Origin of the sequence: Natrarchaeobius versutus, from assembly GCF_041205745.1 — an archaeon.
GTDB lineage: Archaea > Halobacteriota > Halobacteria > Halobacteriales > Natrialbaceae > Natrarchaeobius > Natrarchaeobius versutus.
Map to the genome: position 1 here is coordinate 57672 of NZ_JBGFCC010000002.1, position 57671 is coordinate 115342.

Here is a 57671-nt window from a genome sequence, read left to right on the forward strand (position 1 = left end):
GGTCGGGATCCGTTCCGTCGAGAACGATCGTCCGCATGCCCGAGCGCTGGATGATCTTTGCGGCCAGCAAGTCGACGGGCGCGGACGCGCCGGCGTTCATCTCGAGGCCGGCGATAACGTCGACGAGGTCGGCGGCGCTGAGTTCGGCGTACTTGGTCGCCTCGTCGGTCTCGTTCGGATCGTCGCTGTAGACGCCGGGGACGCTGGTCGCGTAGACGAGCAGGTCCGCGTCGACGTACTCCGCGAGCGCGGCGCCGACGGCGTCGGTCGTCTGTGCGGGCGCGACGCCGCCCATCACGGAGACGTTTCCGCCACGGAGCGCGTCGCCGGCTTCCTCGTAATCGAGCGCCGGCGCGGTGACGGAGTCCTCGCCGAGCGCCGCGATGAGGAGGCGAGCGTTGAGTCGGGTGACGTCGATCCCGAGCTGATCGAGTTCGATCTCGTTTGCTCCCAGGTCGCGAGCCGCACCGATGTACTCGCGGGCGACGCCGCCGCCCCCGACGACGGCGCCGACGCGACAGCCGTCCGCGACGAGGTTTTCGACGACGGCCGCGTGTTCGGCTACCCGATGTGAGCCAGGTTCGGGCACGAGTACGCTCCCGCCGATAGAGACGACCACTTTCATGCTAATCCGGTGTAACCGGGTTGCAATCTTAAGGGTTGCCAACTGGCGGGCGAGCGTGGCTGGCACACACGGTGCACGCGAGTGTCCGAACACGAAACTGACGCGACGTCCCACTACGTCCGTTTTCCGCGACGGTGTGGCGGTTGGGCGACGGATTCGGCTCCGGTGGCCTCACTCGAGAACTCCCGCCAGTTCGGCGGCGAGACCGCGCCCGATCCGGGCCATCCCGTGATCACCCGGGTGGAGGAGGTCGGTGCTCAACCCCGTCGGCTCGAGCAGGTCGGGGCCGGAGACGAGGCGAACGGTTCGCGGGGCATCCGCGACGACGTCCCGTACCGCCCCCCGAAACGCAGACGCACGGTCGGGCTCGTCGCCGCGAACGACGTCCGCGTGGTACGGAAAGAGCGTCACGCAGACGATCGGTCTGGTCGGGTGAGCCGTCGCGATCCGGCTCACGAGGGACTCGACGCGCTCGCGAAACTGCGCGACGGTGAACCCGCGGTTCGCCATGTTCACCGACACCGCAAGCGTCGCAACGTCCCAGTCCGTCCGCGACGCGATGTAGTCCGCCATCGCTGGTTCACAGAACGCGGATCCCGACGTCCCGAGGGTGAGCGGGTCGACGCCGAGGAGTCGGGCGGCCCGAGCGACGTACGAGAGGTGTGGCGCCGAACAGTCGGCACCCTCCGTGATGGACGTCCCGTAGGCCAGATAGCGGTTGTCGGGGAGCTGGTCCGCGGTCGGCGGTCGACACGCCCCCGTAACGTCGTGAACCGCGACGGGCGTCCAGGCGTCGAATCGGAGCCGACAGACGAACGGGTCGAACGCCGACTGAGCGGCGACCTCCGGCTCGAGCGCCCGAACGCGGTCGGGGACCGCGAACTCGAGAGTAGTCGGCCCCGGCCCGATCTGGCGCGGGTCGGGCGGCTGGAACGGCCCCCAGAAGGGATAGACCGCCGTTTCAGACGGTGCCGACAGCGTGACGGCCACGACCGCGTCGTCGCGTTCGGGAACGAACCGGATCTCACAGCCCGTCGGGTGTCGAACGCGCTCTCGGGCGCCGACGTTCAGCTTCGCGTAGACGTCACTGGGCAACCGGGCGAGCCGCCGGCCGCCATCGGCCCACGTCGCCGGCTCGAGTTCGGCCACGTTGTGAAACGAGACGCCGGGGTACGCGTCGAAGTGCATAGGAGGCGGATCGGCTCCCCGCCTATAGTAGCCTCCGACAGTCACCGGACCGCTGTCGTTCGATCGGTGTCCGAATCGACTCGAGGTACCGATCCGGACGTCGAACCGACGGCCACACCGTCCGCTCGAGAACGTCGCCAAACCGACCGGCGGGATCGTCACGCGTGAAACCGGTTTGGGGTACACGGGGGAGAGTCATAGATTCGATCCGCTCTGGCGACAGCTACAAAGCCCGACCCGTGCTTGGTTCCCACATGCACGTACTCGGCATTCACGATCGAGGGGCCGACGGCGGGACCGTCGAGCAGGTCGTCGACCGAGCGGTCGATCAGCTCGCTCAACGCGGACGGGTCGGCGTCGTCAGGTACGACGCGACGATCGCCGACGGAACGCACGTCCACGAATCGGCGACGATCGGTGGCGACGTCACCTACGACCTCGGTGCCGACGGCGACTGGACCGCAACCGGGACCGGACTGTCCGTCGAAGACGCACTCGATCGACTGGCGTTGGAGTGTGACTATGCCATCGTCGTCGGCGTCGAGGAGCTACGGTATCCGCGTTTGGCCGTCGGGATGGGGGGCGGATCCGGCGTCGCCAGCGGCGACGATTCCGACGACGCGCTCCTGGCGACGGTTTCTTCGCCCCGCGAAATCGACGACGACGTCGTCGACGCGATCGAGGAGACCGAACCCTACGAAACGCTCGAGTCACTCGTCACGCGCGTCAAGCAGTCGCCGTCGGCCGATCTGGCAGGCGCGATCGCGACCTTCACGGGGCGCGTGCGTGCGAAAGACGACGAGGACGATGCGCCGACGCAGTACCTCGAGTTCGAGAAGTACGAGGGCGTCGCGGACGAGCGCATGGCGTCGCTCGAGGCCGAACTCGAGGAACGCGAGGGCGTCCTCGCGGTGGAACTCTATCACCGGACGGGTGTCGTCGAGGACGGCGAAGACATCGTCTTCGTCGTCGTCCTCGCGGGACACCGCACGGAGGCGTTTCGAACCGTCGAAGACGGGATCAACCGGCTGAAAGACGAGGTACCGCTGTTCAAGAAAGAAGTGACGGTCGAAGACGAGTTCTGGGTTCACGAACGTTCCTGACGTTTGTTTTGTGGAAACCTGGATTGAGTATAGTGAATTATCCGAAGCACTGATCGAATTTTGGCGGTGAATATTTGGCCGGCGATAATAGATTAGCATCGGCTCTGAAAGTTCTCGCCGGATCTGAAGCGTCGATAAATCAATTCATAAATCCGACTAAAGGATTCGTTACCGGCCAAATCGTTGAACGCAATCGAAATTTCGCTAAGCGTCCTGCCTTTATAACATATCCCCGCCACAAGCGATGGATGTCGATGAGTACGACAGCCCAACCCTCCACGGAAACCAAGGAACGCCGCCTGAAACGCTACCTGCGCGAACGCGCAGAAGACGGGGAGTTGTACTTCAAGGGCAAGTTCATCGCCGACGACGTCGGCATGTCCCCCAAAGAGATCGGCGCCCTGATGGTCAAACTCTCCGAGTCCGCGACCGAACTCGAGATCGAGAAGTGGTCGTATACGAGCGCGACCACGTGGCGAGTCGAACCCGCCTAACCGTTTCGCAAACTCCCGAACGAACCACGTTCGGTCATCTCGCTGTGCCATGCCAGGGACGACCCGCCGCCCCCAGGGGTCGTCCGCGTGCCGGCGCGTCCCCGACGCCATCCGGCACGTCCCCCGTTTCGTTCGCAGTCGTTTTTTATACGAGCGGCGAGTCAACCTCGGGTGATGGACGATGCCGATCCGTCCGAGATCCGTGTGTCCCCGCAAGTTGACGCACCCGAGGACGGGCCGCCACTCGAGCGAATCGAACCGGTGTTTACAGTCTACGAGACGCGCGTCGAGGACGAGCGATTGGTGTACTACGGCGATCCGCTGATTTCGCCCGAACAGGTGACACCCGAGCTGTGGTCCGTCTTTCAGGAAGCGGGCTACGAGCTTCAGTTTACGACGCGCCACGGCGAGTTCGTTCTCGTCGCCGAACCGGAATCCGAGTCCGACGGTGGCTTCCCGTGGACGAACGTGATACTCCTGTTTCTGACGGTCCTCTCGACGCTGTTTGCTGGGTCGCTGTGGTATCACATCGATCCGTTCACCAATCCGATGGAGATGTGGCGTGCGTGGCCGTTTACCGTCGCGATCCTCGGCGTGCTCGGCGTCCACGAGATGGGTCATTACGTGATGGGACGGTACCACGACGTCGACGCGTCGCTCCCCTATTTCATCCCGGTCCCGACGCTCATCGGGACGATGGGGGCCGTGATCAAGATGAACGGGCGGATGCCGGACAGAAAGGCGCTGTTCGACATCGGCGTCGCCGGTCCGCTCGCGGGGCTGGTCGCGACGGTCGCCATCACGGTCGTCGGGCTTCACTTGCCGCCGGTGACCGCGCCGGAATCGGTCGTTCAGGATCCCAACGCGGTCCAGATCCAGCTCGGCTATCCGCCGCTACTCGAGATGCTCGCCACGACCTTCGACCGGCCGCTGTACCGCGACGATCCGGCGACGACGGTGAACCCGGTCGTCATCGGCGGCTGGGTCGGGATGTTCGTCACCTACCTCAACCTGATCCCGGTCGGTCAACTCGACGGCGGTCACATCCTGCGAGCGATGGCCGGATCCTATCAGGAGACGATCGCGGCGCTCGTTCCCGGCGTTCTCTTCGGCCTCGCCGCCTACCTCTACTACGTGAGCGGATACGGCATCAACTCGGTTCTCATCTGGGGGATCTGGGGCGTTCTCACTGCCATATTCGCGTCTATCGGTCCGGCCCAGCCGATCCACGACGACCGACTCGGAGCCGGCCGCCTCCTGCTCGGCATCCTCACGTTCGGGCTCGGCGCACTCTGTTTCATGGCGGTCCCGATCGCCATCATCGAATAACGGGGTCGAGCCGTGTTTCGATCGTTCCCAACTCGGTCGCGTCCGGCCGCATTCGGGCGCGACTCGTCGCAATCCGCTATCAACCGTGCGTGTACCCACGATCCTCGAGGTCCCGGCCGTCGATCGTGATCCCGTCTTCGGGATCGACGACCGAGCCGATCGGCGTCAGGGGAACGTCCGTCGCCGCCCGAGCGTCAGCGAGCGCGTCGTCCGGGACGGTCGCGACGAGTTCGAAGTCCTCACCGAACGTCGTCGCGCGCTCTCTGGCCCCACCCTCGCCCGTCGTCAGTTCGTCGAGCGCGTCGTCGACCGGGATCGCCTCGCTGTCGATCGCGAAGCCACAGCCACTCGCCTCCCCGAGTTGATGCAACGATCGGGCGAGGCCATCGCTCGAGTCCATCGCGGCCGTCGCCCGCGACGCCAGCGCGAGACCAGCGTCGATCCGCGGCACGAACCGGAACAGCTCGTTGGCTCGCTCGAGCGCGCGGTCGGCTTCCGCCGGCGGCGTCTCGTCTTCGGCCGCGCGTTCGAACAAGGTCAACGCGGCGGCGCTTCGCCCGAGCGTCCCCGTCACGCAGACGATATCGCCCGCTCGAGCGCCGCTCCGGAAGAGTGGATCGCGGGCTCGCCCGAAGGCGGTCGTCGCGACGGTGAACTCCTCGTGTCCGTCCAGATCGCCGCCGACGTACTCGGCGCCGACGCGCTCGCAGACGTCGCTCGCGCCGCGAACGAACGCGAGCAATTCCTCGGGATCGAATTCGGGGGCGGCGTAGGCGGCGACGGCGGCCGTCGCCTCGGCTCCCATTGCCGCGACGTCCGACAGCGATGCGCCGACAGCTCGCCAGCCAGCCGTATACCGCGTCGTCCCCGGCGGAAAGTCCGTCCGTTCGTGGAGCATATCCGTCGTGACCACGAGATCGTCGACGACGGCGGCGTCGTCACCGACGGGGTCGAGTTCCCGATCCAGAAGCGCCAGTGCGGCGCGTTCGTCCATACCACCCGTTTCTCCTCGAAGGCGAAAAACGGTCCGGGACGTGGCGAACGATCCGTTCGCCGCCCTCGAGTCGCCGGTCGCCGGCCGTTCGTCGACCGAGGGGGTCGGTCGGGTCGAACCGAGAACGATACGATGGCCTTAAATGCCGCGGAAGGGAACCAAACGCCAATGGCTACGATGTACGACGTTCCGGCGGACGACCTCATCGAGGCGCTCGCCGACGATCTCGAGGAACGGCTCGAGGAACCGGAGTGGGCACAGTTCACCAAGTCCGGTGTCGACCGCGAACTCCCACCCGAACAGGAGGACTTCTGGGCGGTCCGCGCCGCGAGTCTCCTGCGCAAGGTCGCCGACCGCGGACCCGTCGGTGTCGAACGACTCGCCACCGAGTACGGTGGCGCCAAAGACGGCTCCAACCGCTACCAGGTCGCCCCCGACAAGCGCTCGGACGGCTCGCGTAACCTGATCCGAACCATCCTCCAGCAACTCGAGGAAGAGGATCTCGTCGAGACCGCCGACGGCGAAGGTCGACGAATCACGCCCGCGGGACGCAGTCTCCTCGACGACACCGCTGGCACCGTCCTCGAAGAACTCGACCGCCCGGAACTCGAGCGCTACGCGTAACTGGACGCCACGGCTTCGATTTTCGACACACAGTTCCCGGCCAGCGCCGCCAGTGGCGAGTGCGGTCCGTAATCATTTTCCCCGGGGCCAAACTACCGAGTACGTATGAGCGGAGAACCCGACGAGGAGCGACTCGAGGAGCTCCGAGAGAAAAAGATGGAGCAGCTACAGGAGCAGGCCGACTCCGGCGAGGCAAATGCGGGTCAGGAGGCCGCCCAGCAACAGGCCGAAGCGCAAAAACAGGCGCTGTTGCGCCAACACTTGACCGACGACGCGCGCAAGCGGCTCAACACCGTCAAGATGAGCAAACCGCAGTTCGGTGAACAGGTCGAACAACAGGTGCTCGCACTCGCCAGAAGCGGACGCATCCAGGGGAAGATCGACGACGCCAAGATGAAACAGCTGTTGAAGGAGTTAAAACCCGACTCGAAGAGCTTCGACATCAAGCGACGCTGATGGAGCTCGGACTCCTTTACAGCGGCGGCAAGGATTCGACGCTCGCCGCACTCCTCCTCGAGGACTTCTACGACGTCACGCTCGTCACCGCACAGTTTGGCATCAGCGAAGACTGGAAACACGCCCGCTCGAGCGCAGAGACGCTCGGATTTCCGTTCGAGCGCCTCGAGCTCGATCCGGACGTCGCAGACGAAGCCGTCGAGCGGATTCGAGCGGACGGATTTCCACGCAACGGGATTCAGCTGGTCCACCAGCACGCCCTCGAGCGAGCCGCAGACGACGGGTTCGACGCGATCGCCGACGGAACCAGGCGGGACGATCGGGTGCCGACGGTTTCGCGGGCACAAGCACAGAGCCTCGAGGATCGATACGACGTCGATTACGTCGCGCCGTTGTCGGGGTTCGGCCGGACGGCCGTCGACCGACTCGTCGAGGCCCACCTCGAGGTGACCGTCGGTCCGAGCGAGGAGATCGAACGATCCGACTACGAGGCCGAACTCAGAGAAATCATCGCGACAGCGGACGGTCTCGAGGCGGTTTCCGATCTCTTTCCCGACCACGAACAGACGTACGTGACCGGGACGCGCTGATGGGGACGTGACCGGGACGCGCTGATGGGGACGTGACCGGGACGCGCTGGCGGTTTGCGGCCGGCGTCTCGGACCTCGTACGGTTTGCCGTGTATCACACGCCAGCGACGTGGACGACTACCCGACGTCGTTGCCCGAATCGCTCTTTAGGCTCGCGTCACTACGACGCGGTATGAAACTCCGCCAGAACGCGCGTCACTTCGCCTCGCGAAAGGCCCTCGAGACGCCGGTCGTCCGCTCGGTCGCCACCGCCGGTCTCGTTCGTCTGCACACGCGAGTGTTCCTCGGCAAGGCCGATCCGGCTCACGCCGACGAGCGGGAGGCCCACCTCGACGGCCTCTTCGAGGCGACGGTCGACACCTACCTCCGGGCGCTCCAGGACGGCTACTCCGAGGCAAAGGCACGCGAGATTACCCACATTCAGGCAAACTTCGACTTCTACAACCACGGCTGGACCGAGATGATGGAGTTTCCCGCCGACGAACTCGAGGCCCACTACGACCGCTATCGCGACTTTTTCGAGCGCTGGGAGATTACGATCGACGATCCGCTCGGTCAGTTCGCGCCGCCGGATGGATTACCGGCCGCCCCGTCGACGCCCGAGCGACTCGAGGATCCAGACCATCCCCACGCCGAGGGCGGGTTCGCAGACGACGTCTACGTCGAGTCCGAGGACGGCGAATTGGTCGTCGGCGGCCAGGAAGAACCCGACGACGTCGACGTCTCGCAGGCGGTCGGCGTCGACGACGAACCGACCGACGAGTAACGCCCCGCGGGCGAGTTGTGCGATGCCCTGGGTTGTCGGTGATCGTGGTGCCGTCTCCGACGGGTTGGTAACGGGCTGCCGGTGTGATTGTTGTACCGAGTTGTCTGCACAGTTGTTGTGACAAATTGTCGGCACGGTTGCTGTACCGATTTAGCGACGCGATTGCGACCCGTTGCGGTCGCACCGGAAATAGCGGACGCGAACCGTATCAGGCGCGAGTGGTGTCGTGGAAGCGCCGACCGCGAATCGGTGTTGGCCGCCGTTCGAAACGGCCCAGTTCGTGTCACTGCTGTCACCCTGTCGGCGGACTTCCAAGCGGCTAAGTGTGCCGACTGCCGCGTTCAGATAACGAATGGACGAAAACGACCGGTCGATCGCCGGGTTTACGATGGCGGGTCACGCCCTCGTTCACTGGTTCGAGACCTCGATTCCGATCTTTCTGGTCGTCTGGTTGGCCGAGTTCGACGTGAGCGTCGCTCTGCTCGGACTCGTCGTTGCACTCGGGTACGCCCCGTTCGGTCTCGGCGCGCTACCTGGAGGGATCCTCGCGGATCGGTACGGAACGAAGCGACTGATCCTCTACTGTCTCGCCGGGATGAGCCTCTCGTTTTTCGTTCTGTCGATCGCGGGATCGATCTACGCGATCGCCGCCGGCTTGCTCCTGTGGGGGATCGCCGCGAGCGTCTACCATCCGGCCGGACTCTCGCTCATCAGCACGGGCGTCGAAGACCGCGGGACGGTCTTCGCCTGGCACGGCATCGCCGGCAACGTCGGCATCGCCCTCGGCCCGTTCGTCGCGGCGACGCTACTGATCTTCCTCGAGTGGCAACTCGTCGCGGCCATCCTTGCCGTACCTGGCCTGCTCGCGGTGTTGTATGGGTTGACGGCCACGTTCGACCCGACCGCCGCGGTCGAGGACGAGGTAGCGGCCGGCCCGGCCGAGGCGCTGTCGGTTTCGGAACTGCTGACGAACTCCCGGGCGTTGTTCGCGAGCGCGTTCGCGATCGTCTTCGTGATCGTCACGTTCGAAGGGCTGTACTACCGAGGAATGCTTACCTACCTGCCCGAAATTCTCCACGGCCTGCCGGCGATGGACACACTCTCCGTCCCCGACAGCCTCGACGGGATCGAGCCGGCCGATTACATCTACGTCGGCTTACTCGTCGTCGGGATGGCAGGACAGTACGCGGGCGGAAAGCTGACCGATCGAATCTCGCCCGCCGGGGGACTTGCCGGGCTGTTCGTCGTCCTCGCCGTCCTCGCCGTTGCGTTCGTTCCCGTGACGTCCCTGGGCCTCGGTGCGATCGTCGTCCTCTGTGGTGTCTTCGGCTTTTTCCTCTTTGCGATCCAGCCGTTCTACCAGAACGCCGTCGCGGTCTACACGCCGCCAGACACGCGCGGACTCTCCTACGGGTACACCTATCTTGGCGAATTCGGTCTCGGCGCGGCGAGCATCGCCATCGCCGGCTTCGTCCTCGAGGGCTACTCTCTCGCCACGTTTTTCGTCCTGATCGCCGGTTTCGCCGCCGCCGGTGCGGTGCTCTCCGCGGCACTCGCCGCTGGGCTCGCTCGCGTTCTCGACTCGAAGCGGACTCGAGAAATATAGTAGCCACTGCAGGTCTTGCACACCTGATCGCCAGATGGGGCGGCGATCAGTGTGTACATCGTTGTAGTTGTTACTATAGGAGTAAACGACTGAGCCGGATTGCTGTAACGATTTTCCGGTCTGACCGCAGACGTGTCGCGGCTAGACCGGGAACGACTCATCGAATCCGTACGTACGGATCGCACCGCTGTTTCCCGGTCGAGCGGGTAGGTCTGCGGTCGGATCGGAACCGATCGTTGGGACATCGCTCGAGTCGAGATTCGACGCCGGTGACTTTCGAGACGGATGCATCTAGATTCGGAGAGGAAGTACACTGAAGAGAGAGCCAAGTCGTACCGCAAACAATCAAATTTCTGTCTATTCTGTCGCCAGGGATTATCAGCTTCGATAATCGTGGATTACCATTTATGTGCCGACGCCATCACCCGTTCGATATCAATGAGTTTCCTTCGACGGCTCGTGCCGGCGGCCATCCGACGCAGATACACGGTCAAATTTACGATCGTGCTTCTGTGTCTCGGGCTGTCGGTCGGGCTCATCGGGTTCGCCGCGACCGTCGTCGTCACCGACGAGGTGGAAGACCGCGTCGAGGCGGACCAGCTCTCTCTTACCGAACAGGACGCACAGGGGCTACAACAGTGGCACGAGCGAAACGAACGGACGGTAGCGATGCTCGCCTCCTCGGGCGCCGTCGCGAGTGACGATGCCGACGCGGTCGAACGACGGTTCCTCGAGTGGGAACAACGCCTCGAGGGCGACGCGGCCGCGATCAGCTACGTCGATACGGCGAACGGGACCGTCGTCGCGAGCACCGACGGGGCGCTCCAGGATCGGCCACTGGCCGACCTCGACGGCATCGACGACGACGCGACGGCCCAGGCCACCGCCGACGAGGCGTGGGTTTCGAGTTCGTACGTCAGCGACGACCTCGAGAGCGACAACGCGGTCGTGACCTACGTGATTCAGGCATCCGGTCACGACGACCGGGCGATCGTCTACACCGCCGACCTCGAGTCCGTCGGCACGCAACTCTCCGGAAGTGGGTCTGCCGTGACCATGGTCGTCGACGGGAACGACGAGATCGTCCTCGACAGCGAGGGGTACGTCGGTGGCGAAACGCTCGGCGCGGAGTACGACGGAAGCGTCGCCGGCTGGGTTCGCTCCGACGGTGCGATGACACAACAGGTCTCGGGCGGGGGCACGGGCGTCCTGTCCGCCTACGGGTTCGGGTCCGACGATTACGTCGTAAGCGGCGCACCGGTCGAGGGAACCGACTGGATCGTCCTCACGTACGAACCACGAAGCTCGGCGTTTGGCTCCCTCGCAGTGGTCGACGAGGAGGGACTCGCCGTCGCCGCCGCTGGTCTCGTCGTCTTCGTCGGATTGGTCGGCGTCGCCCTCGGACGAAACACCACGTCGTCGATCGGTCGACTCACCCGGAAGGTAAACGAGATGGAACAGGGCAACCTCCAGGTGGCGTTCGAGACGAAACGAATCGACAGCGTGGGCACGCTCGCCGACGGTCTCGCCTCGATGCGCGACACGCTGGGAGAACAGATCCAGGAGGCCGAGACCGCCCGCCAGGACGCCGAACGCGAGCGAGAACGCATCGCAGAGATCAACGAGCGCCTCGAGCGAAACGCAGACGAGTACAGCGAAGTGATGGCCGCGGCCGCCGAGGGTGACTTGACCGCCCGGATCGACGCCGACGGCGAGAACGAAGCGATGGACGCCATCGCGACCGACTTCAACGAGATGTTAGAGGAGATCGAACGAACCGTCGCGGAACTGAGCCGGTTCGCTTCGTCCGTCGCGCTCGCCTCCGAGCAGGTGACGGCCTCGAACGAGGAGGTTCGCTCGGCGTCCGAACAGGTCACCGAGTCGGTCCAGGAGATCTCGGAGGGTGCAGACCAGCAAAACGAGTCGCTCCAGGCCGTCGACGGCGAGATGGACCTGCTCTCGACGACGACCGAAGAGATCGCCGCCTCATCGAACGAGGTCGCCGACATCGCAGAACAGACGGTCGAGACCGGACAGAGCGGTCGAACGGCCGCACGAGCCGCGATCGAGGCGATGGACGAGATCGAAGGCGAATCCGAGGGCGCCGTCGAGGAGATTCAACGCCTCGAGGAGGAAGTCCAACAGATCGACGAGCTGATCGCGACGATTTCCGACATCGCACGCCAGACCAACATGCTCGCGCTCAACGCCAACATCGAGGCGTCGCGTTCCGTCACGGGCGACGAGGAAGAAGGATTCTCCGTCGTCGCACAGGAGGTCAAGGCGCTGTCCGAGGACGTCGCCGAAGCGGCCAACGAAGCCGAGGCGCGCCTCGAAGCGATCCGCGAGCGGACCGAGGTTTCGGCGGCCGAAGTCGAGGGAACCAGTACGCACATCGAGGACGCGAGCGAGCAGGTCCAGGCGGCCGTCGAAGCGCTCGAGGAGATCGCCGACCTGGCCCAAGAGACCAACAGCGGGGTCCAGGAGATCTCCGCCGCGACCGAAGAACAGGCCGCGTCGACCCAGGAGGTCGTCGCCATGGTCGACGAGGTAGCGACGATCTCCCAGCAGACGAGTACGCGGTCGGAGACCGCCGCCGCCGCGGCCGAAGAGCAGACGAGCGCGCTGACGGAGGTGACGAAGTCGGCCTCGCGACTTGCCGGGCAATCCTCCGAACTGTCGGACGCCCTCGATCGGTTCGCCACCGACGTCGACGAGGACGACCTCGAGGTCGATCCGGAGGCGACACTCGAGGAACTCGCAGTCGACGCGGACCCGACGCTCGAGGGTGCTGACATCGAGGAAACCGTCGACGAGGAAGAGGCGACGCCAGATGCGGAGACCGACGACGTCTCGGCGGAGGCCGCCCCCGTGGCTCCCGAAGCCGGGACGGACGATCCAGGGGACGAATCGGACGGCGTGACGGGCGAGCCGTCTCTCGAGGAGGACGATATCGATCCGCTCGCGGCCGCGTCGACGGCTACCGACGAAATCGACGCGGGAAGCGACGAGGATGTGACCACCGACCTGGCGGACGGCATTACGTTTGCGACCGACGATACGGACGGCAAAGTCGATCAGTCCGATCCACTGGCCGGCGATTCGACGCCCGAGGAACAGAAAGCGAAACCCGACGATCCGATCGCTACGAGTGAAAGCGCGGCAATCTCGTTCGAATCAGAGTCCTCGGACGACGAACCGCTCGAGTCGGGCGACTCGTTGGACCGGGGAGAACCGGACGAGGTGCAAGCCGGGATGGACGACTCGTTGGACCTGGGGGAACCGAGTGACGAACCGGCCGAGACGGGCGACTCGATCGCAGACGACGCCGTCGATCTCGCTGTCGACGACGATCCGCTCGGCGACGGGTTCGCCGACAGTGAACCGGTCGAAACCGAGGATTCGAGCGACGGAGACACCAGGACCCTGGCGCCCTCGAGCGACGTCGAGGCGGACGCCGACGCGAGCGATCCGCTGACCGGTGGCGTCGATAATTCGGGAACGACCGACCCGTTGGCCGCCGATTCCGACACCGACGATTCACTCGACGACAGCAACGACACCACAGATCCGTTGGCCGACGACACGGATATCGCCGATCCACTGGCGGACGACTCGGATCTCGATGACCCGCTGGCCGACGACTCAGCCGACCGTCCTGACGCTGGCGATTCACTTTCCGAAGCGACCGACCGTTCCGACGGCGTTGACGATCCGCTTTCGGAACCCGTCGACGACGCGCCCGAAGAAGAGTCGTTCGACTCGAGCGACGAGATACCGGCCTCGAGTGGCGGATCGACGGTCGACGACCCACTGCAGGAAGGAGGACTCGTCGATCCGGACTGGAACGACGTCTCGACGACCCCCGAAGCGGAGGTCGTAGAATCCGACACCAATTCGCCGGATCTCGAGGCGAACGAGGATGAACATGCGGGGAAGTCGGTCGATCTCGCGGCCACCAGTGACGAATCCGACCACAGTGGCGCGACAGGCGTGGGCGATCGAGTTGACGATTCGGCGGATGTGACGGACGGTCGACCGGACGAACACGTTGACCCGCTCGAGGACACCGATCCGCTCGAGGATGCCGTAATCGAATCCGACGCGGGCGAGACGCCTCCGGTGGACGATTCACAGGCCGACGAACTCGACGGCGAGATGACCGCTGAGGCGGAGGAGTGGAATCCGTTTGCCGGTGAGGACGACGGGCAGTTCGACCCGCTCGATGCGGACGACGGCGCCGACGCTGATCCCGCGGCTCCGGCGGAATCTGAACCGGACGAGGAGAACCCGGAGGACGGTCGGACGAACGGCGAGGAGTCCAAAACCGACGAAGAGAACGAAACCGACGAAGACGACGAAACCGACGAAGACGACGAAACCGACGACGAAACGGCGGAGATCGAAAACGCCGACGACGTGTTCACGTTCGGCGACGCGACGGAAGAATAGCATCGAAATCGGAGTCGCGGCTGGACAGGAAGACCGTGGCTCCCTTCGACGGGTGAGGGCGGAAACGCTGGGGCCCGTCGTCGTTCGCTACCTTTTTGCCTGCACTGTGGCAAGAATCCGCCATGCTTACCGTGCGGGCTCCAGCGACGAGTGCGAATCTGGGGAGCGGCTTCGACGTCTTCGGCGTCGCGCTCGGAGCACCCGCCGACGTCGTTCGAGTCGAACGCGCGTCGGAGACGACGATCTCGATCACCGGCGCCGGGAGCCAGTACATTCCGGAGGATCCGAAGAAAAACACCGTCGGTGCGGTCGCCGACGCGCTCGACGCGCCGGCCCGGATTCGAATCGACAAGGGGGTTCGTCCCTCCTCCGGACTCGGTTCGTCGGCCGCCAGCGCCGCCGCCGCGGCCGTCGCGTTGAACGAACTCTACGATCGCGGCCTCACGCGCGAGGAACTCGTCCCCATCGCCGCCGAAGGCGAGGCGCTCGTCTCCGGCGAGGCCCACGCGGATAACGTCGCGCCGTCGTTACTCGGCGGTTTCACCGTCGTGACCGCCGACGGTGTCACGCAAGTCGACGCGTCGATCCCCGTCGTCGCCTGCCTCCCCGAGACGACCGTCTCCACACGGGACGCACGCGGCGTCGTACCCGAGAGCGCACCGATCGGAGACGTCGTCGATACCGTCGGGAACGCCGCCACGCTCGCCGTGGGAATGACCCGCGACGACCCCGAGGCCGTCGGCCGCGGGATGGACGACAGGATCGTCACGCCGGAACGGACCGCACTCATCGACGGCTACACCCAGGTTCGCGATGCCGCCCTCGAGGCCGGCGCAACTGGCGTCACCGTCAGCGGCGCGGGGCCTGGCGTACTCGCCGTCTGTTACGAGGCCGACCAGCGCACCGTCGCCTCGGCCATGCTCGGGGCGTTCAGTGACGTGGGAATCGACAGCCGAGCCTACCAGACACACGTCGGCGAGGGCGCGCGGCTGTACCCCAACGCTGAGTAGCGGGCAGATGGGTGCTCGAACTGACGCCACGCTCACCGTCTTCGTTCTCGTCGCCGTCGTTGTCGGATTCGTCCTGACGAACGCCAGTTTCTCGAGTTACGCGTTTGCGCTTGGTGGCCTCGCGACGCTCAGCTTCGAGGCTGTCGCCGCTCGTCAGGCCGAGCGGGTCCGCGACTGGTGGGAGCGCCCGCTCGTCCAAGCCGGCTCTCTCGCCGCGGCGCTACTCGCCGTCGCCGTGGGCGCTCGAGTTGCTCCCGACGCAGCGCTGTCGCTGTTCGGTGGCGCCGCGGTGACCTACCTCGTCTTTCTCTTTCTCGTCCAAGCGAACTTCGTTCCCCCACCGGGGGCCGGGCGGTAATCGATCTGAAACCGGCTCGCTCACCTCGAGGGTCCGACTCGCTGCCAGCGTCGACTGTATATTCGAGGGAGCGCGTCGACCTTCGCTCCGCGAACGTTCGTCGGCACGGTCGAAACGCGCGTCGAGACGCTCGCTGGGAGGGGGCCGTACGGTACCGACGAGACCGCAGTCGGGTTGTTCGAGACCGGACGCCGACCCGCATAGCCCGGTCCGCGTTGCATCGACTCGTACAGCCGTTCGACCGTCTCGTGGCCGTCGATCACGCCCTTACGAGCCGCCTTCTGTCCCCGCATTGCCTGCTGTTGGATCGCGGCGTTCGTCGCGTCGTCCGCCACGTCGTCGACGAACGCCGAGAGCTGCGTCGCCGCCTCGGAGCCCCCCGACGACGCCAGCGCGTCGGCACCGACGACATCCTCGAGTTCGTCGTTCACGCGCCGGAGCGCCGATCGAAAGTCGACGAGGTCGACGGTGTTCCAGAGCTGTCGGAGGTGAATCGCTCGGCGGAGCGCATCGAGATCGAAGTCGAGCGCGGCGTCCGGATCCCGGTCGCGGATCGCCGCCGGCACCCCCTCGAGATCGATGAAGTCCGTCAGCGCCGAGAGCTCGACGGCATCGGGGAGTTTCTCGAAATCGATCGTCTCGAGGAGCGGTTCGAACTCGTCGACGACATCCCAGAGTTCGGCCGCCGTCGCCGTCAACGTCTCGTCCGAGTCGCTGTCGACCTCACGGAGCAGTCGCTCGGTTTTCGCTTCGAGGCGATTGGATAGTCCCTCGGACGTGGCTGGTGACGTTGCAGAGTTCATGCGATAGTTAAGACGCCAACGGAGAAAACGGGTGCGCTCGCCCGGATTGCGTTCGGTCGCGGCGTCAGTTCGGCTCGGTCCAGATGCCCGTCGCGGTCACGCGATCATCCTCGACGTCGACCGAGGTCTCGTCCGCGGACGCCCCGAGGACCTCCTCGAGCGTAGCTTCGTCGGGATCCTCGACGAGCGCCGCGAAATCGCCGGTGGACGTCTCTGCGTCGTCGACCGTCAGCGACGAGACGACGCCGTCGGCGCCTTCGAGCCCCTCGAACGTCCCGAACGCGAGGTCGACGAGTCCCTCCCCGTCGGTTACGGCGATCGAATCGCCGTACTGCCCGACGGCGACATCGCCGTCGCCGGCGGTTTCGATCAGCCACGCGAGCGCCCCGGAGTCGTCGATCGCCCGGTCGGCGTCACCCTCCCCGACCGCGATGGTCGCCTCGAGGATGGCCGTCGGATCGTCACCGGTCGCGTCGTCGGGAACAACGAGGAGCGCGTCGTCGGCGACGGCGATCGCCGCATCGTCATCGGCCGCAACCGTCTCGTATACATCGTACTCGCCGATTTCGTCCGTCTGCTCGAACTCCTGGATGAACTCGAGCGCTGGCTCGCCGGTCAACTGGGCGTCCAGTTCGCCGGGATCCATCGCCCCGGTCACGACCAGTGCGTCGTCGGTCAGCAGTAGCTCCGCGACGGTCGACTCGAATGCATCAGCCTCGAGGAGCCTGCCGAGGCCGTACTGGGCGAGGTCGAGTCCAACGAAGAAATACGCCTCGAGCAGGCCCTCGGAGGCGGGTGCGATCATCGGATCCGCCTCGTACTCCGGCGGCACCGCTTCCTCCTCGGCACCCGGCTGAATGTCCGCGAGTTCGTCTTCGACGTACCCCTCGAGAGCGGCCCAGTCGACGGCGACGAACTCGAGGCCGCCGTCCTCGATTGCGAGCCACCGGGTGTACGCCGGCACGTCGTCGGCCGCCTCTTGTGCGTCGACGCCGACACAGCCCACGAGTCCGCTCGCGAGGATCGTCGCTGCCGTCGCGCCTGCGAACTCGAGGACGTCACGTCGATCCGAGGTCATCACTCGAGCGTACGCGGACGGATTCGATATAGCCCGGGCCCTCGTTCAGCACTCACTGAGTGTCGCCGTGCCAGTATGGAACCGCCGGGCGGTTGTGGAGTCAGATGTCCCGGCGGACGAAGACGGCGATGGCGACGGCGAGCAGGACGAGAAACGCCGCCAGAAGGATGCCGGCATCCGCAAGCGCGTACTCCTTGCGGACGAGAATCGCCGTCTCGTCGAAGTACCGACTCGGTGTCGCCGCGCCGATCCACTCGACGTCGGGATCGAGTCCGGAAACGGCGTCGACCAGCCAGAAGACGAATACGAGCGTTATCGCCGTCGCTCGGGCGGTCCTCGGCCGGTCGACGACGACCGAGAGGACGAGGCCGATCCCTGCACAGACCAGCAGGTACGGAATCGAAAGCAGGTGGACCATCGCGAGCGCGACGGGGTCGAACGACTCCCCGATGACGAGCGCGCCGACGTAGACGACGGTCGCCACCCCGACGTTCAACGCGACCAGCGGGACCCACAGTGCCGCGACCTTCTGGAGGACGACCGACTCCCGCGAGACCGGATTCGAGAGGGTGAGATCCATCTTCCGGTCGGCGACGTCGACCGCGATCAGCCCTGCGCCGGCGTACGCGAAGTAGATGCCGACGAGGATCACCCAGAAGAACGAGTAAATCTCGGCCGCGATGAACCCCTCGATCGTGTGCAACGCCTCGATCCCGAACAGGTCGAAGAAGAAGGCCGGAAACGCCTCCTCGAGGGCTTCCATCTCCTCGGAGAGACTCGGAAACATCGAGAAGTAAAGCGCAGAGAGGAGGACGAAGACGACGACGAGAGCGACCGACCCGCGGACCCGCTTTCTGGACTCGACGCGAAGAATCGCCGTCACGTCGTCACCCCCGAGAGGTGCCCAATCGTCGACGAGGGTCTCGAGCGGGAGCTTCGTCGGCGCTCGTGGATCTGCTCGCGACGACTGGTTGGTGCGTCGAACGCGACGGCGTTTACGGTGTGGTGTGTCGCCCTCATCAGATATCCCTCCGGACGAAGAGACCGATCGCGACGCCGAGCAAGACGAGAAACGCGATCAGAAGAATTCCTGCATCCGAGAATGCGTACTCCTCGTGGACGAGGACCGCGCCCGGATCGACGTACCGACTCGGCGTGATCGCACCGACCCACTCGAAATCCGGGTCCATGTGAGAGAGGCCATCGACCAGCCAGCAGACGAACACGAGTCCCAGTGCAGTCGCCTGTGCGCTCTCGACGCGTCCGAGAACGACCGAGAGGACGATACCGATTCCGGCACAGACCAGCAGATAGGGGACGACGAACAGGTGTGCTATCACGAGGGTGACGGGATCGATCGTCTCACCGATGGCGCGGATCCCGACGAACAGGACGACGAACAGGCCAACGTTCAACGCGACCAGTGGAACCCACAGCGCCGCGACCTTCTGGAGGACGACCGATTCCCGCGAGACCGGATTCGAGAGGAGGAGGTCCATCCGCCGCGTGCGAACGTCCTCGACGATCATCCCCGCGCTGACGTACGCGAAATAAATCCCGGCGAACAGTAGCCAGACGAGAGAGAACACGTATCCACCGACGAACCCCTCGATCGTGTGGATCTCTTCGATTCCCAGCAAGCCGAGCAAGACGGGCGGAAACGCCTCCTCGATGAGTTCGGCCTCCTCCGCGAACCCCGGAAAGACGGCGAGAACGAACGCCACCAGCAGAACCAGCAGACCGGTCAGAACGAGCGAACTGCGGACCAGTTTTCTGGACTCGGTACGCAAAATTGCCGTCATCATCCCCTCGCCGGTTCGGCATCGACTGTCTCCGCCGGCGAACCCTCACCGTAGTAGTGTTTGAAGATCTCGTCGAGTTGCGGATCGGTGATGTCGACGTTCGCGATGTCGAACTCGCCGAGGTGATCGATGAGTGCGTTGTACTCGCCAGTGTACGTAAACTGCACCGCGCTGTCGACGATCTCGAGGTCGATCATCTCGTCCGTTGCGAAGCGCGCTTCGTCGACCGGTTCCGCCAGGTGGACCCACACCCGCTTGCCGCTTCGCTCGAGGAGCGCGTCGATATCCTCGAGGGCTGCCAGTTCTCCCTCGCGAATAATTCCGACGCGATCGCAGACCCGCTGCACTTCGCTCAGCACGTGTGAGGAGAAGAAGATCGTCTTCCCGGCGTCGCGTTCCCCTTCGAGAAACTGATGGAGTCGATCCTGTTTGAGCGGATCGAGTCCGGACGTCGGCTCGTCTAAGATCGCAAGCTCCGGATCGTGCATAAACGCCTGAACGATGCCGAGCATCCGTCTGTTTCCGTGAGAGTACGTCTCGACCGGTTTCTCGAGGGGCGGGTGAAACAGCTCGAGTAATTCCTCCCGTCGTTCGTCGCCCCGCATCCGTGCGAAGTAATCGAGTACCTGTCGGCCGGTGAGTCGTTCCTCGACGCCGATCGAATCCGGCAAGTATCCGATGTCGGCCTTCCGTTTGGTGAGCGCTCGTCGGTCGCGGATGTCCGTCCCGAGGACGGTCGCAGTCCCCGACGTCGGCTTGATGAGTCCGAGTAACAGCCTGATCGTCGTCGTCTTGCCTGCCCCGTTCGGGCCGAGGTAGCCGAATATCTCGCCGGAATCGACGTCAAAAGTGATTCCGTCGTTGGCGACGACTTCACCGTACCGTTTGGCGAGATCGTCGATCCGGATGGCGGACATAGGAAACACACGACGTCCTGACACTTGAAACGAGCGCCGACGCGACGTGTGTGATGACAATCACGGGTCGAGAGAGGAATTGAAGAACCGATCGTGACCGGCACTCCTTGGTGTCATCAAATACACTGAAACGGTGGAGTCCGTGTACAATCAACAGTAAGCTAATGCCCTTCGAACGTGTCTGCCAGAAATAAGGATGGCCGATCGTACCGGGAGAAGTCGACGTCACGTCCTAACGTGGGCCGTGGCCGCAAGCGCTGCGAGTCTCGCCGGCTGTCTCGAGGATGACTCGATCACGGCGGACGAGGAACGTGAAACCGGCGGTTCGGACGTCACTGTCACCGAACTGGATCCCGCGGAGATCGACGCGTCACTGTTCCTGTACGACGAGGAGTGGGATCTCGAGGTGCCCGAGGACGTGTCCGCCTCGAAGGCGATTCGGATCGGCTCTTCGGACGTCTCCCACGACGCGGTCGTCCTCGCAGAGTCGCCGCGGCTGGACACGTCGCTCGTGGTCCGCGATTCGGCTGGAACAGCGATACGCGAACTGTCCGTCGAACTCTTGCCGTCGGCCTACGCGCTAATCCGATTCGAAACGCCTGACGAGTACGCGATCGAACTCGAGGCCGAATCGGTCGCGGGAACCGTCGACGTCGACGAAGAGTTCGTCGACTGTAACCGATCAGTGCACGCAATACTCGTCCGAGACGACAGCGACGTCGAATCGGCGTACGCCACGGAACTCGCCGACTGTTAGACGCCCCGTCCCTGCATCTTCTCCTCTTCGGGGAGGTCGACGTTCGCGTCGCCTTTCATCCCCTTGCCGAGGTTCTTCGAGATCTCGGCGAGGGCTTCGGGGTCGTCCCAGTTGTTGACGGCCTCGACGATCGCCTCGCCCATCACGGGCGGGTTCTCCGCGCCGAAGATACCGCTTCCGACGAAGATACCGTCGCACTCGTGGTGCATCATGAGCGCGGCGTCGGCGGGCGTTGCGATCCCGCCGGCGGCGAAGTTCACGACCGGGAGCCGGCCCATCTCGGCGGTCTCGTGGATCAGTTCCGCGGGCGCTTCGATCTCGCGGGCGTAGGCCTCGCGCTCTTCGAAGCTCATCCCCTCGAGTCGTCGAATCTCGCCTTTGATCGTGCGCTGGTGGTGGACGGCCTGGTTGACGTCGCCGGTGCCGGCTTCGCCTTTGGTTCGGATCATCGCCGCGCCCTCTTCGATCCGGCGCAGGGCCTCGCCGAGGTTGCGCGCGCCACAGACGAACGGCGCGGTAAAGTCGCGTTTGTCGATGTGGTAGGCGTCGTCGGCGGGAGTGAGCACTTCGGACTCGTCGATCATATCGACGCCGACGGCCTCGAGAATCTGGGCCTCTTTCGCGTGGCCGATTCGGGCTTTGCCCATCACCGGGATCGAGACCGAGTCGACGATCTCTTCGACGTCCGCTGGATCGGCCATCCGGGCGACGCCGCCGCGTTTCCGAATGTCCGCCGGCACCGCTTCCAGAGCCATGACGGCGACCGCGCCGGCCTCCTCGGCGATCCGGGCCTGTTCGGGGTCGACGACGTCCATGATGACGCCGCCTTTCTGCATCTGCGCGAACCCTCGCTTGATGAGGTCCGTGCCGCGCCGTAGTTCCTCGAGATCGGTCTCTGTCGTCATACTTGGAGGTTTGGACCCGCCGCACTTACGCGTGTTCGTTCCGGCTAACGACCGACCGTCGGCGACCGCTAGTGTTTTGCGACTGTCGGCCCACACGACGGACGAACGATGTTCGCGACGAGCGAGGTTCCCGACCGAGATGCGCTTCCCCGATACCTCGCCCCGGTGCCGAAACCGATCGAGGATCTCGGGCTCCGATTCGCCTGGCTCGTCGTCGCGGTCAACCTCGCGGGAACGGTCTTTGGTTTCTGGTACTACGCCGGCCAGTTCGCCGAGACGCCGGCGCTGATGTGGCCGTGGGTACCCGACAGCCCGATCGCGACGCTTTTGATCGCGCTCGCGATCGCCGCCTGGAAACTCGGCTACGACCTGCCGTGGCTCACCGCCCTCGCCTTCTTCGGAAACATCATTCTCGGCCTCTGGACGCCGTATACGTTGCTCGTCTTCTCCGATTCGTACGGCTATCTCCACCCGCTGATGTACCAGTTCCTGTTCTGGAGTCACCTCGGGATGGTCGTCCAGGCGCTCGTCCTCCACCGGATCACCGACTTTTCGGTCAGCGGCGTCGCCATCGCAGTCGTCTGGTATACGAGCAACCTGATCGTCGACTACTTCGTGCCGATTCTCGAGGGGCCACACGGCGTCCACCACACGACGATTCCGGTCCCCCAGGATACGCCGATGTTTCTCGGGGCCGACGCGCTCGGCGTCGTCGCCGCCGGCGAGGTGACGTTCACCATCCTCGCGCTCTTTCTCGCGCTCGCGATTCGGGTCAAAACGTGTGAGGCGGCTCGAGCCGAATCGTCGGGATAGCTCGATCCCGCTCGCCACGCCGGTCCCGCGGTCGCGCCCGTGACCCGAAGGGGGGGTCAACCAGCCGGTGGACGAGGCTCTTGGTCGTCGATCCCTAACAACCCGTATGGTACTCGCGGTGATCGAACGAGGGCGCGAGTCGTCGATACGCCCGTGGCTCCGCGGATTATGGGAGTACTATCGGGAGTACACGGGCTCTGCGGTCCACACCGCGTCGGCGGCGGCGCTCGCGATATTCGGCCTGCTCGTCTTCGTCGATCCACTCTTCGCCGTGGTGGCGATCGCATCCTACGTCTGCCCGCCGATCGTCCTCTACGCGATCGGGATCGACGTGACCCCGCACTCGAGTCGATCGGAGCCAGCCGTCGCCGGCCCGGACGGGAGAGACGACTCGAGCGGGCGGTCGAACGCCGATCCGGTCGACGGTGACGCCGACTCGAAGCCGGTACCGAACGCCGGCGCGGTGGACGAATTCGGTGAGGCCGTCGGCTCGGATTCGAAATTCGATTTCGATTCGGAGGTCGACGGGGATTCGAATTCCGACACGGACACCGATAGTGACGATGGTGATTCGGATACGGACACCGACTCCGATAGTGGCGACGGCGATTCCGATAGTGATGACGGCGATTCCGATAGTGATGACGGCGATTCCGATAGTGACGCTGATGGCACCGACGGCGATTCGGATTCCGATGGACGGGACACAGATACGGACACGGACGGCTAATCGGCCAACCGCTCGAGTCGAAAAACGATCACCGTCTGATACGGTTTACTGTCAGTCAGTTCCGGCCCAACCGCGACTCGGGCGGCGGTTGCAACGGTGGACTCGCTGTACTGCTCCACCGAGACTCGTCTCACACGGTTCGACTCACCGCCGGGACATCGGGACAGTAATCCGTACGAAACCGGAAATCGCCGGCCGTTACTCGACGACGACGACCGCCGACTCGGTCTCGATCATCTCGCCGGCGCCCGAGTAGGTGCGCTCGAGTTCGACCTCGAACAGATCGCCCTCGAGGTCCTCGCCCGCCACCCGAAGCACGTCCACGTCCTCGTCGATTTCGTAGTCGCCGCTGTCGATCCCGGCGTCGATCTCGCCGACCTTCGAGCCGAACCGCGGCCCGAGCGTGGAGTAATCGAGGTCGATCGAGGCGATTTCGGTCGTCACCTCGGGCTCCTCGGCGAGCACCGTCAGCTCCCGGACGTGCATCACGTTCCGGATGGCGTCCTCGAAGCCCTCGATCGGGCCGTAGACCGACACCGACTCGAGGTCGGCGTTGAGCGGGAGCTGGTTCTCGCTTTTGTACCGACGAAGCGCCGAGATGACCTCGATCGCCGTCTCGCCGGCCTCGAGATCGGCCTCGTACCCCTGTGGCGCGGGCCACGCTCGGACGTGAATGCTCGAGGTCTCGAGGTCCGCGTCGTCGTCTCCCGCCTCGCAGTCGGCGTAGACGGCCTGCCAGATCTCTTCCGTGACGTGGGGCAGGAAGGGCGCCCACAGCTCGAGGAACGTCCGGTGGGCCGTCCGGAGCGCGTATTGCGTCGAGGGGTTGTCCTCGCGACCCTTGGCGATCTCGAGGTAGTCGTCACAGAAGGTATTCCAGAAGAACGTCCGCAGGCGATCGCGGGCCTTCGCGAACTCGTAGGCCTCGAAGTGGGCAGTGAGTTCGGAAACGGCGTCGTCGAGTTCGGCGAGCAACCAGCGATCGATCGGCTCGAGATCCTCGGGTTCGTCGGGATCGGCCGGCACAAGGGTGTCGACGAGTTTCGAGGCGTTCCAGAGCTTGCGCAGGAGTTTCTCGCCCGCGCGGAGGTCTTTCTCCTGGTAGGGAAAGTCGTCGCCGACGGCCGCACTCGCCGCCCAGAAGCGCACGGCGTCGACCGGGTACTCCGCGAGCACCTCGTCTGGCGCGACGACGTTGCCCCGCGATTTGGACATCTTCTCGCGGTTTTCGTCCAAGACGTGGCCGTTGATCAGCGTCGCGTCGAAGGGGACCTCGCCGGTGTGTTCGTAACACTTGACAATGGTGTGAAACAGCCAAAACGAGATGATGTCGTGGCCCTGCGGGCGCAGGTCGAAGGGGTAGAGTTCCGGCATCTCCATCGCGAACTCCTCGGCCTCCTCGTCCCAGTCCCAGCCGGCGTTGATCAGCGGCGTCAGCGAGGAGGTCGCCCACGTGTCGAAGACGTCCTCTTCGGGTTCGAACTCGTCGTGACCGCACTCGGGACAGGCGTCGACCGGCGGCTCGTCCGAGAGCGGGTCGACCGGGAGGTCCTCACGATCGGCCATGATCGGGTGGTCACACTCCTCGCAGTACCAGACCGGGAACGGAATACCCGAATCGCGCTGGCGGGAGATGAGCCAGTCCCACTCTAAGCCCTCGATCCAGTGTTTGTACCGCGTGAACATCTTCTCGGGGTACCAGTCCATCTCCCGGCCGGCCTCGAGGTACTCCTCTTTGTGATCGAGGATCTCGACGTACCACTGCTTGGAGACGCGGTACTCGACGGGAGTGTCACAGCGTTCGTGGACGCCGACCGCGTGGGTGATATCCCAGCGATCTCGCAGATGCCCCGCTTCGTCCAGATCCTCGACGATGGCCTCGCGAGCATCCTCGGTGGACAGCCCCTCGTAGTCGCCGGCGAGGTCGGTCATCGTCGCGGTCTCGTCGATGGCCACACGGAGCGGGAGGTCGTGAGCCTGGTACCACTCGATGTCGTTTTGGTCGCCGAAGGTACAACACATCACGATCCCGCTTCCTTTCTCCATGTCGACGCGCTCGTCTTCGATAATCGGCACCTCGTGGCCGAAGATCGGAATCCTCGCGGTCTCGCCGACGAGATCCTGGTTTGCCTCGTCGTCGGGGTGGACGAAGACGGAGACGCAGGCGGGAATCAGTTCGGGCCGCGTCGTGGAGATGACGAACTCCTCGCGGTCGGTGCCGTCGGACACGACGTCGAACGCGATGTCGTTGAAGTGGGAGTGGCGCTCGTCGTCTTCGGTCTCGACTTGCGAAATCGCCGTCTCGCACTCGGGACACCAGATCGCGGGCGCCTTTTTCCGATATTCGCGCCCCTTCTCGTAGAGATCGAGAAACGACAGTTGGGAGATGCGCTGGACGCGGGGTTCGATCGTCTTGTACGTGTTCGACCAGTCGATCGACGTACCGAGATCCTGCATCTGGCTGGTGAAGTCGGTCTCGTACTCCGCACAGACCTCACGACAGAGTTCCTGAAACTCCCGGCGTTCGTAATCCTGGTGGCGGATGTCGAGTTCCGTCTCGGTCAGACGCTCGCTCGCGATCCCGTTGTCGTCGTAGCCGAACGGAAAGAGGACCTCGCCGTCGTGCATTCGCTGAAATCGGGCGGCGAAATCCTGGAGGGTGTGGCCGTAGAGATGCCCCATGTGCAGGCTCCCCGAGACCGTCGGCGGGGGTGTGTCGATCGCGTAGGTCGTGTTCGGATCGCGCTCGGGATCGCTCTCGTAGGCGTAGATCTCCTCGTCGACCCACCGCTCTTGCCAGCGGGATTCGACGGCATCGGGATCGTAGCCCCCCTCGAGCGACGGCTCCTCGTCGTTAGAGCGCTCCTGGGCGTCCATACTCATGCTCTCACCGCCCGCGTGGGGCGTCGTCGGTACGTCGTGATCACAGCGTGGAATCGGCTGTCGTCCATACTCGTTCGTTGTCGGTGAATGCTGGTCGGCCACAATACATCCGTCGAAACGGGGTGGGTGATGCGGGGCTATAGAGCCCCTACGAAAACGGCGAGGGCGGACGGGTCGACACGATCGTCCGCGACCGCGGCGGAACCGGTCATACGTGGTGATACCAGGGGGAACCATGTTAGGTGTTTCGTCGTCGCGTCGACGCCACCGCCTCGAACTCTCCCCCGGCCGGGCCCGGGAGGATAGCGACGTCGATCGCCGTGTTTGGCTCAATCTTTTAGGTCCGGTCGGTGGAGTGCAGGGACATGCCCGTGTTCCGCCCCCCGATGGAACCTCGCCTCGACCGCCGAGACGGTTGCGCTCGAGCCGTCGAATCGATCGACGACCGACCCAATACCGAATGAGCGAGTCGCTCCCGGTGCGGTTCGCCGACCTCGTCGTCTCCCACAGCAAACTCGTCGTCGCGCTCGTCCTGGTCGTCAGCGCGGTCGTCGCGGCCGGCGCGGCGGTCGGCGACCCCGAAGACGGCGGTATCGGCCAGTTCGAGACCGACTCCGAAGAGGCGAACGCCCTCTCCGAGATCGAGGCGACCTACGGAACCGACGAGGGCGTCGTCGCCCAGGTCGTGATTCGCGAGGAGGGCGGTGACGTCCTCACGCGGGAATCGTTGCTCGCCGGCCTCGAACTCCAGCGGGAGGTTCGCGAGACCGCGTCGGTGAACGCGACGCTCGAGGAGCCGGGCGTTCTCGCCCTCGAAAACGTCGTTGCGACCGGTGCCGTCTTCGAGGATCGAGTGGCGGAGGCCGAGGGTCCGCCCGACACGACGGAACCGACACTCGACGAACAGATCGACGCCCTCGAATCGCGATCGGACGAGGACGTCGAGGAGCTGCTCGCCGGGGTACTCGATCCGGAAGCCGACTCGAGTGACGGTGAAGAACCCGCCAGCGCCGAGTCGGACGACGCGTTCGACCGTGGCGACGACGGCGCGAGCGGGGGCGAATCCGCGGTCGCCGGTGACGAGGCCGATCCGTACGAGTTCCTCCCGACGGAGTACGAGCCGGGGTCGACCACCGCGGACGCCCGCATCGCCTTCGTCTTCCAGGTCGACGACGGGGGCCCCGACGAGGATCCAGACGCCGCCTACGACGCACAGGTCGAACTCGCGGACCTGGTCGACGAACGGTTCGAAGACGCGTTCGTCTTCGGCGGCGGAATCGTCGACGAGGCCACGGGCAACGCCGTCGGCGACAGCTTCGCCATCATCACGCCCGTCGCGTTGGTACTCGTCCTCGCCGCGCTCACCGTCGCCTACCGCGACGCGGTCGACGTCCTCGTGAGTATCGTCGGCATCGGGGTCGTGATGGCCTGGCTCGGCGGAGCGATGGGCTGGCTCGAGATTCCCATGAGTCAGCTGTTGATCGCCGTGCCGTTTCTCCTGATCGGGCTGGGAATCGACTACTCCCTGCACGTCATTATGCGCTCCCGAGAGGCGAGAGCGGGGAAACTCGAGGGAGTCTCGGCTACTACCACAGGAGATGGCTCCGCCGGCGGTGAGGAGCCAAACCGACGATCCGTCCGCTGGGGCATGCGACTGGGGCTCACGGGAGTCGTCCTCGCGCTCGCGGCCGCGACGTTCTCGACGGGGATCGGGTTCCTCTCGAACGTCGTCAGCCCGTTGCCGGCGATCCGAGACTTCGCAATCTTGAGCGCCGTCGGCATCTTCGCGACGTTCGTCGCCTTCGCGCTTTTAGTTCCGGCGCTGAAAGTCGAGATCGACGACCTCCTCGAGAGCCGCTTCGGCGTCGACCGGCGGAAGTCCCCGTTCGGACGAGGGGCGGGACTCGTCAACCGAGGGCTCTCGAGCGTGGTTGCCGTCGTCCGCCGAGTTCCTCTCGCCGTCGTCGCCGTCGCCGTTCTCCTCGCCATCGGCGGGGCCTACGGGGCGACGGGGATCGACACCGAGTTCAACGAGGCCGATTTCCTCCCCGAGAATCCACCGGAGTGGACGTCGGCGCTTCCCGGCCCGCTCGAGCCCGGGACGTACACCGTCGGCGACGATGCGGAGTATCTGAGCGACAACTTCCAGGAACGCGGCGAGGGTACCCAGAGCCAGATACTGATACGGGGCGACGTGACGGATCCGGCGACGCTCGAGGCGATCGATCGCGCTACCGCCGACGTCGACGGCGACGGGACGATCGTCGTTCGCAGCGACGGAGCGCCGGCGATCGAGAGCCCGGCGAGCGTCTCCCGGGCCGTCGCCGCCGAAAACGAGTCCGTCGCCGTCGCGCTCGAAGAACGCGACGAGACCGGCGACGATCTGCCCGACGAGGACGTAGACGGGTTCTACGACGAACTGTACGAGGCGGATCCTGACGCCGCCTCGGCGGTGCTCTTTCGGAGCGGTGACGGTGTGGAACCGGCGGAGGCGGGCGACGCGTCGCTCGCGGAGAACGGAGCGGCGGGCGAGTACGAGTCGGCCCGATTGCTCGTCGACGTTCGCGGCGACGCCTCGACCCAGGCCGTCGCCGACGACACCCGCGAACTCGCCGCCGCCATCGAGGACGACGCGCCGGTCACGGCGGTCGCGACCGGCGGTCCCGTCACGACGGCGGTGATTCAAGACGCGTTGCTCGAGACGCTCGTTCAGGCGTTCGCGCTGACGCTCGCCGTCATCGGGGCCTTCCTTACGATCCTCTACTGGGTTCGATATCGGACGCTCTCGTTCGGGCTCGTCACGCTCGCGCCGGTCGTCGCCGCGCTCGCGTGGCTACTCGGTGCGATGGCCCTCCTCGACATTCCGTTCAACAGCGAAACCGCGGTGATCACGAGCCTCGCGATCGGCCTCGGCGTAGACTACAGCATCCACGTAAGCGAACGATTCCTCGACGAACGGCGGCGGGCGTCTCCGGATGGAATCGGTGACGACGGCTCGCGCCGAGCGCGGGACGCACTGGACGATGCGCTCTCCGCGACGATCACGGGAACCGGCGGGGCGCTTCTCGGGAGCGCGATGACGACTGCCGCGGGCTTCGGCGTACTCGCACTCGCGCTCGCACCGCCGCTCCAGCGGTTCGGACTCGTCACCGCGCTCAGTATCGTCCTCGCGTTCGTCTCCTGCGTGACCGTATTGCCCTGTTTGCTCGTCGTCCGCGAGCGGCTCCTCGCGTGGATATCGACGCTCCGAGCGGAGAAAACCAGTATATAAAAACCGGTGGTCGGATGGCCGACCACCAGTCGTCCCACCCTCTTAACGGTGATCGCGGTCGTTGCGTCGAGTATGAAGCGAACGCCGACCAGACGGACGATGCTCGCCGGCCTCGCAACCGGCGGTCTCGCGTCGATTGCGGGCTGTGCCAGTATGACGCCGCTCGTCGGACAGCGCATCGAGGACGAGGAGACGATCGCCGTCGACGGGGCGGACCGTCTCTCCATCCACGGCGACGTCGGGACCGTCTCGGCCGTCGGGACCGATCGCGACGACATTCGTCTCGAGGCGGAGAAGCAATCCAGTTCGATCACCACCGACCTTGATGACCTGACACTCGAGACCGAACGCACCGACGAGAGGCTCGAAGTTCGCTCCGAGTGGGAGGGGAGCGGTGGCTGGTTCCAGAACCCGCCGTCGATGAACCTCGACGCCGACGTTCCCCGCGGCGTCGCACTCGAGGCGATCGATATGAGCGTCGGGCGGGTCGCCGTCCGAAACGTGACCGGCGACCTGACGGTCGATACGAGTACGGGTCGCGTCGACTTAGCGGACGTCGACGGCTCCGTGGGTGTCCGGACGAGTACCGGTCGCGTCGAGATCCGCGACGTCGACGGGATTCAGGGTATCTCGACGAGCACGGGTCGCGTCGACACGGACGTGCCCGCGATCGACGGCGACACGACGATCTCGACCAGTACCGGCCGAATCGAGGCCGCGGTCGATCCCGCGATCGACGCGGAACTCCACGTCAGTACGAGCACCGGACGGATCGATGTCGACGATCTCGAGTTTGCCGAGGTGTCGGAGGGGAGTGATCTCGTGACGGGAACGCTCGGCGACGGCGGCCCGGAGCTTCGATTCGAGACGGGGACCGGACGGATCACCCTCACGACGCTCGAATGAGGGAGCCACCACGACGACGTCCCGACTCCAGTGACCCCGGCAGTCTACGGAGTCGGTCGACCGACCGGAATGCGGAAGTGGGCAACTCGTGGCGCTCGAGGCGAACGTTTATCGGGCCGCGCCGGGCACTCTCCACCGAGATGTCGGAGACTGCGACCACGCGATCCGACGGCCCCCTCGAGCGGATGGGGGCCGGCCTCAAGTGGTTCGTCATGGTTCCATTCGAGCGACGAACCTACGCCAGCCTCGCGTATTTGTTGCTCGCGTTTCCGCTCGGCCTCGCGTACTTCGTGTTCGTCACGGTCGGGGTCTCACTCGGCCTCGGCCTCTCGATCCTCCTCGTGGGGATCCCGATTCTCGTCGCGACGTTCGCGTTGACGCTCGCCGTTGCCGGCTTCGAACGCTGGCTGACGACGACGATGCTCCGCGTCGAGATCGAGCCCAGAGTCGAACCGGACGGCGAGTGCAATCGGGACCGACTCGTCTCGCTGGTCACCAACCCGAAAAACTGGACGGCGCTGTGTTACGTCCCCGCGAAGTTCTTCCTCGGGACCGTCTCGTTCTCGCTCTCGATCACCGGGTTCTCGACCGGCGCGAGCATGCTGATGCTTCCCTTCTACTACGACCGACCGGGGCTCTACGTCGGCGTGGTCTCCGATCGGGCCCCCGAGATCAGCCAGACGCTGTATCTCGGCTGGAACTACCTGCTCGTCGGCGTCGAAGCGGTGTTCACGGTCGGCTACTGGGAAATCTCGACGCTCTCGGAGGCGCTGGTCGCCGCGGTACTCGGAGTCGTCGTCGTGTTGGGCACGTTCCACGTGCTCAACGCCCTCGCGAGGCTCTGGGCCTGGTTCGCTCGGCTGACGCTCGAGGGTGCGTTCGATCCACTCGCCGCACTCGCCGGACGCGGTTCCTGACCCGATGCGCCCGTTCGCTACTCGTCGAGTCCGCTGTCCGAGTGCGATCGGACCCAGAGTTCGCCGATCCGGGAGAGGCGAGTTCGGTAGGATTTCCCGTGTTCTTCCCGTTCGATGTAGCCCTTTCCGCCCGGCCCCAGGCGGTCGACGTTGTAGATGACCTTCGAGCGGAAACTATCGGTGTACTCCTCGTTGAGTTCGCGCGCGAGCGCCTCGGCGAGTTCCGAAACCGACGCGAACTCGCCGTCCTCGCCGAGTTTGTAGAGGATGAGCTCCTCGAAGGGCTTGACGTTCGAGAAGGAGGCGACCGGCAACTCGACGATGTGGCGGCCGTCGATCTCTTTGGCGCCGATCGTCGTCCCGCGCTCGTCGAACTCGGCGAGCAGGTCTCGAGCGCTCTCGAGGCGAGTGTCGATCCGGTCGTCGGTAAGCTCTTCTGCGTCACCCTTCCGTTCGACGTCCTCGAGTAACGCGATCTGTTCGCGCAGTTCCTCGGCGAGTTCGGTCTCTAAGTACTTCTCGGGGGCGGTGTAGTAGGTGTGGATGTGTTCGCGGTCCTCTTCGCGTTCGACCATCAGTGAATGGGCGGCGTTCGCGAAGGCGAAGCTCACCGTTCGGGGCATCGCGGCGACGTTGACCCACACTTCGTTGCCGCGGTCGAGTTCGGCCGTGATCAGTTCGTAGGCCTGTTCGAACGCCTCGTCGTAGTCGTAGACGTCCTCCAAGACGAACCGGTCGGTCTCCGCGCCCAACAGGTTCCGAAAGTCCGTCTCGAGTTTCTTCGAGAGGTGCCGGGAGTACTCGACGTTGGCCTCGCTCCCGACCGCGCCCTCTAAGAGGATGACGCTGTCGACGTCGATCTGATCGCGGACCAGCGGCGCGATCAGCCGGTCGTAGTCGAAGCCGACCGGGACGATGTGCGTTTGCATACCCGTTAGTTCGTCGGAGGGGTAATATATTCCCTCCAGTCGCGTCTCCGTCGAGACCGGAGGTCCCGGTCGTTTCGCCGTCGGGCCCCAACCGGGAACCGCCTCGAGCTGGCAGAGATGGCGCCGTATATCTGTTCTGGCGAACCTTCATGACCGTGTCGCCGGGTACTCTCGAGCGAGGATGACAGACGACGAAGACGACCGATGGGGGGTGACGGAGAACGGAGAATCCGAGGAGGAATCGGCGACCGACGACGCTGGCGAACCGGCCTGGGGCGGAGATTCCACCTCGAGCGACGCCGTCGATTCGGGAGACGACGCGGGGTGGCCACCCCGGACCGACGAAAACGACCGTGACGATTCCGGTTTCGCCGGCACAGACTCCGTAGACGGCGGTGAATCCGAACCTCGAGCGGACGCCGCCGTTGGAGCGAGCGACGATTCGCGGCCGCGACCGGACGAGCAGTATTGCTCGAGTTGTGGCGAGATCATCGAGAAAGAAGCCCGGATCTGTCCACACTGCGGGGTCGAACGGAGGAAGTCGGCCGGGAGTCAGGAGAAAGATCCGACGATCGCCGCACTGCTTTCGGCTATCGGCCTGTTCTTCCCGCTCGCCGCCGGCGCGGGACAGTTGTACAACGGACAGGTGGGCAAGGGGCTCGCGTTCTGCCTGATTCAGTTTTTCAACGCGATGCTCATCATCCTGCTCATCGGGTTTATCACCTTCCCGCTGGTGGGTATCTACACGATCTACGACGCCCACCAGACCGCCACGAAGATCAATCGAGGCGAGATCACGGTCTGATCGGACGAGGTTCGATCCGTCGTTCGACCGATCAAAAATCGGGCGACGACGCGAAGGCGCTCGCGATCAGCTATCCGGCCAGCGCTCGATGTAGATCGTTTTGTCCGTATAGAAGTGGATCATGTCCTCGCCCTGTGCGTGAAGGTCCCCGAAGAACGAGTCCTTCCGGCCGCCGAAGTGGAAGAAGGCCATCGGTGCCGCAGTCCCCGCGTTGACACCGAGGTTTCCGACGTCCGCCTCGTGGCGCACTTTCCGGGCGTCCGCACCGTCTCCGGTGAACAGGCTCGCGGCGTTTCCGAACTCGCTTCGGTTCATCACGTCGATCGCCTCGTCGACGTCTTCGACCGCCATCAGTCCGAGCACGGGGCCGAAAATCTCCTCGCGCACGATCGTCATTTCGGGCTCGACGTCGCCGAAGACGGTCGGTGCGAGGAAGTTCCCGTCCTCGTAGCCGTCGACCTCCACGTCGCGGCCGTCGAGGAGCAACTCCGCACCCTCCTCGACGCCGCTCGCGATCAGATCGCGGACGCGGGATTCGTGTTCCGGCGTGATCAGCGCGCCGATATCGGTGGCGTCGTCGAGACCGTAGCCGACGGTCTGGGCCGCCGCCTCCTCGAGGACGAGGTCGGTGAACTCGTCGTAGACGCCCTCCTCGACGACGATGACGTCGTTGGCGAGACACCGCTCGCCCCCACAGGCACAGGCCGACGACACCGTCTTCGCCGCGGCGAACTCGAGGTTCGCACTCTCCGTGACGATGACGTGGTTTTTCGCGCCACCCTGGGCCTGAACGCGCTTGCCGTTCGCCGCGGCGCGTTCGTACACCGTCTTCGCGACCGGCGTCGAGCCGACGAACGACGCGCCCTGGATTCCCTCGTGATCGAGGAGTCCGTTGACGGTGTCGACGCCGCCGTGGACGAGTTGGACGACGCCGTCAGGGAATCCCGCCTCGTCGATCAGTTCGAACAGCCGCTGTGCGACGACCGGGTCCTGTTCGCTCGGTTTGAGAATGAATGCGTTCCCCGTCGCGACCGCGTAGGGGAGAAACCAGAGCGGAATCATGCCTGGGAAGTTAAACGGCGTGATCGCCGTAAAGACGCCCAGTGGCTTGCGAATCGCAGTCTCGTCGATGTCGGGAGCCGCGTTAGGGAGGTGACCAGCCTGCATCATCGAGGGGATGCCACAGGCGACCTCCACGTTCTCGATACCGCGTCGAAGTTCACCTTTCGCCTCCGCGAGCGTCTTTCCGTGTTCCCGGACGAGGACCTCCGCGAGTTCGTCCTGGTGATCCTCGAGGAGCTGTTTGAGTTCGAACAGCGGCTGAATACGCTCCTCGACAGGTGTGTTACTCCACTCTTCGAACGCAGCCTGTCCCGCGCTCACGGCGGAGTCGACGTCGTCCGACGAACTAAATCCGACGTACGAGATCGCTTCTCCCGTCGCCGGATCGACGACGTCCTGTCCCTCGTCGCTCGACGGTGCCTGCCAGTCGCCGTCGATGTAGTTCTGTACGTCATCCCACGGGGGGGTCGTCTCGAGTGTCATTGGACGATCGAATTTCACTCTCGCCGGCAATAAGTCCTTTCAAAAATATCCTGTCCGGATAGATATTGTAGAACAAATTCTCAAATTTGGTCGTGTGGGTACACTATGTGCCACTAATTCTGATTTAGTCCAAAGATTAATCAACACAGATGTAGAAGTTGTACAGTGAGGATGGCGAAACAGGAATCCGCGGCTGGTGACGGGTTGAACGATATCGAACGAGTGGACAAAGAGCACGTATTCGGGACCTGGTCGTACCAGAAGGAGGTCAGTCCAACGCAGGTCGTCGATGCTGACGGCGTCCGGTTTACCACCGCCGACGGCGAGGAGTACATCGACTTCTCGAGCCAACTCATGTGCTCGAACCTCGGCCACAGCGCCGATCGGATCGCCGACGCGGTCGACGAGCAGATGCGGGAAGCCGCCTACGTGTCTCCGGGGTACACCACGGAAAACCGCGCGAAACTCGGTGAGAAACTCGCCGAGGTCACGCCGGGTGAGCTCTCGAAGACGTTCCTCTCGACCAGCGGAACGGAAGCGGTCGAAGCCGCGATCAAGATCGCGCGGTTCTACACGGGCAAACAGAAGATCATCTCCCGCTACCGCTCGTACCACGGCGCGACGTACGGTTCGATCAGCGTCACCGGCGACCCCCGTCGCCTCGAGTCCGAGCCGGGGATTCCGGGGACGATCAAGGCGCCCGATCCGTACGCCTACGGCTCGACGCTCGATCCGATGGAGAGCGTCGAGTACATCGACGAGATGCTCGAACTCGAGGGGGATACGGTCGCGGCGATCCTCGTCGAACCGATCGTCGGCTCGAACGGAATCCTCGTCCCGCCCGAAGAGTACCTTCCGCGGCTCAAGGAGGTCGCACACGACCACGGCGCGTTGCTCATCTGTGACGAAGTGATGGCTGGGTTCGGCCGAACTGGCGAGTGGTTCGGCTGTGACGTCTTCGACGTCGAACCCGACATCATGACGATGGCGAAGGGACTGACCGGCGCGTACCAGCCCCTCGGCGCGACGATCGTCACCCCGGAGATCGCCGACCACTTCGAGGAGAACATGCTCTGTCACGGCCACACGTACGCCGGGCACCCGGCCGCCGTCGCGGCGGGACGTGCGGCGATCGACATCTACCAGGAGGAGAACCTCATCGAACGGGCGAGCGAGGTCGGCGACTACCTCGGCGAACGGATCGACGAACTCGCGGATCGTCACCCGAGCGTCGGCGACACTCGCGGCGTCGGGCTGTTCAGGGGGATCGAACTCACCAAACACCCCGAAAAGCGCGTCCCCTTCGGCGAGCGAGCGGACAAGATCAGCCCCGGGTCCACCGTCGTCGACGAGGTGTCGGCGACGGCCGCAGACCAAGGCACCTACGTCGCGAACATGATCAACACGCTGATCATCGCACCGCCGCTTCCGATCACGGAAGACGAGATCGACGAGGCGGTCGACGCGATCGACGCCGGCCTCGAGGTCTCCGACGACGCGATGGAGCACTGATACAGATTACTGTCGCGACGTACCGGTGAGATCGCGACCCGGGCGGCGGTCTCACCGGTACTGATCGACAGTAAGCCGTCTGAACGGAGCCGGGCCGTCGCTCGAGTCCGTGAAACAAGTTTCTTGAGCCAGACCGCCGTACGAGCTATCATGGAAAGTACACTTCACACCCGACAGAAACTGGACGAAACGGATCTCGCGATCATCGGACGGGTCGAAGAGGATTTCGACGTCAGCCTCGAGACGCTGGCCGACGAACTCGATCTCTCGAAATCCGCCGTCCACTACCGACTGAACAAACTCAAAGACAGCGGCGTGATCAAGGGTGTAAGTGCAGACGTCGACCCGCTCGCGTTCGGACTCGAGATGGTGGCCATCACCGACGTCTCCGTGACCCACGAGAGCGGGTACTCGGAGAACATCGGCGAGGAGCTGAACGAACTCGCGGGCGTCGAGCGAGTCTACTACACGATGGGCGACGTCGACTTCGTGGTCGTCAGCCGCGTCCAGACCAGGGATCAGTTGAACGATCTCATCGACCAGATCGTCGCCCTCGAGGGCGTCAACGAAACGTCGTCGAAGTTCGTAATGCAGGAGTTCGACGCGGACAGTTCGCTCGTCTCAAACCTCACGGACGAGGCTCGCCAGGCGGTACTCGACGCGTCGAAGCGCTGATTCTCGCCACGTGTACGCCCCTCGCGGTGACATCGGAACTGACGGCGGTAGTCGGTATCAGTACCCAGTTCCGCGGATCCAGTTTGCGAGGAGGAGACAGCAAACGACGACGAGCGACGCGATCAACGCACCGAAGGAGACTCCCCATCCGAACTGGTCGGCGAGGATGCCGAGTGCGAGCGATCCCGACGAGGCGATGACGAGGTAAACGGTCCGAACGAGTCCGAACCCGGTCTCGCGTTCGGACTCGGAGAGGTGATCCATAAACTGCGGGAACACGGATGCGCCCCACCCCATTCCGAACCCGAGAAGCACGATTCCGGTCACGGCGGCGGCGATTCCCGGGAGGGCCAGGAGTATCGCGAGTCCGGCGATCGCCGCGATCATACACGTCCCGGTGGCGACGTTTCGGCCGTACCGATCGGAGAGCGAACCGACGCCGATCTGGAGGGTACCCAGCGTGAGGAAGTAGAGAGCGAACAACACTCCCGATTCGGTCGGAGAGTAACCGCGGTAAACGATGAGAAACGTCGGTAAAAACGAAATCAGGGCGTTCCAGACGAACTCGGCGAGAATCGCGACGACGCTCGTAAACGCGATCGGCGGGCGGGAAAGCACCGCAAAAAGCGGGCGTAGCCGAAACTGTTTGGCAAGGGATAGATCCGGGCTCCGGGGCCCGTTCGAGCGGACGCTTGCAGCGAACAGGACGAACACGACCACTGCGACGAATCCCGTCGCCGCAATGGCGGGGCGCCACCCGTAACGAACGGCGATCCACGAGACGGCGATCGGGGTACACAGGCCAGCGATTGGGCCGCCGGCGTTGTGGATCGCGATCGGCGTCCCGATCCGGTCGAACGAACGCGTGATCATCGCCGTCGCGACGCTGAAGTGTAATCCCGTGATGGCGCCCAGCAGAACCGTTCCACCGAAAAAAATCGCGAAATGCGGTGCCGTCGCGATTACGAGACAGGCGATTCCGGTTCCGCCGATCGAGAGGAGGATGATCCGGCGCTCTCCGTAGCGGGTTGCGAGAATCCCGCTCGGATACTGAACGAGTGCATACGAGAGCCACATTCCCGTGAGCGAAGCGCCGATGAGCGTATTCGAAACGGTAAACTCGTTCGTAATCGACGGAACGATCGGACTGATCGCGACCCGACCGACCATCGTCGCGAAAAACGCGAGCGTACAGTGTACCAAAACCGTATGCCGGTACTGCCAACTCATCCCATCGAGGTTCGCCGGTTCTGATCTCGGTGTATCCGTTCTCTTAGCATGGTGCGCGCTATTTCGAGCAGGCTAGCACGAATCGGTGCTCGGAGGAACTGTCGGCCCTCGTTACTGAGACGCCCGAACGGTCCGGGATTGGCTCGGAGATCCGACCTCCACTCCGTCTCGTACGGTATACTGTCAGTCAGTTCCGGCGCAACCACCGCCCGGGTCGCGGTTGCAACGGTTGACTCGCTACACTCCTCCACCGAGACTCGTCTCACACGGCTCGACTCACCGCCGGTCCATCGGGACAGTAATCCGTATCAGTCGTCTTCGCTCTCTCCAGCCCGTCCGGTACCCGTCGGAACCGACGGTTCGTCCATCGGTGTCGAAGTACCCTGTGTCTCTTCGAGTTCTTTCGCCGAATACTCACGGAGTTCGTAGACGAACTCGTTGACGCGGTCTTCGTCGGGTTTGGCGGTAACCAACGAGACGGCGACGAGAACGACCGCGGAAGCGATCAGACCCGGCACACCGATCCACAGGCCGAGTGGAATCGCGGCACCCGTCAGCGAGTAGTACCAGATGACCCCGATACCGACGAGCAATCCGGCGACGGTTCCCTGCCAGTTCGCCCTCGGCCACCAGAACGCGGCGATCGCAGGTGGGAGCAACAGCAGGTATCCCGGGATCGCAAGGTCGATCGCGACCTCGACGAGCAACCCGAGATCGATGAGCGAAAATCCGAGTGCCAACAACGCGAGCAACCCGGAGAAGATCTTGGAGTTACGCGAGAGCTTCTGCTCGGAAATATCGGCGGCGAGCAGTTCCTCGTAGACGTCTCGAGAGACGATCGATCCCATCATGAGGATCATCGTATCGGCGGTCGACATCGCGGCCGCGACCGCGGCCGCCATCAGAATCCCGAGGACCGGGCCGGGCATCTCGAGAATGTACTGAAGGATAACCGTATCGGGGTTTTCGAGCCCCGAGTAGGCGGTCAGCCCCGCGAACGCGATGAGACCTGGGAAGATCGTCAACAACACCAGCGCGGAAAACGAGTCACCGAATCCCATCGCCCACACTGCAGACTGGCGTTTCGAGGAGTAGTAGCGCTGCCAGATGTGGGGGAAAACCGGAATCGCGAGTCCGAACCCGGCTGCAGCGGTGTAGAGGTAGAGCGGATCCATCGTCACCTGTCCGACGGAGTCGAACTGTTGGGCGGCGTTTACGTAGACGTCGGACGGCGTCGTAAGGAGAACGTATCCCGTTACGGCGACCATCCCACCCCACAGCAAAACCGCCTGAAGCGCGTCGGTGTATGCGACGCCGCGCATTCCGCCGATCGCGATGTAGGCGGCCATCGCGATACCGATGATCACGGCCGCCGCTTCACGCGAGATCAGGCCGTCGGTCAACACGTTGAGCACGAGTCCCATCCCGGTGAACTGGATGGTCACGTAGAACATCGTAAAGCCGACGGCGATGAGCGCGACCAGCACGCGAACCAACGTACTCCCGCCGTATCGATCGGCGAAGAGGTCGGCCGGCGTGACGTAGTCTTTGCCGGTCTTACTGATCTTCCAGATCTTCTCGCCGAGCATGACGATGATCGGGAAGTCGGTGACGACGATGGCTCCGATGATCACGAGTCCGGCGATCCCGAGATCGTAGGCGATCCCGCCACCGCCGAGGAACGTGTACGCCGAAAACGCCGAGGCGATCATCGTCAGGAAGATGACGATGCTACTCAGCGATCCGTTCGCGACGAAGTAATCGCTGACGCCGACGTCGGTCAGTCGGTTTCCGTACATCGAGAGGACGAATAACCCGACCAGGTAGACACCGGTCAGGCCCAGACCGACGTAGATCCACGTCGACATCTATTTCCCCTCCGGCGTCTCGGCCGGTTTCGGTTGCGTGAAGATCTCCCGCAGGTCCGGTTTCCCGAGGTAGAGCCACGCGAGGACCGAGTTTGCGGCGACGATGAACGTCAACAGTGCGATCAGGACGACGAATGGTTCCGGGAGACCGACGATGGTTCCCGTCGGTTGCTGATAGTAGTACAAATAGCCGATCAGTATGAGGTTGGTTAGAACGGTGAATCCGACCCACCCCCGACCAATCGTCGCCTTTCCGTTGCGTTTGTGCCCCTCTGACATACTATTCCGGTTTGCTACTATTTCCATATAAATCTGGTTATTCAGGATAGTTTCTCAAAATTGAGCGGAGAGTGTAGAATTATGTACCAGTTGTATTCGAGTAGGATTGACGGAACGCTACGTTGCGTATTTTTCCATATAATTCGACTGTATCGACATAATACAAAGATTAATCAACCACGTTTCCCAACTATCTCGACAGTATGCAAACGGACCCTAATGGCCGATCTAACCGGCCCAATCCGAATCGAGGCGTGAACGAGACAAGGGTTGGAAAATATTCAAATGAGTGTGGTGGACGATGATCGACCCGCAGGACGTCCCGCGGTTTGCAGGAGTATCCTCGTTTATGCGGATGCCACACACGTACGACCTACTCGAGGAAACCGACGCCGACGCGGCCTTTCTCGGTATTCCATTCGACGACGCGACGACGTACCGCACCGGCGCTCGGTTCGGTCCGAGGGCGATCCGCGAAGCGTCGACGCTACTCAAGCCGTACAACCCGATTACGGAGACGAACCTACAGGAGTATTCGATCGTCGACCACGACGACGTTCCGGTGGTACCCGGATATATCGAGGAGACGTTTGCCGAGATCGAAGAGCGTGTCGGATACGTCCTCGAGTCGGAGACGATTCCCGCGATCGCCGGCGGCGACCACTCGACGACGTTACCCGTGTTGCGGGCCGTCGCAGAGCAACACGGTCCAGTATCGCTCGTCCAGTTCGACGCTCACTCTGACCTCTGGACGGAATACTTCGGAAAGGAACACAACCACGGGACGACAGTCCACACGGCGATCGAGGAAGGGCTGATCGATCCCGAGTCGTCGATCCGAATCGGCGACCGTGGCGGTCTCTACGGCGCGGACGACGTCGATCTCATCGAAGACTCCGGCATCGAGTACGTCACGACCGACGAGGCCGCGTCTCGAGGGTTCGACTCGCTGGGCGAGCGCATCCACGACAGAGTGACCGGTCCAGCGTTCGCGACGATCGATATCGACGTCGTCGACCCCGCGTTCGCACCCGGAACGGGGACTCCCATGCCCGGCGGACTGAGCTCGCGGGAGATCCTCCGCTTGACTCGAGCGCTTCACGGCGTCGACCTCGTCGGATTCGACCTCGTCGAAGTGGCACCCGCCTACGATCCTGCTGGAACGACCGCTATTCTCGCGGCGAACGTGATGTTCGAAGCGCTGTGTGCGGCACTCGACGGGACCGAGTAATCGACGGCTCCCTCGCACAGGGTCACACAGTTCGACAACGACGAAACGGCCGTCTGTTATTCACCCTCGTCGCCGTCGAGATCGAGTTTCCGGACGAGCGTCGAAACCCGTTCCCGGTCGCGCTCGAGTTCGGCGTCGGAGCGGTCGTCGAGCGATCCCGAATCGTCGAGGGACTCGAGCGGGAGCGTCCCGCCGGCAACCCCGAACGTCGTCCCCGCTGGCCAGACGGCGACGTGGGCCTCGGCCGGAATCCCGTCTGTCTCGCCAGCGATCCGATTCGTCTCATCGTCGGGCCGATCCGCGTCGACTGGATACGTGACGTCGAGAACCGACCAGGTCCCCGCCGTGCCCTCCGGTCCGTCGAACTCGAGTTCGTCGCGGACGCCGTCGACTTCCACGCCGGCGTCCGCTATCATGTCGACGAACTGGTCTCGTGCCGTCGATGCGGCTTTCGAGTGAACCGACTCGGGGGAGACGCCGACCGACGACAGCGGTGGCGAGAACTCGAGGTCCACCGCGAACAGCAAGCGGGGTGGGAGGTCGGTCGCCACGGCGTCGGCGAGCGGCGACGGGTCGACGGGTTCGTACAGCGTCGTCTCTGCGGTGATGGAGACGATCAGGACGCTCGTCTCTCCGACGCGCGTCCCGAGCGTCGTCCAGCGTTCGGCCAACGGCTCCGGCAGATCGGTCATCGGCCCCGCTACGTGTGGACGGGTTTTCGATCTGGCGATGTTCGGGCCGGTCGGTGGCGGATCACTCGGCGCCGGCGAGTCGTCGCGAATCGAACCGGACCGGTGAACTGTGCGGTTCATACGGTCTGCTGTCAGTCATTTCCGGTGCGACCGCGACCCGTCCTGCGGTCGCACCGGTAAATCGTTACAGCAAACCGTATCAATCCGCGCGAAGCCCGTCGAAGTAGATCGACCGACGCTCGTCGGCCGCGGGGGAGGTCACGAGCGAGACACCGACGGTCGCGACGAGCCCAATTCCCATCCCCACCAAGCCTGCGGTCCACCCGCCGTAGGTCGCCGGAACGGCGGCGACGAACAGACTCGAGAGATAAAACAGCTGACTCGAGAGGATTCCCGCCGTGATGCCGGCTCGCGTCGTCTTTCGCCAGTAAAGGGCGACCATGACGGGAAGGGCAAGCTGGGCGAAGCCGCTGAAAGCGGCGTCGCCGAGTTCGAACAGCGTGGCGGGGTTGAAGAGGCTCGCGGCGAATGCGGCGGTCGCGAAGACCACGACGCCGCCGCGGGCGATCAGGTCCTCGCGGCGTTCGGAGACGTCCCGGTCGAAAAACCCGAGCGTCGGCCGGTAGAGATCGCGCGTAAAGTACGACGAGCCGGACAGCAACATCGAGTCCGAGGAAGACATCATCGCGGCCATCGCGCCGGCGATGACGAGCGCGGCGAACCAGACCGGCGTGTACTCGGCGAGCACCGCCGGGAGGACGTTGCCGCCTTCGGGGACCGTCACGTCGAGCCCGCGCGCCCACGCGCCGAGCATGAACGAGGGGACGAACAGCAACACGCAGAGGATCGGCCAGAGCGCGAAGGACCGCTTCAGTACCGTCCTCGAGCCGGCGGCGAAAAAGCGCTGGTTGACCTGGGGGAACATCGCGACGCCGAAGCCGATCACGATCGCCGTCGAGAGCATCCACTGAGCCGTGTAGTGATTGCTCCCGAGCGCAAGGTGGTGGGCCGCCTCCGCCTCGAGGGCCGCGGTGGCCGCTCCCGGGCCGCCGACAACGGCGAGCACCCAGAGCATCGCGACCCAGGTCGTGACGAGCATGAACGCGCCCTGGAGGGTGTCGGTCCAGGCGATGCCGCGCATGCCGGCGACGACGACGTAGAGGATCATAAAGGCCGTAATCAGCCCCGCGCCGACGGCGTAGGGGAGTGCCCCTTCGGTCAGCGCCTCGAGGGCGGTGCCGGCGCCGACCTGCTGGAGCATGACGTACGGAAAGAGCCAGACGAGGCTGACGCCGGCGACGAGGCCGCGGAGCCACCGCGAGGCGAAGCGATCGCCGAGCATCTCCCCGAGGGTGACGTAGTCGTATTGCCGACCGAGAAGCCACTGTTTGTAGCCGATGACGTACCAGAGAATCGCGAAGATGATGCCGTCCATCAGGCCCATGACGAGTACCCACTCCGGCCCCTCGTGGTAGGCGACGTTCGGACCGGCGAAGAAGGTAAACGCCGACAGGAGCGTCGCGAACGTCGTAAAGAGAAGCACGACGGTTCCGAACGTCCGGCTCGCGAGGTAGAAGTCCTCCGCGGTGCGGTCGGTCATCCGGTAGGCGACGAGGCCGACGGCGAGCGCTAAAATCAGGTAGCCGACGATGATCCCGAGTTGGATCTCGAGCGTCACCGATCGTCACCTCCGACGGTCGGACTCGAGGCGCGTTCGCCACCAGCAGGATCGCTCGCACCCGGCCGATCGGACACCGACCCGGATTCGATGCCGATGCCCCAGGCTCGCTGGGCGAACAGCCAGAAGACGATCGAGGTGAGTCCCATCCAGCCGACGTGCCACCAGAGCCACAGCGGAACTCCCGCGACCAGCGTGTCGTCACCCCACAGAAACCACGGAATCGCGAGCGCGGAGAGGACGACCGCGACGGCGATCCACCCCCACAGTTCTCGTCGGCGCATGTCGGCCGGTCGGTACCAGCCGCGTGTAACCGTTTCGTTCGATGGCCGTCCCGAGAGCGAACGGTACTGAACCGCTCGCCAGACAGTAGCTAAAATCGGTCTTTCACGTAGGAAAAAGCGTATAGGGTTCGGACAGAGACTGACAGCCGAAGCCGACATGGCCCGTCTGTTCCCATTCCGTTCCGAGACGACCGCACGGGACGGCACACCCCGCGTCGTCGACCTCGAGGGGGAAGACGCCGACGCGGTGTTCAGTGCGCTCTCCTCGACGACCGCCCGACGGATTTACGCCCACCTCGACGACGAGCCGGGGACGCCCAGTGACGTCGCCGACGCGATCGACTCCTCGATCCAGAACGTTCGGTACCACCTCGAAAACTTGGAGGACGCCGGACTCATCGAGGTCGTCGATACGTGGTACTCCTCGCGGGGCAACGAGATGAGCGTCTACGGAACCACGGACGGGCCGTTGATCGTGACGAGCGACGAGTCGACGGCCTCGCAGTTGAAGACGGCAATCTCGCGGCTGATCGGCGGGATCGGCGCGCTCGCCGGCGGGAGTCTCCTCGTCCAGTACGGCGTGAGTCGATGGTTCGGATCGTCCGGGATCGCGGCCGACGAATCGGCTCCCCTAGGTAACGGAGACTCGGCGCCTGCAGGAGCAGATGCGGACGAAGACGCGGCCAACGGATACGCCGCTGCGGACGACTCGGTCGACGAGACGGCGGACCCACCCCCAGGAGACGAACCCACGGATGACACACCCCCCGAAGACGAATCCGTGGAGGATGCGCCCTCCGAAGACGAACCGGTGGACGCGGAGGAGGACGAACTGGACGCCGCCGACGTCGACGATGGTGACGACGAAGACGACGAGCTCTCGGCCGAAGCGGTCGCCGAGGACGATTCACCTGACGAGACCCCCGAGGATGACTCGCTCGACGACGTCGCCACGGACGAATCAGAAGACCTCGCTGTGGACGACGACGCGGACGCCCGGACCGACGATGGAGAAAGTACAGAGTTCGACGGAGGAGCCGAACCGCCGGCTGACGACGGTCAATACATGGTCGACGGCGGGGCAGAGGCGACCGATGCGGTCGTCGGAACCGTGCCGCCGGGATTGCTCTTTTTCCTCGGCGGCCTGGTCGTGTTGCTCGCGATAACGGCCTACTGGTACTGGTCCCAACCGTCGTACTGATACCTGGTTTCTTTCGAACGTCAACAGCTATTTGGCTCTCACGCACTATATTCTACACAAACCGGTCTCTGTACGCAACATCTGCGTCACCGCTCCCCTTCCGGGGACAGATCTCCAATGGAAGACACGACCAAATACCTCATTCACGCAAACGTTACGGCTGACGGGGTCGTCGAGCGGAGCGACGTCGTCGGCGCCATCTTCGGGCAGACCGAGGGCTTACTCGGCGACGAACTCGACCTCCGCGACCTCCGTCAGTCACAGAAGGTCGGCCGCATCGACGTCGAAATCGCGAGCACGAAAGGAACCTCGAGCGGTCACCTCACGATCGCGACGAGCCTCGACAAGGTCGAAACCGCCACGCTCGCCGCCTCTCTCGAGACGATCACTCGCGTCGGTCCCTGTCGTGCCTCCCTCGAGGTGACCGAGATCGAAGACGTCCGCGCGGCGAAACGAAAGGACGTCGTCGACCGCGCGAAGGAACTGCTTCGAACGGGCTTCGACGACACGGTGATGACCTCCGAGGAGATTCTCGCGGAGGTTCGCCAGCACGTCCGCGTCGAGGACATCACCGAGTACGAAGGACTGCCCGCTGGTCCGCGGGTGACCGACAGCGACGCGATCATCATCGTCGAGGGTCGGTCGGACGTTCTCACCCTGCTCAAGTACGGCGTCAAAAACGCCATCGCGGTCGAGGGAACGAACGTCCCCGACGCGGTGGCAGAGCTTACCCGCCACCGCACGGTCACCGCCTTCCTCGATGGCGACCGCGGCGGCGACCTCATTCTGGAAGAGCTCTCCCAGGTCGGGGACATCGACTACGTCGCGTTCGCGCCCGCAGGCGAGTCCGTCGAGGAACTCGACCACCACCAGCTCTTTGCCGCCCTGCGAAACAAAGTTCCCTACGATAACGTCTCGGAACTCAACGAACCGCGCGAGGCGGTCGCCGCGACCGATGGGAGCGCGACGCCCGCACCGGCACCCTCCGACTCGCGAACCGTCTCTCCGCCGTCGATCGACGAGGAATCGAACGACGACTCCTCCGTGGCCGAGGCCAAACCGGCGAAGCGATCGCAGACGTCGCCGCATCCGGCCGACGGGGCGTCCGAGTCGGGAACCGCCGGCTCCGAATCGAAACCAACCGAGGACGACGAGGTGGTCAGCGTCTACGAGCACGCGAGCGAGATCGTCCGCGCGGGAACCGACCGAGTTCGGTTCCTCGACGACGACGGCGAGACGATCGACGAAGCCGACGTGAGCGCGGCCGACGAAACCCTCGAGGCGGTCGATCCGGCGCCCGCGGCGATGATTCTGGACGGAATCATCGGCCAGCAGTTGCTCGACGTTGCGTCGGATCGCGGCGTCGAGTTGATCGTCGCTCGAGCACTCGGGCAGTTCACGAAGCGGCCGACCGGCGTTCGTGTCTACGCGATCGACGAGATTGCCACGGAGCCCCCCGACTCGTCCTGAACGCCACGACCGCTCCGATCAGCCGATCACGGCGAACGAGAGGACGAGGAGTGCACAGACGATCGCCCCCGAGAGCGTCGCGAGGAAGTTGACGCCCTGATTGCCGAGTACCGTTCCCTCGAGCGTCGCGCCGAGTAGGCTATCGACGGTCATGCCGATGAAGCCGGCGGCGACGATGATCGCCGCGCCGACCGCGCCGACTTCGGGGAACAACACGTAGGATATGCCGGCGACGATGGCCGCACCCGCCAGCCCGGCGAGTTCGCCCTGCCAGGTGACGCCGCCGTCGGTACCCGGCTCGACGGGCTCGAGCGTCGTGATCAGCCGCGGCGTCTCGAAGACGCTTCCGATCTCGCTCGAGAACGTATCACTCATCGCGGTCGAGACGGAACCGGCGAACGCAAACAGGAAGACGACGGGCGCGATGTGATCGGAGAGCAACGACGCGGAACTGGCCGCGTAGCCGAGAACGGCGACCAGCGCGACGGCCGCGTTGCCGAGGACGTTGCCGCTCCCGCGAGCGCCGTCGTTGTCCTCGGCGACGCCCATCTCCTCCTTTCGGTCGTACTTGAACTTCGTCGAGAGCCCGCCAAGTGCGAAGAAGGCGATGAGTACGGCGAACCAGCCGTAGCCGCCGAGGACGATCGTCACCAGACCGAGAAGGATGCCGGTCAGCATCCCGGCGATCGACGCCGTATCGAGCGCGTAGGAGACGTACCCGAGCGCGACGGTGACGGCGAGCGCCGCGACGATCTCGAGCGGGCCGATCGCCGGCTCGAGTTCTGCGAGAAGCCAGAGGAGGAGTCCGACCGAGAGCATGACGATCGGGTCGTCGTACAACAAGAGGACGTCCCGGAGCAAAGCGGCGAGTAACGCGCCGCTGGCCGCGAGAAAGACGATCGTCGGAGCCGCGGACTCGAGGGGGGCGCCCTCGACCGCGAGCGTTCCCGCGTGACCGATCGCGGCCGCGGCCGTTGCGCCCAGACAGAAGACGATCACGATGACGACCTCGTGGTCCGTTCGCGTGCGGGCGACCTGTTCGGCGAGGTTGCCGTAACCGATGAGGAAGACGGTTCCGACGAAGACGGCGATCGACATCGACGACGTCGCGGCGATCAGCCCGAGCGCAACTCCGGCGAGGACGAACGTGATCAGCCCGTAGAGGCGGTTGTCCTCGTAGTCTCCGGGGTAAGCGAGGAGGTCGAATATCGGACCGTCGGTGACGGCGAACGCACCCAGTAACACGACCGCGGCGAGGGTGGCCCCGACCACCGACCCGAATAGCGGAACGGCGAGCGAGAGCGTACAGATGGCCGCAAAGACGGCGGCTCGCCGGACGGGTGTTGTCACGGTACCGGTGTCTTTCTGTGGTGGTTACTTGAAGGTTCCCGAACACGCTCCACGGTCGATTTCGTCCGCGACAGCGGGTCTGGTGTCGGTCTTCGTATCGGTAAACGAATCAGCTGACGGACAGGACCCGGAACCGGTATACTCTCGGATACTGAACGAACAGTCGTGGGACTGTACGAACGATATCTCACGTATCGCATCCGTCGCCACGATGGAGTGGATCCCGAACACGTCGCCCTCGTCATCACCGAACGCGACCTCCTCGAGAACGACGGATACGAGACGCTCACCGACTGCTTCGAGTGGGCGTTCGAGTACGCGTCTCGAGTGACGGTTTACGTGAGCGTCCTCGACGCCGAAGCGGTTCCGGCGTTGCGACGCGAACTGGAGGCGATCGACGCGCCGCGAGACGTCGCCGTCCGCGGGCCCGACGACCGGACGCCCGCGGACGCGCCGATTCAGATCGGGATCGGCCTCGGCGGCAAACACGAGTTTACGAGCGCAGTCAAGACGCTCGCCGAAGGTGTCGAAGCCGACGAGATCGATCCGGGAGAGATCGACGACGAACGCGTCGAGGAACACCTCGTCTTCCCCTCGGAACCGGATCTGGTCGTCAAGACGGGGGCCGAGCGACTCTCGGATTTCATGATCTGGCAGTCGGTCTACTCGGAACTGTACTTCACCGACGTCAACTGGCGCGATCTCAGAAAGCGGGACTTCCTGCGCGCCGTCAGGGAGTACCGCAACCGATCGCGACGGTTCGGACGGTAGGTGAACCGATCGCGACGGTTCGGACGGGAGCCAAACCGGTTCGACGGTTCGGACGGGAGCCAAACCGGTTCGACGGTCCGATCGGAGCCGCCGCCCTTGCACGTGCAACGTAAGGCGGAGTGACCGTCGCGGTGACTGATAACGAACGATGGTCGCGTTCGCGTCGTTTGTCGAAAGCGAGACGGTTCTCGCGGCACTGCTCGTCGGAGCGATTACGGTCGCACACCTGCTCCCGGACGAACTGCCCGAGTCGACCGGACTCTCCCGCCGGAGCCTGCTCTCGCTGACCGGCGGCGTCTCGATCGTCTACGCGTTCGTCCACCTACTCCCCGAACTCGACGAGCGTCAGGAGGCGCTCGAGGGCGTTTCGGTTCTCCTCTGGTCGCTCGGCGCACACCACGTCTACGCCGTCGCGTTCGTCGGCCTCGCACTGTTTTACGGCCTCGAGCGGCTAGCGGCGGTATCGGAGTCCCGCGATTTTGGCCGGCGGCTCGGGCCGGTCGCCGACGATCCGGTGTTCTGGGTCCACGTCGGCGCGTTCGCCGTCTACAACGCGTTCATCGGCTACGCAGTGGTCCGAGGCGAGACCGGTGCCGACAACGTCGCGCTGTTCGGGGTCGCCATGGCGCTTCACGTCGTCGGCAACGACGAAGCGATGGAGCGACGCCACCGCGATCTGTACAGCAACTTCGGGAAGTGGATTCTCTCGAGTGCGGTCGTCGTCGGTGCCGGGATCGGCGCGATGTACGCGATCAGCGACGTCGCGTTCACGACCCTACTCGGACTGTTGACGGGCGGTATCGTCTTCAACTCGATCAAGGACGAACTCCCCCGGACGCGAGAGAGCCGGTTCTGGCCGTTCGCCGCGGGTGCGACCGCCTACGGGCTGTTGTTACTCCTCCTGTGATACCGTTTCCCCGCTGTGGACCTCGCGTCGACGGTCGTCACGAATCGCTGTACGACCGCCTCCGAAAGCCTTAGGCGCGACTCACTGCCGGTGGACAGCCAAACCGTATCAGTCGGCCGCCCGTCCGCTCGAGTCGATGCCCTCGACGCCGTCGCCGTCGGCTCGCTCGATGGCCTCGAGGTCCGAGCGTTCGGCCGTCGCCAACGAGTCGCGGAACCGTTCGACGACCGATCGGGCTTCCGGAAGCTCCGATTCGCCCATCGCGGCGAGCAACGCGAGCGCTCGGCGAGCGCGGGTTCGGCGCCAGGATTCCTCGCGGTGCTCGTAGGTTCGGATGCCACGCAGGAAGTCGGTCTTCGAGAACTCCGGCCAGTAGGGGGTACAGAAGAAGACGGCCGCTTCGTTGCCGTTTGCGTGCCACGGCAGGAAGTTCGAGGTTCGCTCGTCGCCGCCGGTACGGATGATCAGATCCACGTCCCGAACCGGGCGATCGTAGAGTCGCCGCTCGATCGTCTCGACGTCGATCTCGTCGGGGTCGATCCCGCCGTCCTCGACCTCCGCGGCGACGTCTCGAGCCGCCTCGAGCAGTCGCGAACGGCCGCCGTAGGCGAGCGCGATGTTGAGGACGAACCGGTCGTGCTCGCGGGTTCGCCGTTCGGCGTACGTGACCGCCTCCCGGACGCGTTCGGGGAGCATCTCTGTCTCGCCGATCGCGCGGATACAGACGCCGTTCTCGTGGACCTGCTCGGCGTCGGCGAACTCGCGGAGTTTCTCACAGAGGAGGTCGAACAGCGGCTCGTTCTCCTCGTCCGGGCGGTCGAAGTTCTCCGTCGAGAACGTATACAGCGTGAGTTCCTCGACGCCGACGTCGTGACACCACTCGAGGATCCGTTCGGTCGTCTCGACGCCGGCGCGATGGCCGTCGTGTGCGTCGCCACCGTTGCGGCGGGCGTAGCGCCGGTTGCCGTCCTGGATCACCGCGACGTGTGTCGGCGCACCGGAGATCTCCCGCGAGAGCAGACGCTCGTAGGCCGCATCGACGTGCCGACGGAGCCACCGCCTCATCGATCGGTGTGAGGATACGAACGACTATGTGTCTTGTGTGTCACTCTCCGCCACTGATACCGACCGAAAGGCACTTTCACCCCCGCTACCGGTTCTCTGCGGTGTGAAATTCATTCGAGTCGACCGTTTCGGGGACGGATCGAGACGACGGACTCAACTTGCGGCGAGACGACGGCTCGAGGGGATGAGACGCCGGACGTCAAACCCCGCCATACGGCCGCGAAACGACTCGAACGAACCGTGACGGCTATCAGTGCGGGGAGTCTCGATTCGGACGATGGCAGACGCGAACTCGAGTCCGATCGACGAGGAGCTCTACCGGCGGACAAAGGCGCTTTTGGAGCCGGGAGAGATCGAGCTCAACGGGATGATCGTTCACACCGAGTACGACGGGAGCGAGGACGTCCAGATGATGCAGGCGACGATCGACGTCGGAGATATCGTCGCCGAACACGCCGGTCACGATCCACGTGACTGTTACGTCTACTCCGGCAACGACGACCCCGATTTTTCCTCGAACCAACACCAGGGGCTCACCCTCGAGGGCGAGGAGTTCGTCTGGGAGTGTCAACAGCTGTTGCGCGACGGCTCGTTCGACGTCGTGATCTATTTCGAGGCCAGCGCCGGCCACGACGCGATCCTCGCGGACGTCCGCGAGATGGGATTCGAAGTAACCGGCGTCGAGGGCGACTGATATCGACTGCTGGCTGAAACGGACTGCCAACTGATTCCGGACGCCCACAGGGCAACGATCACGTTCGCGTTGTCGGCCGACAGCTCCAGGGCGAACGAGTTCGGGAGTCAGGGGCAAACGGGGCCCATCACCGCACGGAACCGGTCCGGTCCGCTTATGGTACGCGACTCCCGAGACGTTCGTATGGACACCGACGTCGATCTCACCCGCCGCGAGCGGGCGGTCGTCAACGCCTACCAGGGAGGGTTCCCGGTCCTCGAGGGGCCGTTCGAACCGGCCGCCGAGGCCATGCGCGAGCGAGGGGTCGACATCGACGCGACGGCGTTGCTCGAGACGATCCGCGACCTCGACGAGCGGGGCGTCCTCTCCCGGTTTGGGCCACTCGTCAACGCCCAGGAGATCGGCGGCGCGGCGACGCTCGTCGCCATGCACGCACCCGAAGACGAGTTCGACGAGGTCGTCGAGCGCGTCAACGCCCACCGCGAGGTCGCACACAACTACGAGCGCGCCCATCCACACCTGAACGTCTGGTTCGTCGTGAGCGTCGCCGACGAGGATCGAGTCGAGGCGGTCCTCGGTGAGATCGAGGACGAGACCGGCCAGGAGACGTACAACCTGCCCAAACAACGGGAGTTCCGCGTCGAGGCGAAGTTCTACGTCGACGGACCGTTTTCCGGAGCCAGCGAGGAAACAGACGGTCAGGAGGGCGGCGCCACGGGCGAGGAGCCCCCGACCGCCGGTATCGACTGCTCCGGCCTCGGACCAGACGTCGAGGCGAGCGACGAGTCGACGCTCACGCCGGCCGAACGCGACCTCGTCCTCGAGATTCAGGACGGACTTCCGCTCTCGGAGACGCCGTACGCCGACGTCGCCGACGCGATCGGACGGGAGACCGAGTGGGTCCTCGAGACGATCACCCGCTTCGACCGCGAGGGAAAGATCCGACGCGTCGGCGTCGTTCCCAACCACTACGCGCTCGGCTACACGGAAAACGGGATGACCGTCTGGAACGTCCCCGACCACCTCGTCGACGAGGTCGGGCCCGACGTCGCGTCGTTACCGTTCGTCACCCACTGTTATGAGCGACCGCGCCACGAGGGGGTCTGGCCGTACAACTTCTTCGCGATGACCCACGGCCGAAGCGAGGCCGAGAGCGACCGCCGGATTCGAAAGGTTCGCGAGACGATGGCCGACTACTGGGACGTCGCGGACGACGACTGGGATTCGCTGTTTTCGACGCAAATATTGAAGAAAACCGGCATTCGTTTGGACGAGCGGGCCGATGCAAACACCAGGTAGTCGAATTTAGTAGCAGACACACACTCAAATCCCACATGATCCCACTTCTGCACGATTTCACCGATGCGACCGTGTTGATCTTCGGCGGTGGCTCGGTCGGCGCGCGAAAAGCACGCCGGTTCGCCCGCGAGGCGGACGTCGTCGTGGTCGGTCCCGTCTTCGGCGATCGATCCTTCGGCGGCGCCGACCTGATCCGGGCCACACCGTCACCCGACGAAATCGAGGAGTGGCTCGAGCGAACGTCACCGGCGCTCGTCGTCGCCGCAACCGACGACGAGCGCGTCAACGACGCTGTGAGCGAGGCCGCAGACGACCGCTCGATCCTCTGTAATCGCACGGATCGCGCGGGCGGACGACGGCCCCGAAGCGTCGTCGTGCCGGCGACCGTCCGGGAAGATCCCGTCGTGGTCTCGATCTCGACCGGCGGAACCGCGCCGGCGGTGAGCAAGTACCTCCGTCGGGAACTCGAGGAAACGCTTGCCGGTGCCGGCGAGATGGCGACGTTGTGTGGCGAGCTCCGAGAGGTGCTGAAAGCGAGGGACGTCGAGCCGGATCGGCGCCGGAAACTCGTCACCGACGTCGCCAACAGTCCGGAGGTTTGGACAGCTTTACGTAGCGGTGTTCCGAATGACCGCCAAGTGATCGAGGACGTACTCGGCGAGGAGTTCCCCGCCGGAGGTGAGCGAACGTGATCCACGGCGGCGTCGTCACGGGCGCTCGCGTAACCCACGACAGTGCCTGTGTCGACGAACTCGCCGCCGCGAGCCCGGAGAGTCAACGAGCCGGCGTCGAGCAATTGCTCTCCGTACCGGACGTCGAGGAGGCGTACGTCCTCTCGACGTGTAACCGCGTCGAAGCGTACGTCGTCAGTCCCGCCGCCGCCGTCGGTCGGGCCACCCTCGAGGAGTTCTTCGCGGCGGTCGACGACGACGCGGTCGTCCACACCGACCACGACGACAGCCTCAGACACCTGCTTCGGGTCGCCACGGGTCTCGAGTCCGTGGTCATCGGTGAGGACCAGATCATCGGTCAGGTCCGAACGGCCTACGAGGACGCCCGGTCGGCCGACGGGATCGGATCGACACTCGAGACGGGAGTGACGAAGGCGATCCACGTCGGCGAGCGGGCTCGAACCGAGACCGCGATCAACGAAGGAGTCGTCTCGCTCGGCTCGGCCGCGACGCAACTGGCGAGCGAGGACGTTACGCTCGAGGGGGCGACGGCGCTGGTCGTCGGCGCCGGCGAGATGGGGCGACTCGCCGCCCGTAGTCTCGCGGACGCGACCGTCGGCGAACTCGTCGTCGCGAACCGGACGGTCTCTCACGCCGACCACCTGATCGAACAGCTCGAGGTCGAGGGAGAGGCCGTTCCGCTCGAGGCGCTGTCGACGGTCGCGGCCGACGCGGACGTCGTCGTCACGGCGACGAACAGCACGGATCCGGTACTCCAAGCGACTCACTTCGAGCCCGACGGGCTCGAATCGGAGGAACCCCACGCTGAGACGCCAGACGGCCACCGGCCGGCCGACACCGTGATCGTCGACCTCGGACAGCCACGCGACGTCTCACCGACGGCCGACGAGCTGTCGACCGTCACGGTCTACGACCTCGACGACCTCGAGTCGCTCACCGAGCAGACCCGCGAGCAACGCGCCGACGCCGCAGACGAGGTCGAGCGGATAATCGACCACGAGTTCGACCTGCTTCGCGACCAGTTCAAGCGCGCCCGCGCCGACGAGGTGATCGCCGCGATGTACGAATCGGCCGAGCGGATCAAAGCTCGCGAACTCCAGACCGCCCTCTCGCGACTCGAAGGCGAGGAGTTCACGCCGGAACAGCGCGAGGTCGTCGAGTCGATGGCAGACGCGCTGGTAAACCAGTTGCTCGCACCGCCGACCAGGAGCCTGCGGGAGGCCGCCGCCGAGGACGACTGGAGTACGATCAGCACCGCGTTACAGCTGTTCGATCCGGAGTTCGGTGGCGACGGCGCACCCTCGTCGTTGTTCGAAGATGCCGGCCGGGCGGAGTTCCGGATCGGCGCGGCCGACGACGATTGAGCCCCGAACGCGCCATATTTGAGCCAGAGACGGTTAATTTTCGGCGTTCCAGCGACGGCACAATCGTTATTTGATTGGCCTTCGTTCGACCGACCATGGGTGACGTACTCTCTGACGACGAAATCGACGAACAGCTCCCCGACGAGTGGTCGCGAGAGGGGGACGAGATCGTTCGAACCTACGAGTTCGACGACTACCTTCGCGGGGTCAACTTCGCCCAGATGGTCGGCGAAATCGCCGAAGCGCAGTTTCACCACCCCGAGCTGATCGTTCGGTACAAGGAAGTCGAGATCCGGCTCACCTCCCACGAGGAAGGCGGGATCACCGACGACGACATCGAGATGGCAGAACTGATCGAGACCGAACGGAACGCCTGATACGGTTTACTGTCAGTCAGTTCCGGCGCGACCCGTCCTGCGGTCGCGACGGGTACAGTTGTGATGAGACCAACGATCCGTACGAACCGACGATGAACGGACGATACGTCTTCAAAGCACGAGTCAGACTCGAGGCCGCCGCCGAGGCCGTCACGCTCGAGCCCGAATCCGCCGAGACGACGGTCACGCTCTCTCGCGAGGCGCCCGAACCGGGAACGGAGGGCTGGCTGTTCTTCCGGGATACGCTCTGGCGCGGCGAGGTGGGCGAAGCGGACTACGCCCGCACGCTCGCCGAAGAGTGGCTCGAGGTTCCCGTCGAAGCGGTGTCGTTTCGCGAACTCCAGGTCGACGAGGCGTACTTCGCGGCGCTGAAAGCCGCGATTGCGGACGACCTCGAGGCGTTCAACGCCGAGACCGTTTCGGCGGTGCTCTCGAAGTATCTCGGCTCGAGCATCCGGGTCGTCGACGGCGGTGAATAGTCCCGATTCGACAGACATTTACTCGAGAATATCGTACTACTGTGTCCCCAATGGTCTCCGAATACGACTTCTGGCTGCTCGACCTCGACGGGACCCTCGTCGACGTCGAGTGGTCGTACACCCGCGAGGTGTTCGACCGGGTCGGCGACAGGCTGGGCCGGGAGTTCACCGATCAGGAGGCGGATATCATCTGGAGCGGCCTCACCGGCTCGCGTGATCGCCAACTCGAGGCCTGGGGGATCGACCCCACCGAGTTCTGGGAGGCGTTTCACGCCGAGGAAGATCCCCTCGTCCGGGCGGAACAGACGTACCTCCACGAGGACGCCGCGTTCGTGGCGGACCTCGAGGAACCCGTCGGGCTGGTCACCCACTGCCAGGAGTTTCTCGCCGAACCGGTCCTCGAGCACGTCGGGATTCGCGACTGGTTCGACGTTCGGCTGTGTTGTACGGAACAGACCGGCTGGAAGCCCGACCCACAACCGGTCGAGTCCGTGATGGCAGATCTCGGCGTCGGGAACAACGGCCACCGTGGCGTGTTGGCCGGTGACGGCGCGAACGACGTCGGTGCGGCCTGGAACGCCGGCCTCGACGCGATCCACGTCGAGCGCGTCGGCCACGACCGTCGCGGCCAGTGCGTGCTCGGGGATTACCGGGTGCAGTCGTTCGACGAGCTCTTTTGAGACGGATTACTGTCGGTCAGTTCCGGTGAGACCGCGACTCGAGCGACGGTCTCACCGACAAATCGCAACAGTAATCCGTATGGGGAACTCGAGCGACAGCCGATAGCAGGGCTTCGGCCGACAACAGCCGATAGCAGGGCTTCGACCGCCAGGAGCGATCAGTCCGAGCGGCTGCCACGGTGGGTCCGCGGGGTGTGTTCGTCGCCGGTCCCCGGCCGGTGCCGAGATTCGTGCGAGCCGGTTCGAACGGCGGCCAGCCTCGAGCGGACGTCGATCGAACCGCTTCCGATGATCGCGAAGCCGGCGAAGATCGCGAGGAAACCGACGATCGCGCTCCGCGAGATCGACTCGTCGAGTACCGCCCAGCCGCCGACCGTCGAGACGGCGGGGACGGCGTAGAAGACGAGGTTCGCCCGGATCGCCCCGGTCGAGTCGAGCAGGGCGAAGTAGGCGATGTAGGCGATCACGCCGGCGAAGACGCTGACGTAGGCGAGCGCGACGATGGCCTCCGTCGTCCACGCGATCGACGACGCGGACTCGCCGGCCGACCACGACAGGCCGTGAGAGACGAGCGCGGCCAGTGGCAGACCCCAGGCGATCCGGACCGTACTCGAGAGCGTGGCGTCGGCCCGGCGGATCAACACGGCGCCGAGGGCGGCGCTGACCGCGCCGGCGAAGAGGATCGCTCGCCCGAGGGCGTCGCCGCCGAGGAGGTTCGCCGAGGAGGGGCCGACGACCAGCGTGACGCCGACGAGTCCGAGGCCGATCCCCGCGACGCCGCGCGAGGAGAGGCGTTCGTCCGAGAGCAACGCGGCGGCGAACACCGGCGTCAGGATCGGGTTGAGGCTGAAGACGATCGCCGCGACGGCACTCGTCGCGTACTGCTGGCCGACGAACAGCAACGCGTTGGCTAACCCGATCACCAACACGCCGGTCGCGAGGATCCCCGCGACGTCGCCGCGGGTCGCCGGAAGCAGTTCCTCGCGGGGGAACGTCGCGAGGACGTAGGCGAGCATGAGCACCGCCGCGACGTCGAAGCGAAGCGCGACGAATAGAAGCGGCGGAAAGTACTCGAGGCCGGCTTTCGCGGCGACGAACGTTCCGCCGAAGAACAGACTCGAGAGTGCGAAAAGAGAGAGCGTCCGGCGGTCCATCATCGGTGGATCACCGTCCGTAGCCGACGAAGGGGCGAACCGAGATGGAGCGATCGGGGGTGC

52 protein-coding genes and 1 pseudogene (1 of these 53 only partly in view) are annotated in these 57671 nt (G+C 64.6%); 32 read left to right on the top strand and 21 right to left on the bottom strand.

The genetic code is table 11. The annotated features are described in order from the left end of the window. On the bottom strand, positions 1–625 hold the 5' portion of the coding sequence (gene pyrH / locus AB7C87_RS05630; protein ID WP_369728442.1) for a UMP kinase. The gene continues 101 nt to the left of window position 1, outside the view; the window shows 625 of its 726 coding nt (coding positions 1–625); it begins with the start codon at positions 623–625; its stop codon lies beyond the left edge, outside the window. 171 nt (positions 626–796) lie between these two features. Further along, entirely contained in the window at positions 797–1813 is a 1017-nt protein-coding gene (locus AB7C87_RS05635; protein ID WP_369728443.1) for a GDSL-type esterase/lipase family protein, read from the bottom strand. A gap of 254 nt (positions 1814–2067) precedes the next feature. Between AB7C87_RS05635 and AB7C87_RS05640 the strand changes: the two genes are divergently transcribed. From AB7C87_RS05640 to AB7C87_RS05650, 3 genes are all read left to right on the top strand, one after another. Next, the gene (locus AB7C87_RS05640; protein WP_369728444.1) at positions 2068–2916 is read left to right on the top strand and encodes a molybdopterin synthase; all 849 of its coding nucleotides are present in this window, start codon (positions 2068–2070) and stop codon (positions 2914–2916) included. 248 nt (positions 2917–3164) lie between these two features. Next, entirely contained in the window at positions 3165–3410 is a 246-nt protein-coding gene (locus AB7C87_RS05645; RefSeq protein WP_369728445.1) for a DUF7123 family protein, read from the top strand. A gap of 174 nt (positions 3411–3584) precedes the next feature. After that, on the top strand, positions 3585–4739 hold the full coding sequence (locus tag AB7C87_RS05650; protein ID WP_369728446.1) for a site-2 protease family protein: 1155 nt from the start codon (positions 3585–3587) through the stop codon (positions 4737–4739). A gap of 79 nt (positions 4740–4818) precedes the next feature. Here AB7C87_RS05650 and thiL read toward each other — a convergent pair whose 3' ends face one another. Continuing rightward, complete coding sequence (gene thiL, locus AB7C87_RS05655; RefSeq protein WP_369728447.1) at positions 4819–5733, bottom strand: thiamine-phosphate kinase; 915 nt, start codon at positions 5731–5733, stop codon at positions 4819–4821. Positions 5734–5901: 168 nt separating this feature from the next. Here thiL and AB7C87_RS05660 point away from each other — a divergent pair, with 168 nt between their 5' ends. The 8 genes and pseudogenes from AB7C87_RS05660 to AB7C87_RS05695 all read left to right on the top strand — a co-directional run bounded on the left by AB7C87_RS05660 (position 5902) and on the right by AB7C87_RS05695 (position 15595). Next, positions 5902–6357 (top strand): 30S ribosomal protein S19e, encoded by a 456-nt coding sequence (locus tag AB7C87_RS05660; protein WP_369728448.1) that lies wholly within the window; start codon positions 5902–5904, stop codon positions 6355–6357. A gap of 105 nt (positions 6358–6462) precedes the next feature. Continuing rightward, on the top strand, positions 6463–6813 hold the full coding sequence (locus tag AB7C87_RS05665; protein WP_369728449.1) for a DNA-binding protein: 351 nt from the start codon (positions 6463–6465) through the stop codon (positions 6811–6813). Continuing rightward, positions 6813–7403 carry a DUF7411 family protein gene (locus tag AB7C87_RS05670; protein WP_369728450.1) on the top strand — a complete coding sequence of 197 codons (591 nt, stop codon included), beginning with the start codon at positions 6813–6815 and terminating at the stop codon, positions 7401–7403. The genes AB7C87_RS05665 and AB7C87_RS05670 overlap by 1 nt, the downstream gene beginning before the upstream one ends. Positions 7404–7575: 172 nt before the next feature. Beyond that, complete coding sequence (locus tag AB7C87_RS05675; protein WP_369728451.1) at positions 7576–8169, top strand: DUF6149 family protein; 594 nt, start codon at positions 7576–7578, stop codon at positions 8167–8169. 352 nt (positions 8170–8521) lie between these two features. Next, positions 8522–9775, top strand: a complete 1254-nt coding sequence (locus AB7C87_RS05680) for an MFS transporter (RefSeq protein ID WP_369728452.1) — start codon at positions 8522–8524, stop codon at positions 9773–9775. Between the two features lie 438 nt (positions 9776–10213). Continuing rightward, positions 10214–12556 (top strand): annotated as a pseudogene (locus AB7C87_RS24195) (methyl-accepting chemotaxis protein); the annotation flags it as partial. 1793 nt (positions 12557–14349) lie between these two features. Continuing rightward, positions 14350–15237, top strand: coding sequence for a homoserine kinase (locus AB7C87_RS05690; RefSeq protein ID WP_369728455.1), 888 nt, complete (start codon positions 14350–14352; stop codon positions 15235–15237). A gap of 7 nt (positions 15238–15244) precedes the next feature. Next, the gene (locus tag AB7C87_RS05695; RefSeq protein ID WP_369728456.1) at positions 15245–15595 is read left to right on the top strand and encodes a hypothetical protein; all 351 of its coding nucleotides are present in this window, start codon (positions 15245–15247) and stop codon (positions 15593–15595) included. A gap of 20 nt (positions 15596–15615) precedes the next feature. Here AB7C87_RS05695 and AB7C87_RS05700 read toward each other — a convergent pair whose 3' ends face one another. The 5 genes from AB7C87_RS05700 to AB7C87_RS05720 all read right to left on the bottom strand — a co-directional run bounded on the left by AB7C87_RS05700 (position 15616) and on the right by AB7C87_RS05720 (position 20195). After that, positions 15616–16398 carry a hypothetical protein gene (locus AB7C87_RS05700; protein WP_369728457.1) on the bottom strand — a complete coding sequence of 261 codons (783 nt, stop codon included), beginning with the start codon at positions 16396–16398 and terminating at the stop codon, positions 15616–15618. Positions 16399–16462: 64 nt separating this feature from the next. Then, the gene (locus AB7C87_RS05705) at positions 16463–17476 is read right to left on the bottom strand and encodes a hypothetical protein (protein WP_369728458.1); all 1014 of its coding nucleotides are present in this window, start codon (positions 17474–17476) and stop codon (positions 16463–16465) included. A gap of 100 nt (positions 17477–17576) precedes the next feature. Next, a complete protein-coding gene (locus AB7C87_RS05710) occupies positions 17577–18359 on the bottom strand; it encodes an ABC transporter permease (protein WP_369728459.1) in 783 nt (260 codons plus the stop codon). 136 nt (positions 18360–18495) lie between these two features. After that, the gene (locus AB7C87_RS05715; protein WP_369728460.1) at positions 18496–19278 is read right to left on the bottom strand and encodes an ABC transporter permease subunit; all 783 of its coding nucleotides are present in this window, start codon (positions 19276–19278) and stop codon (positions 18496–18498) included. Then, on the bottom strand, positions 19278–20195 hold the full coding sequence (locus tag AB7C87_RS05720; RefSeq protein WP_369728461.1) for an ABC transporter ATP-binding protein: 918 nt from the start codon (positions 20193–20195) through the stop codon (positions 19278–19280). Before AB7C87_RS05720 ends, AB7C87_RS05715 begins: the two co-directional genes overlap by 1 nt. A 244-nt stretch (positions 20196–20439) precedes the next feature. On the opposite strand from AB7C87_RS05720, the gene AB7C87_RS05725 reads away from it, so the two are divergent. Further along, on the top strand, positions 20440–20952 hold the full coding sequence (locus AB7C87_RS05725; RefSeq protein ID WP_369728462.1) for a hypothetical protein: 513 nt from the start codon (positions 20440–20442) through the stop codon (positions 20950–20952). On the opposite strand, the gene pdxS is transcribed toward AB7C87_RS05725, so the two are convergent. Then, positions 20949–21857 carry a pyridoxal 5'-phosphate synthase lyase subunit PdxS gene (gene pdxS, locus AB7C87_RS05730; protein ID WP_369728463.1) on the bottom strand — a complete coding sequence of 303 codons (909 nt, stop codon included), beginning with the start codon at positions 21855–21857 and terminating at the stop codon, positions 20949–20951. The two genes, AB7C87_RS05725 and pdxS, sit on opposite strands and share 4 nt — an antisense overlap. Positions 21858–21965: 108 nt before the next feature. Between pdxS and AB7C87_RS05735 the strand changes: the two genes are divergently transcribed. Both AB7C87_RS05735 and AB7C87_RS05740 read left to right on the top strand, forming a co-directional pair. After that, a complete protein-coding gene (locus AB7C87_RS05735) occupies positions 21966–22670 on the top strand; it encodes a DUF1405 domain-containing protein (protein ID WP_369728464.1) in 705 nt (234 codons plus the stop codon). Positions 22671–22776: 106 nt separating this feature from the next. Further along, complete coding sequence (locus AB7C87_RS05740; protein WP_369728465.1) at positions 22777–23400, top strand: hypothetical protein; 624 nt, start codon at positions 22777–22779, stop codon at positions 23398–23400. A gap of 198 nt (positions 23401–23598) precedes the next feature. On the opposite strand, the gene AB7C87_RS05745 is transcribed toward AB7C87_RS05740, so the two are convergent. Then, on the bottom strand, positions 23599–26283 hold the full coding sequence (locus AB7C87_RS05745) for a valine--tRNA ligase (protein ID WP_369728466.1): 2685 nt from the start codon (positions 26281–26283) through the stop codon (positions 23599–23601). Between the two features lie 460 nt (positions 26284–26743). On the opposite strand from AB7C87_RS05745, the gene AB7C87_RS05750 reads away from it, so the two are divergent. The 3 genes from AB7C87_RS05750 to AB7C87_RS05760 all read left to right on the top strand — a co-directional run bounded on the left by AB7C87_RS05750 (position 26744) and on the right by AB7C87_RS05760 (position 31377). Further along, on the top strand, positions 26744–29554 hold the full coding sequence (locus tag AB7C87_RS05750) for an efflux RND transporter permease subunit (protein ID WP_369728467.1): 2811 nt from the start codon (positions 26744–26746) through the stop codon (positions 29552–29554). A gap of 72 nt (positions 29555–29626) precedes the next feature. After that, complete coding sequence (locus tag AB7C87_RS05755; protein ID WP_369728468.1) at positions 29627–30460, top strand: DUF4097 family beta strand repeat-containing protein; 834 nt, start codon at positions 29627–29629, stop codon at positions 30458–30460. A 140-nt stretch (positions 30461–30600) separates the two neighbouring features. Beyond that, a complete protein-coding gene (locus AB7C87_RS05760) occupies positions 30601–31377 on the top strand; it encodes a sensor domain-containing protein (protein WP_369728469.1) in 777 nt (258 codons plus the stop codon). Between the two features lie 17 nt (positions 31378–31394). Here AB7C87_RS05760 and AB7C87_RS05765 read toward each other — a convergent pair whose 3' ends face one another. Beyond that, on the bottom strand, positions 31395–32306 hold the full coding sequence (locus tag AB7C87_RS05765; protein ID WP_369728470.1) for an HFX_2341 family transcriptional regulator: 912 nt from the start codon (positions 32304–32306) through the stop codon (positions 31395–31397). 181 nt (positions 32307–32487) lie between these two features. Between AB7C87_RS05765 and AB7C87_RS05770 the strand changes: the two genes are divergently transcribed. Next, entirely contained in the window at positions 32488–33111 is a 624-nt protein-coding gene (locus tag AB7C87_RS05770) for a zinc ribbon domain-containing protein (RefSeq protein ID WP_369728471.1), read from the top strand. Positions 33112–33177: 66 nt separating this feature from the next. On the opposite strand, the gene AB7C87_RS05775 is transcribed toward AB7C87_RS05770, so the two are convergent. Then, positions 33178–34656: a CoA-acylating methylmalonate-semialdehyde dehydrogenase gene (locus AB7C87_RS05775; protein WP_369728472.1), complete on the bottom strand. Its 1479-nt coding sequence runs from the start codon at positions 34654–34656 to the stop codon at positions 33178–33180. A gap of 171 nt (positions 34657–34827) precedes the next feature. Between AB7C87_RS05775 and AB7C87_RS05780 the strand changes: the two genes are divergently transcribed. Then, positions 34828–36168 (top strand): aminotransferase family protein, encoded by a 1341-nt coding sequence (locus tag AB7C87_RS05780; protein ID WP_369728473.1) that lies wholly within the window; start codon positions 34828–34830, stop codon positions 36166–36168. Between the two features lie 150 nt (positions 36169–36318). Next, on the top strand, positions 36319–36843 hold the full coding sequence (locus AB7C87_RS05785; protein WP_369728474.1) for an Lrp/AsnC family transcriptional regulator: 525 nt from the start codon (positions 36319–36321) through the stop codon (positions 36841–36843). Between the two features lie 57 nt (positions 36844–36900). On the opposite strand, the gene AB7C87_RS05790 is transcribed toward AB7C87_RS05785, so the two are convergent. From AB7C87_RS05790 to AB7C87_RS05800, 3 genes are all read right to left on the bottom strand, one after another. Beyond that, complete coding sequence (locus tag AB7C87_RS05790; protein WP_369728475.1) at positions 36901–38073, bottom strand: MFS transporter; 1173 nt, start codon at positions 38071–38073, stop codon at positions 36901–36903. Between the two features lie 308 nt (positions 38074–38381). Further along, entirely contained in the window at positions 38382–39941 is a 1560-nt protein-coding gene (locus tag AB7C87_RS05795) for a sodium:solute symporter family protein (RefSeq protein ID WP_369728476.1), read from the bottom strand. After that, positions 39942–40220 (bottom strand): hypothetical protein, encoded by a 279-nt coding sequence (locus AB7C87_RS05800; protein ID WP_369728477.1) that lies wholly within the window; start codon positions 40218–40220, stop codon positions 39942–39944. A gap of 301 nt (positions 40221–40521) precedes the next feature. On the opposite strand from AB7C87_RS05800, the gene speB reads away from it, so the two are divergent. Next, positions 40522–41451: an agmatinase gene (gene speB / locus AB7C87_RS05805; RefSeq protein WP_369728478.1), complete on the top strand. Its 930-nt coding sequence runs from the start codon at positions 40522–40524 to the stop codon at positions 41449–41451. A 56-nt stretch (positions 41452–41507) separates the two neighbouring features. Here speB and AB7C87_RS05810 read toward each other — a convergent pair whose 3' ends face one another. From AB7C87_RS05810 to AB7C87_RS05820, 3 genes are all read right to left on the bottom strand, one after another. Continuing rightward, positions 41508–42143: a DUF6517 family protein gene (locus AB7C87_RS05810; protein ID WP_369728479.1), complete on the bottom strand. Its 636-nt coding sequence runs from the start codon at positions 42141–42143 to the stop codon at positions 41508–41510. Between the two features lie 199 nt (positions 42144–42342). Beyond that, positions 42343–43821: a sodium:solute symporter family protein gene (locus AB7C87_RS05815; RefSeq protein WP_369728480.1), complete on the bottom strand. Its 1479-nt coding sequence runs from the start codon at positions 43819–43821 to the stop codon at positions 42343–42345. Next, positions 43818–44105, bottom strand: coding sequence for a DUF3311 domain-containing protein (locus AB7C87_RS05820; protein ID WP_369728481.1), 288 nt, complete (start codon positions 44103–44105; stop codon positions 43818–43820). Before AB7C87_RS05820 ends, AB7C87_RS05815 begins: the two co-directional genes overlap by 4 nt. A 157-nt stretch (positions 44106–44262) precedes the next feature. On the opposite strand from AB7C87_RS05820, the gene AB7C87_RS05825 reads away from it, so the two are divergent. Then, complete coding sequence (locus tag AB7C87_RS05825) at positions 44263–45306, top strand: ArsR/SmtB family transcription factor (protein ID WP_369728482.1); 1044 nt, start codon at positions 44263–44265, stop codon at positions 45304–45306. A gap of 117 nt (positions 45307–45423) precedes the next feature. Continuing rightward, positions 45424–46776 carry a DNA primase DnaG gene (gene dnaG / locus AB7C87_RS05830; RefSeq protein ID WP_369728483.1) on the top strand — a complete coding sequence of 451 codons (1353 nt, stop codon included), beginning with the start codon at positions 45424–45426 and terminating at the stop codon, positions 46774–46776. An 18-nt stretch (positions 46777–46794) separates the two neighbouring features. Here dnaG and AB7C87_RS05835 read toward each other — a convergent pair whose 3' ends face one another. Beyond that, the gene (locus AB7C87_RS05835) at positions 46795–48126 is read right to left on the bottom strand and encodes a DUF92 domain-containing protein (protein WP_369728484.1); all 1332 of its coding nucleotides are present in this window, start codon (positions 48124–48126) and stop codon (positions 46795–46797) included. Between the two features lie 165 nt (positions 48127–48291). Between AB7C87_RS05835 and AB7C87_RS05840 the strand changes: the two genes are divergently transcribed. Next, positions 48292–48897, top strand: a complete 606-nt coding sequence (locus AB7C87_RS05840) for an undecaprenyl diphosphate synthase family protein (protein WP_369728485.1) — start codon at positions 48292–48294, stop codon at positions 48895–48897. Positions 48898–49045: 148 nt separating this feature from the next. Further along, positions 49046–49804 (top strand): hypothetical protein, encoded by a 759-nt coding sequence (locus tag AB7C87_RS05845; protein WP_369728486.1) that lies wholly within the window; start codon positions 49046–49048, stop codon positions 49802–49804. A gap of 108 nt (positions 49805–49912) precedes the next feature. On the opposite strand, the gene uppS is transcribed toward AB7C87_RS05845, so the two are convergent. Then, positions 49913–50869: a polyprenyl diphosphate synthase gene (uppS, locus tag AB7C87_RS05850; protein WP_369728487.1), complete on the bottom strand. Its 957-nt coding sequence runs from the start codon at positions 50867–50869 to the stop codon at positions 49913–49915. Between the two features lie 277 nt (positions 50870–51146). On the opposite strand from uppS, the gene AB7C87_RS05855 reads away from it, so the two are divergent. From AB7C87_RS05855 to AB7C87_RS05885, 7 genes are all read left to right on the top strand, one after another. Next, entirely contained in the window at positions 51147–51563 is a 417-nt protein-coding gene (locus tag AB7C87_RS05855; RefSeq protein WP_369728488.1) for a DUF5778 family protein, read from the top strand. A 183-nt stretch (positions 51564–51746) separates the two neighbouring features. Continuing rightward, entirely contained in the window at positions 51747–52862 is a 1116-nt protein-coding gene (ahbB, locus tag AB7C87_RS05860) for a siroheme decarboxylase subunit beta (protein ID WP_369728489.1), read from the top strand. 35 nt (positions 52863–52897) lie between these two features. After that, complete coding sequence (locus AB7C87_RS05865; protein WP_369728490.1) at positions 52898–53554, top strand: precorrin-2 dehydrogenase/sirohydrochlorin ferrochelatase family protein; 657 nt, start codon at positions 52898–52900, stop codon at positions 53552–53554. After that, positions 53551–54918 carry a glutamyl-tRNA reductase gene (hemA, locus tag AB7C87_RS05870; RefSeq protein WP_369728491.1) on the top strand — a complete coding sequence of 456 codons (1368 nt, stop codon included), beginning with the start codon at positions 53551–53553 and terminating at the stop codon, positions 54916–54918. The genes AB7C87_RS05865 and hemA overlap by 4 nt, the downstream gene beginning before the upstream one ends. A 95-nt stretch (positions 54919–55013) precedes the next feature. Beyond that, the gene (locus AB7C87_RS05875) at positions 55014–55295 is read left to right on the top strand and encodes a 4a-hydroxytetrahydrobiopterin dehydratase (RefSeq protein WP_369728492.1); all 282 of its coding nucleotides are present in this window, start codon (positions 55014–55016) and stop codon (positions 55293–55295) included. Between the two features lie 92 nt (positions 55296–55387). After that, a complete protein-coding gene (lwrS, locus tag AB7C87_RS05880; protein ID WP_369728493.1) occupies positions 55388–55774 on the top strand; it encodes an LWR-salt protein in 387 nt (128 codons plus the stop codon). Positions 55775–55824: 50 nt separating this feature from the next. Continuing rightward, the gene (locus AB7C87_RS05885; RefSeq protein ID WP_369728494.1) at positions 55825–56454 is read left to right on the top strand and encodes an HAD family hydrolase; all 630 of its coding nucleotides are present in this window, start codon (positions 55825–55827) and stop codon (positions 56452–56454) included. A 158-nt stretch (positions 56455–56612) separates the two neighbouring features. Here the strand turns inward: AB7C87_RS05885 and AB7C87_RS05890 are convergent, their stop codons facing one another. Next, entirely contained in the window at positions 56613–57611 is a 999-nt protein-coding gene (locus tag AB7C87_RS05890; protein ID WP_369728495.1) for a DMT family transporter, read from the bottom strand. Positions 57612–57671 lie beyond the last annotated feature (60 nt).

Excerpts from the sequence above, each read along its gene's own strand:
- AB7C87_RS05665 (WP_369728449.1), top strand. The coding sequence starts at position 6,463 with ATGAGCGGAGAACCCGACGAGGAGCGACTCGAGGAGCTCCGAGAGAAA.
- speB (WP_369728478.1), top strand. The coding sequence starts at position 40,522 with ATGATCGACCCGCAGGACGTCCCGCGGTTTGCAGGAGTATCCTCGTTT.
- AB7C87_RS05780 (WP_369728473.1), top strand. The coding sequence starts at position 34,828 with ATGGCGAAACAGGAATCCGCGGCTGGTGACGGGTTGAACGATATCGAA.
- AB7C87_RS05690 (WP_369728455.1), top strand. The coding sequence starts at position 14,350 with ATGCTTACCGTGCGGGCTCCAGCGACGAGTGCGAATCTGGGGAGCGGC.
- AB7C87_RS05800 (WP_369728477.1), bottom strand. The coding sequence starts at position 40,220 with ATGTCAGAGGGGCACAAACGCAACGGAAAGGCGACGATTGGTCGGGGG.
- AB7C87_RS05810 (WP_369728479.1), bottom strand. The coding sequence starts at position 42,143 with ATGACCGATCTGCCGGAGCCGTTGGCCGAACGCTGGACGACGCTCGGG.
- AB7C87_RS05735 (WP_369728464.1), top strand. The coding sequence starts at position 21,966 with ATGTTCGCGACGAGCGAGGTTCCCGACCGAGATGCGCTTCCCCGATAC.
- AB7C87_RS05855 (WP_369728488.1), top strand. The coding sequence starts at position 51,147 with ATGGCAGACGCGAACTCGAGTCCGATCGACGAGGAGCTCTACCGGCGG.
- AB7C87_RS05760 (WP_369728469.1), top strand. The coding sequence starts at position 30,601 with ATGTCGGAGACTGCGACCACGCGATCCGACGGCCCCCTCGAGCGGATG.
- AB7C87_RS05770 (WP_369728471.1), top strand. The coding sequence starts at position 32,488 with ATGACAGACGACGAAGACGACCGATGGGGGGTGACGGAGAACGGAGAA.
- AB7C87_RS05755 (WP_369728468.1), top strand. The coding sequence starts at position 29,627 with ATGAAGCGAACGCCGACCAGACGGACGATGCTCGCCGGCCTCGCAACC.
- AB7C87_RS05775 (WP_369728472.1), bottom strand. The coding sequence starts at position 34,656 with ATGACACTCGAGACGACCCCCCCGTGGGATGACGTACAGAACTACATC.
- AB7C87_RS05845 (WP_369728486.1), top strand. The coding sequence starts at position 49,046 with ATGGTCGCGTTCGCGTCGTTTGTCGAAAGCGAGACGGTTCTCGCGGCA.
- pdxS (WP_369728463.1), bottom strand. The coding sequence starts at position 21,857 with ATGACGACAGAGACCGATCTCGAGGAACTACGGCGCGGCACGGACCTC.
- AB7C87_RS05890 (WP_369728495.1), bottom strand. The coding sequence starts at position 57,611 with ATGATGGACCGCCGGACGCTCTCTCTTTTCGCACTCTCGAGTCTGTTC.
- AB7C87_RS05635 (WP_369728443.1), bottom strand. The coding sequence starts at position 1,813 with ATGCACTTCGACGCGTACCCCGGCGTCTCGTTTCACAACGTGGCCGAA.
- AB7C87_RS05650 (WP_369728446.1), top strand. The coding sequence starts at position 3,585 with ATGGACGATGCCGATCCGTCCGAGATCCGTGTGTCCCCGCAAGTTGAC.
- AB7C87_RS05675 (WP_369728451.1), top strand. The coding sequence starts at position 7,576 with ATGAAACTCCGCCAGAACGCGCGTCACTTCGCCTCGCGAAAGGCCCTC.
- AB7C87_RS05700 (WP_369728457.1), bottom strand. The coding sequence starts at position 16,398 with ATGAACTCTGCAACGTCACCAGCCACGTCCGAGGGACTATCCAATCGC.
- AB7C87_RS05680 (WP_369728452.1), top strand. The coding sequence starts at position 8,522 with ATGGACGAAAACGACCGGTCGATCGCCGGGTTTACGATGGCGGGTCAC.
- AB7C87_RS05640 (WP_369728444.1), top strand. The coding sequence starts at position 2,068 with ATGCACGTACTCGGCATTCACGATCGAGGGGCCGACGGCGGGACCGTC.
- dnaG (WP_369728483.1), top strand. The coding sequence starts at position 45,424 with ATGGAAGACACGACCAAATACCTCATTCACGCAAACGTTACGGCTGAC.
- AB7C87_RS05645 (WP_369728445.1), top strand. The coding sequence starts at position 3,165 with ATGTCGATGAGTACGACAGCCCAACCCTCCACGGAAACCAAGGAACGC.
- ahbB (WP_369728489.1), top strand. The coding sequence starts at position 51,747 with ATGGACACCGACGTCGATCTCACCCGCCGCGAGCGGGCGGTCGTCAAC.
- AB7C87_RS05765 (WP_369728470.1), bottom strand. The coding sequence starts at position 32,306 with ATGCAAACGCACATCGTCCCGGTCGGCTTCGACTACGACCGGCTGATC.
- AB7C87_RS05790 (WP_369728475.1), bottom strand. The coding sequence starts at position 38,073 with ATGAGTTGGCAGTACCGGCATACGGTTTTGGTACACTGTACGCTCGCG.
- AB7C87_RS05715 (WP_369728460.1), bottom strand. The coding sequence starts at position 19,278 with ATGACGGCAATTTTGCGTACCGAGTCCAGAAAACTGGTCCGCAGTTCG.
- AB7C87_RS05670 (WP_369728450.1), top strand. The coding sequence starts at position 6,813 with ATGGAGCTCGGACTCCTTTACAGCGGCGGCAAGGATTCGACGCTCGCC.
- AB7C87_RS05785 (WP_369728474.1), top strand. The coding sequence starts at position 36,319 with ATGGAAAGTACACTTCACACCCGACAGAAACTGGACGAAACGGATCTC.
- AB7C87_RS05745 (WP_369728466.1), bottom strand. The coding sequence starts at position 26,283 with ATGAGTATGGACGCCCAGGAGCGCTCTAACGACGAGGAGCCGTCGCTC.
- AB7C87_RS05695 (WP_369728456.1), top strand. The coding sequence starts at position 15,245 with ATGGGTGCTCGAACTGACGCCACGCTCACCGTCTTCGTTCTCGTCGCC.
- AB7C87_RS05795 (WP_369728476.1), bottom strand. The coding sequence starts at position 39,941 with ATGTCGACGTGGATCTACGTCGGTCTGGGCCTGACCGGTGTCTACCTG.
- AB7C87_RS05660 (WP_369728448.1), top strand. The coding sequence starts at position 5,902 with ATGGCTACGATGTACGACGTTCCGGCGGACGACCTCATCGAGGCGCTC.
- AB7C87_RS05865 (WP_369728490.1), top strand. The coding sequence starts at position 52,898 with ATGATCCCACTTCTGCACGATTTCACCGATGCGACCGTGTTGATCTTC.
- AB7C87_RS05820 (WP_369728481.1), bottom strand. The coding sequence starts at position 44,105 with ATGCGCCGACGAGAACTGTGGGGGTGGATCGCCGTCGCGGTCGTCCTC.
- AB7C87_RS05750 (WP_369728467.1), top strand. The coding sequence starts at position 26,744 with ATGAGCGAGTCGCTCCCGGTGCGGTTCGCCGACCTCGTCGTCTCCCAC.
- AB7C87_RS05740 (WP_369728465.1), top strand. The coding sequence starts at position 22,777 with ATGGTACTCGCGGTGATCGAACGAGGGCGCGAGTCGTCGATACGCCCG.
- AB7C87_RS05720 (WP_369728461.1), bottom strand. The coding sequence starts at position 20,195 with ATGTCCGCCATCCGGATCGACGATCTCGCCAAACGGTACGGTGAAGTC.
- AB7C87_RS05825 (WP_369728482.1), top strand. The coding sequence starts at position 44,263 with ATGGCCCGTCTGTTCCCATTCCGTTCCGAGACGACCGCACGGGACGGC.
- uppS (WP_369728487.1), bottom strand. The coding sequence starts at position 50,869 with ATGAGGCGGTGGCTCCGTCGGCACGTCGATGCGGCCTACGAGCGTCTG.
- AB7C87_RS05875 (WP_369728492.1), top strand. The coding sequence starts at position 55,014 with ATGGGTGACGTACTCTCTGACGACGAAATCGACGAACAGCTCCCCGAC.
- lwrS (WP_369728493.1), top strand. The coding sequence starts at position 55,388 with ATGAACGGACGATACGTCTTCAAAGCACGAGTCAGACTCGAGGCCGCC.
- AB7C87_RS05705 (WP_369728458.1), bottom strand. The coding sequence starts at position 17,476 with ATGACCTCGGATCGACGTGACGTCCTCGAGTTCGCAGGCGCGACGGCA.
- AB7C87_RS05885 (WP_369728494.1), top strand. The coding sequence starts at position 55,825 with ATGGTCTCCGAATACGACTTCTGGCTGCTCGACCTCGACGGGACCCTC.
- thiL (WP_369728447.1), bottom strand. The coding sequence starts at position 5,733 with ATGGACGAACGCGCCGCACTGGCGCTTCTGGATCGGGAACTCGACCCC.